Origin of the sequence: Polyangium fumosum (genome assembly GCF_005144585.1) — a bacterium.
Taxonomy (GTDB): Bacteria; Myxococcota_A; Polyangia; order Polyangiales; family Polyangiaceae; genus Polyangium; species Polyangium fumosum.
In genome coordinates, this window is the sequence record NZ_SSMQ01000025.1 from 1 (window position 1) to 57,671 (window position 57,671).

At 68.6% G+C, this 57,671-nt stretch carries 33 protein-coding genes (1 of these 33 running past the window's edge); 15 read left to right on the forward strand and 18 right to left on the reverse strand.

From position 1 onward, the window contains the following. Window positions 1-332 precede the first annotated feature (332 nt). The 4 genes from E8A74_RS23465 to E8A74_RS23480 are packed head-to-tail and all read right to left on the reverse strand — an operon-like array spanning window position 333 to window position 3,712. On the reverse strand, window positions 333-986 hold the full coding sequence (locus tag E8A74_RS23465; RefSeq protein WP_136931291.1) for a radical SAM protein: 654 nt from the start codon (window positions 984-986) through the stop codon (window positions 333-335). A gap of 17 nt (window positions 987-1,003) precedes the next feature. Beyond that, window positions 1,004-1,861: a biotin--[acetyl-CoA-carboxylase] ligase gene (locus E8A74_RS23470; RefSeq protein WP_136931292.1), complete on the reverse strand. Its 858-nt coding sequence runs from the start codon at window positions 1,859-1,861 to the stop codon at window positions 1,004-1,006. Beyond that, window positions 1,858-2,706, reverse strand: coding sequence for a carboxylating nicotinate-nucleotide diphosphorylase (nadC, locus tag E8A74_RS23475; RefSeq protein WP_136931293.1), 849 nt, complete (start codon window positions 2,704-2,706; stop codon window positions 1,858-1,860). Before nadC ends, E8A74_RS23470 begins: the two co-directional genes overlap by 4 nt. 10 nt (window positions 2,707-2,716) lie before the next feature. Beyond that, window positions 2,717-3,712 (reverse strand): 3-oxoacyl-ACP synthase III family protein, encoded by a 996-nt coding sequence (locus E8A74_RS23480; RefSeq protein WP_136931294.1) that lies wholly within the window; start codon window positions 3,710-3,712, stop codon window positions 2,717-2,719. Between the two features lie 201 nt (window positions 3,713-3,913). Between E8A74_RS23480 and E8A74_RS23485 the strand changes: the two genes are divergently transcribed. The 3 genes from E8A74_RS23485 (at window position 3,914) to E8A74_RS23495 (ending at window position 7,963) form a co-directional block, all read left to right on the forward strand. Further along, window positions 3,914-4,735, forward strand: a complete 822-nt coding sequence (locus tag E8A74_RS23485) for a hypothetical protein (RefSeq protein ID WP_136931295.1) — start codon at window positions 3,914-3,916, stop codon at window positions 4,733-4,735. A gap of 274 nt (window positions 4,736-5,009) precedes the next feature. Continuing rightward, a complete protein-coding gene (locus tag E8A74_RS23490) occupies window positions 5,010-6,989 on the forward strand; it encodes a serine/threonine-protein kinase (RefSeq protein ID WP_170229317.1) in 1,980 nt (659 codons plus the stop codon). 53 nt (window positions 6,990-7,042) lie between these two features. Next, window positions 7,043-7,963: a hypothetical protein gene (locus E8A74_RS23495; RefSeq protein WP_136931297.1), complete on the forward strand. Its 921-nt coding sequence runs from the start codon at window positions 7,043-7,045 to the stop codon at window positions 7,961-7,963. 4 nt (window positions 7,964-7,967) lie between these two features. Here the strand turns inward: E8A74_RS23495 and E8A74_RS23500 are convergent, their stop codons facing one another. Next, window positions 7,968-8,672 (reverse strand): aldo-keto reductase family protein, encoded by a 705-nt coding sequence (locus E8A74_RS23500; protein WP_136931298.1) that lies wholly within the window; start codon window positions 8,670-8,672, stop codon window positions 7,968-7,970. Between the two features lie 138 nt (window positions 8,673-8,810). Between E8A74_RS23500 and E8A74_RS55840 the strand changes: the two genes are divergently transcribed. Further along, window positions 8,811-9,356: an FKBP-type peptidyl-prolyl cis-trans isomerase gene (locus tag E8A74_RS55840; RefSeq protein WP_136931299.1), complete on the forward strand. Its 546-nt coding sequence runs from the start codon at window positions 8,811-8,813 to the stop codon at window positions 9,354-9,356. 4 nt (window positions 9,357-9,360) lie between these two features. Here E8A74_RS55840 and E8A74_RS23510 read toward each other — a convergent pair whose 3' ends face one another. Continuing rightward, window positions 9,361-10,221 carry a serine/threonine protein kinase gene (locus E8A74_RS23510; RefSeq protein ID WP_136931300.1) on the reverse strand — a complete coding sequence of 287 codons (861 nt, stop codon included), beginning with the start codon at window positions 10,219-10,221 and terminating at the stop codon, window positions 9,361-9,363. A 74-nt stretch (window positions 10,222-10,295) separates the two neighbouring features. Next, window positions 10,296-10,721, reverse strand: a complete 426-nt coding sequence (locus E8A74_RS23515) for a tellurite resistance TerB family protein (protein WP_136931301.1) — start codon at window positions 10,719-10,721, stop codon at window positions 10,296-10,298. Here E8A74_RS23515 and E8A74_RS23520 point away from each other — a divergent pair. From E8A74_RS23520 to E8A74_RS23530, 3 genes are all read left to right on the forward strand, one after another. Continuing rightward, the gene (locus E8A74_RS23520) at window positions 10,720-11,565 is read left to right on the forward strand and encodes a tetratricopeptide repeat protein (protein WP_232379706.1); all 846 of its coding nucleotides are present in this window, start codon (window positions 10,720-10,722) and stop codon (window positions 11,563-11,565) included. The genes E8A74_RS23515 and E8A74_RS23520 overlap by 2 nt on opposite strands. A 28-nt stretch (window positions 11,566-11,593) precedes the next feature. Then, complete coding sequence (locus tag E8A74_RS23525; protein WP_136931302.1) at window positions 11,594-12,316, forward strand: nucleotidyltransferase family protein; 723 nt, start codon at window positions 11,594-11,596, stop codon at window positions 12,314-12,316. A gap of 149 nt (window positions 12,317-12,465) precedes the next feature. Continuing rightward, window positions 12,466-12,660, forward strand: a complete 195-nt coding sequence (locus E8A74_RS23530; RefSeq protein ID WP_136931303.1) for a hypothetical protein — start codon at window positions 12,466-12,468, stop codon at window positions 12,658-12,660. 79 nt (window positions 12,661-12,739) lie between these two features. Here E8A74_RS23530 and ileS read toward each other — a convergent pair whose 3' ends face one another. Continuing rightward, entirely contained in the window at window positions 12,740-16,495 is a 3,756-nt protein-coding gene (ileS, locus tag E8A74_RS23535; protein WP_136931304.1) for an isoleucine--tRNA ligase, read from the reverse strand. Window positions 16,496-16,568: 73 nt separating this feature from the next. After that, entirely contained in the window at window positions 16,569-16,856 is a 288-nt protein-coding gene (locus E8A74_RS23540; RefSeq protein ID WP_136931305.1) for a tetratricopeptide repeat protein, read from the reverse strand. A gap of 426 nt (window positions 16,857-17,282) precedes the next feature. On the opposite strand from E8A74_RS23540, the gene E8A74_RS23545 reads away from it, so the two are divergent. From E8A74_RS23545 to lpxB, 6 genes are all read left to right on the forward strand, one after another. Next, the gene (locus E8A74_RS23545) at window positions 17,283-19,367 is read left to right on the forward strand and encodes an OmpA family protein (RefSeq protein WP_211365432.1); all 2,085 of its coding nucleotides are present in this window, start codon (window positions 17,283-17,285) and stop codon (window positions 19,365-19,367) included. 231 nt (window positions 19,368-19,598) lie between these two features. Then, a complete protein-coding gene (locus E8A74_RS23550) occupies window positions 19,599-23,468 on the forward strand; it encodes a MopE-related protein (protein ID WP_136931306.1) in 3,870 nt (1,289 codons plus the stop codon). 214 nt (window positions 23,469-23,682) lie between these two features. Continuing rightward, the gene (locus E8A74_RS23555) at window positions 23,683-24,264 is read left to right on the forward strand and encodes a hypothetical protein (RefSeq protein WP_232379707.1); all 582 of its coding nucleotides are present in this window, start codon (window positions 23,683-23,685) and stop codon (window positions 24,262-24,264) included. Beyond that, window positions 24,242-25,174, forward strand: a complete 933-nt coding sequence (locus E8A74_RS23560; protein WP_232379708.1) for a matrixin family metalloprotease — start codon at window positions 24,242-24,244, stop codon at window positions 25,172-25,174. The genes E8A74_RS23555 and E8A74_RS23560 overlap by 23 nt, the downstream gene beginning before the upstream one ends. Next, on the forward strand, window positions 25,171-26,415 hold the full coding sequence (locus E8A74_RS23565) for an HRDC domain-containing protein (RefSeq protein WP_136931308.1): 1,245 nt from the start codon (window positions 25,171-25,173) through the stop codon (window positions 26,413-26,415). Before E8A74_RS23560 ends, E8A74_RS23565 begins: the two co-directional genes overlap by 4 nt. Further along, the gene (lpxB, locus tag E8A74_RS23570; RefSeq protein WP_136931309.1) at window positions 26,412-27,554 is read left to right on the forward strand and encodes a lipid-A-disaccharide synthase; all 1,143 of its coding nucleotides are present in this window, start codon (window positions 26,412-26,414) and stop codon (window positions 27,552-27,554) included. The genes E8A74_RS23565 and lpxB overlap by 4 nt, the downstream gene beginning before the upstream one ends. 18 nt (window positions 27,555-27,572) lie before the next feature. Here the strand turns inward: lpxB and E8A74_RS23575 are convergent, their stop codons facing one another. After that, window positions 27,573-28,502, reverse strand: coding sequence for a hypothetical protein (locus E8A74_RS23575; protein ID WP_136931310.1), 930 nt, complete (start codon window positions 28,500-28,502; stop codon window positions 27,573-27,575). Between the two features lies 1 nt (window position 28,503). Further along, window positions 28,504-30,030 (reverse strand): hypothetical protein, encoded by a 1,527-nt coding sequence (locus tag E8A74_RS23580; protein ID WP_136931311.1) that lies wholly within the window; start codon window positions 30,028-30,030, stop codon window positions 28,504-28,506. A gap of 229 nt (window positions 30,031-30,259) precedes the next feature. On the opposite strand from E8A74_RS23580, the gene E8A74_RS23585 reads away from it, so the two are divergent. Then, window positions 30,260-34,198: a serine/threonine-protein kinase gene (locus E8A74_RS23585; protein WP_136931312.1), complete on the forward strand. Its 3,939-nt coding sequence runs from the start codon at window positions 30,260-30,262 to the stop codon at window positions 34,196-34,198. 277 nt (window positions 34,199-34,475) lie between these two features. On the opposite strand, the gene E8A74_RS23590 is transcribed toward E8A74_RS23585, so the two are convergent. From E8A74_RS23590 to E8A74_RS23620, 7 genes are all read right to left on the reverse strand, one after another. Then, entirely contained in the window at window positions 34,476-45,734 is an 11,259-nt protein-coding gene (locus tag E8A74_RS23590; RefSeq protein WP_136931313.1) for a tetratricopeptide repeat protein, read from the reverse strand. 68 nt (window positions 45,735-45,802) lie between these two features. Beyond that, window positions 45,803-46,714, reverse strand: a complete 912-nt coding sequence (locus E8A74_RS23595; RefSeq protein WP_232379709.1) for a tetratricopeptide repeat protein — start codon at window positions 46,712-46,714, stop codon at window positions 45,803-45,805. Between the two features lie 350 nt (window positions 46,715-47,064). After that, window positions 47,065-49,122, reverse strand: coding sequence for an AgmX/PglI C-terminal domain-containing protein (locus E8A74_RS23600; protein ID WP_136931314.1), 2,058 nt, complete (start codon window positions 49,120-49,122; stop codon window positions 47,065-47,067). A 212-nt stretch (window positions 49,123-49,334) separates the two neighbouring features. Continuing rightward, entirely contained in the window at window positions 49,335-49,607 is a 273-nt protein-coding gene (locus E8A74_RS23605; protein WP_136931315.1) for a hypothetical protein, read from the reverse strand. A 199-nt stretch (window positions 49,608-49,806) separates the two neighbouring features. Further along, window positions 49,807-51,285: a tetratricopeptide repeat protein gene (locus E8A74_RS23610; RefSeq protein ID WP_136931316.1), complete on the reverse strand. Its 1,479-nt coding sequence runs from the start codon at window positions 51,283-51,285 to the stop codon at window positions 49,807-49,809. A gap of 11 nt (window positions 51,286-51,296) precedes the next feature. Next, on the reverse strand, window positions 51,297-55,145 hold the full coding sequence (locus E8A74_RS23615) for a tetratricopeptide repeat protein (RefSeq protein WP_232379710.1): 3,849 nt from the start codon (window positions 55,143-55,145) through the stop codon (window positions 51,297-51,299). A 99-nt stretch (window positions 55,146-55,244) separates the two neighbouring features. Further along, window positions 55,245-56,918: a hypothetical protein gene (locus tag E8A74_RS23620; RefSeq protein WP_232379711.1), complete on the reverse strand. Its 1,674-nt coding sequence runs from the start codon at window positions 56,916-56,918 to the stop codon at window positions 55,245-55,247. Between the two features lie 570 nt (window positions 56,919-57,488). Here E8A74_RS23620 and E8A74_RS23625 point away from each other — a divergent pair. After that, window positions 57,489-57,671, forward strand: partial view of a hypothetical protein gene (locus E8A74_RS23625; RefSeq protein ID WP_136931318.1) — the start only. It continues 477 nt past the right edge of the window; only the first 183 of its 660 coding nucleotides appear in the window; its start codon is at window positions 57,489-57,491; its stop codon lies beyond the right edge, outside the window.

Genomic DNA, 57,671 nt, shown 5'->3' on the forward strand with positions numbered 1-57,671 from the left:
GCGTTGCCCCAGGCCCCACCCGGGGCGGTCCGCCCCGGGACCCGGACCAGGCACGGCCTGGACCGGGGGTGGAAGAACTGCGCTCCGCGCAGTTCTTCCACCGGGCCGGTGGCAAGACCATCGAGGTGGGTTTCAAGCTGGCGACGGACACGCTGCCCGTTGAACCTGCAGCGCTGCCGTGTTGGTTGGCAGGCCCGTCGCCGGTCTTGACCTGGCGTGTTCGATGAACTGCGCGATGCGCAGTTCATCGACCCGGGTCCAGCGCCTCGCTGGTCCGGGTCCAGGGGTGGACAACCCCTGGTCGGGGCCCGGGGTGAAACCCCGGTACGGCGCTACACGCCTTGCGTATCCGCGCCCCAGATCACCTTGTGGAGCTGGACCTGTACGCGCACGAGCAGGGCGTCTTCGAGGACCCAGGCTACGAGGTCTTTTGGCGAGAGCTTGCCCCACACGGCGGAGGCGAGCAGCGTGCAGCCGAGCTGTGCGAGCTCGCGCTCGTGGATCACGCTGCGCATCCACTCGTAGTCGACGCGATCGGAGAGCACGAACTTGATCTCGTCGCGTGGGGTGATGTGCGTGAGGTTCGACCAGCGGTTGCGGTGGGTCTCGCCGCTGCCGGGGGCTTTGAGGTCCATGATCTTGTGGACGCGGGGATCGACGCGGGAGATGTCGGCTTCGCCGCTCGTCTCTACGAGGACCGTACGTCCTGCGTCGCAGAGCTCTTGCAGGAGCGGGATGGCGCCGGGTTGCAGGAGGGGCTCGCCGCCTGTGAGCTCGACGAGCGGCGTGCCGAAGGCGAGCGCCTTCTCTCGCACCTCGCTGCGTGGCATTCGTTTTCCGCCGTAGAAGGCTTGGGTCGTGTCGCACCAGGCGCAACGCAGGTTGCAGCCGGTCAGACGCACGAACGTGCACGGCAGCCCGGCGAACGTCGATTCGCCTTGGATGCTCGAATAAATCTCGTGGATGACGAGGGAGTCTTCCTTCACGGCCGGGGGGGACGTTCTTACCCCGCGGCTTCGCCGGCGCCAGGCCCGCGGCGAATCCGCGCGCCTGGCGAGCCGAGGGGGCCGTGTGTCGTGACGCTCCCGGAGCCGATCCGGTGCTTGGTACCGTCGCTCCCGATCACGCGGAGGTAGCCCTCGGGATCGATGCCTGCGGCTGTGCCTGAGACTCCCGAGACGTCGAGGGGGACCCCGCGGAGCACGTCGCGGTCCTCGAGCTCGGCGAGGAAGGGGCCGAGCCCGTGGGCTTCGAACATGCGCGCGACGTGGCCGATCTCTGCGAGCAGACGTGCGGCGATCGATGACCGGTCGAGGCCACGTCCGCCGAGCGCGTGCAGTGACGTCGCGCGGGGGGCGAGCTCCTCCGGGAACGAGGCGGCGTGCACGTTGAGCCCGATGCCTGCGATGACGGCGTCGATCGTGCCGCCGCGCAGGGTGGTCTCGACGAGCAACCCCGCGAGCTTCTTGCCGTCCACGAGCACGTCGTTCGGCCACTTGACGCCGGCGCGCGTGCTGCTCGTTGCGCTCGACCCGAGCACCTCGTCGACGACGCGCGCGACGCAGACGCCGAGGACGAGCGCGAGTGGGGGCAACGCCTGCGGGGCGAGCTTGGGGCGAAGGACGACGGAGAGGTAGAGGTTTTCCCCGGCCGGCGAGTGCCAGCGGTGGCCGCTGCGGCCGCGGCCCTGGGTCTGCGCGTCGGCGAGGAAGGCGGAGCCGTGGGGCGCGCCTCCGGAAGCGGCGCGGCGCGCGTCGTCGTTCGTCGAGGCGGTGACGGAGGCGACGACGACGGGCCGGCCGATGCTCGCGCCGAGCCGTTCGAGCTCGGCTTCGATGCGGAGAGGATCGAGGTCGCTCAAAGCTGGAAGTCGAGCCCGATGTCGGCCGCGGGCGCCGAGTGCGTGAGAGCGCCGACGCTGATCACGTCGACGCCGGCGAGCGCGAGCTCTGGGATGCGCTCGAGCGTGATGCCACCGGAGGCTTCGAGGATCGGCCGCGGCGACAGGTCTTTGGCGCGGGCGACGGCGCGAGCGACATCCTCGGTCGAGAAGTTGTCGAGCAGGATGATGTCCGCGCCCGCTGCGATCGCCTCTTCGAGCTGCACGAGCGAGTCGACCTCGACCTCGATGCGCGACGTGTGCGGGGCGTGCGCCCGCGCGCGCTCGACGGCGCGCGAGATGCCGCCGGCCGCGATGATGTGGTTGTCCTTGATCATCACGGCGCTGCCGAGGTCGTTGCGGTGGTTGATCCCGCCCCCCATGCGGACGGCGTAGCGCTCGAGCACGCGCAGGCCCGGCGTGGTCTTGCGCGTGTCGGTGATGCGCGTCCGCGCGCCCTTCGGGACCGCGTCGACGTAGCGGCGCGTGACCGTCGCGATGCCCGTCATGCGCTGCACGAGGTTCAGCGCCGTCCGCTCCGACGCGAGCACGGCGCGGGCCGGCCCGCGCACGCGCCAGAGCGTCGTGCCGGCGGGCGCTTCTTTCCCGTCGGGCACGAGCGTCTCCACCATGCAACGCGGATCGACGCGCGTGAACACGCGGCGAAAGACCTCCGCGCCGCAGGCGATGACGGCTTTGCGCGCGACGGCGGCGGCGTGGCTTTGCGTCTCTGCGTCGACGCAGGCCTCGCCGGAGAGATCACCACCGGCGAGGTCTTCTTCGAGCGCGCGATCGACGATGGCGTCGAGCAGGGGGGGAGCGATCATCGGGCTCTTCTTACCACCGGAGCACGGCCGCGCCCCAGGTGTAGCCGCTGCCGAAGGCGGCCGTCAGCACGGTCGTGCCTTCCTTGATGCGGCCCTCGGCGACGGACTCGCTGAGGCCGATCGGGATCGTCGCGGCCGTCGTGTTGCCGTACCGCTCGATGTTGTGGACGACCTTCTCCTGCGGCAAACCGAGCTTGTCGGCCACGTACTGGTTGATGCGCATGTTCGCCTGGTGCGGGACGAACAGGTCGATGGTGCTGATGTCGATGCCGGCCGCGGCGAGCGCCTCGCGGCTCACCTCGGGCATCTTCTCGGTGGCCCAGCGGAAGACCTGCTTGCCGATCATCTTCGGGTACTGCTCGCCCTTGTCGAGCATCTCGTACGTGATGCGCGGGATGTGCTTCGACGCGGGCGCGGGGATCCAGAGATCCTTCGCGCCCGTCCCATCGGCGTGCAGGTGGATCGAGACGAGGCCACGATCGTCCGACGGGCTCGGGCCCACGAGGGCCGCGCCCGCGCCGTCGCCGAAGAGCACGGCCACGTCGCGGCCGCGCTCGGTGAACTCCACGCCCGTCGAGTGCACCTCGGCGCCCACGACGAGGATGTTCTTGTACGCCCCGACGCGCACCCACGCGTCCGCGACGCTGAGCCCGTAGAGGAAGCCCGAGCACTGGTTGCGCACGTCGAGCGCGGGCACGCCGGGCAGGCCGAGCTTCTCGCCGAGGAAGCAACCCGAGCCGGGGAAGAAGTGATCCGGGCTGAGGGTCGCGAAGATGATCATGTCGACGTCGGAGACCTTCCGACCGGCGCGCTCAAGGGCCATGTGCACGGCCGGCACGGCGAGGTCGCTCGCGCCGATGCCGTCGTGCTCGATGAAGCGGCGCTCCTTGATCCCCGTGCGCTGCTGGATCCACTCGTCGCTCGTCGGCATCATGCGAGCGAGGTCGTCGTTGGTCACCACCTTGGTCGGCACGTAATGGCCGACGCCCAGAATCGCTGAACGCATGCCTGCGCTCGTAATGCGACTCGGCCGGGTATCAAAGGCATAACGACCGACACGGTGCGTCAGCGGACGAAATACGTCCGACCGAGCGGGCACGGCATTGGACTGCGAATGATTTTTTGCGGCGCCGCGTTCGCTTCGTCGCTCCATTTCGCGGCTGTTCTCGGTCATGCTCGGGCGGCTCCGGGAGGAAAGCGACGAACGATGGAAGGACGCGAGGCGAAGGTACGAGAACGAGAGCAGCTCCGGCGCGAGCGCGCGGAGCTCGGGGCGGCGGGTCTGGGGCGCGAGCTCCGCGTGCCGCTGCGAAACCCATCCCGCACGCTTTGGGGGTTCGCCGTGCTCCTCGTGCTCGGCTTCGCGCTCGGGCTCGTCGTCGGGATCACGCGCGGCGGCAAGATGGGCGTCGCGCTCGCCGGGTTCGGCGGGGTGCTGCTCGCGTGCGGGATTTATGCGGCCGTGCTGGCGAGGCGCTTCGGCGCTCGGCAGGACCTCGCGATCGTGCTCGGGCTGCGTACGCTGACGGTCCCGGCGCTGCCGCTCGTGCGTGGTGGGACGGTGGAGATCGCGTACGAGGATCTCGAAGGCGTGGCGCTCCTGCCCGCGGGGAGCCGCCTCCGGCACGTGCTGCGGACGTCGGACGGCCTCGTGCCGCTGCCGCTCGACAGGCTCCCGCGCGCCCAGAAGAACACGAAGCTGCCGCTGCGGATCCACGTGCGGGCGGCGCTCGCGCGCAAGCGTCCGCGGCTCGCGGTCGCGCGGCTCGCGGCGGTGGAAGCGCAGCTCCTCCACGAAGGCCCGAGCCTCGGGGCCCTCGTGGCGATGAAGGACGGCGTGCCGGAGGTGATCTCGGTGCTGCGCGACGAAGCGCACCTCGGCGCGTGGCTCCTCTCGGGGGAGCTGCCCGCGGGCTCCGAGATGATCTGCGCCCAGGACGTGCTCGACCCGCTCGGCGACGCGCTCCGGGACGCGATCGGCGCCCGGGTGGACGTCGGGGACCGCCCCGCCCCGGCGTCACTTCGATAATCGCTTCCGTATACCCACCCACGCCCTTGTACGAGAGCTTTCAACACGCGGCGCCGAGGGCTTCGGGCCGATGTCCGCCGCGCGCGCAGCGACCGGGCCCCTGCCCTCACCGGCCGTCCCGGATTTCCGCGCGCGTCCCCGTTTCCGCCCTGCCGGTCCCTCGCACGGGGAGCGCAGGATCACGCCGCGTCATTCGACAGGACGAAATTCTTTGTCGTTCGTCCATAGGGCTGTGACACTCTCCCGCGTCCAAAGTAGCGCCGCACAGGTCCCCATGCGCCCTCAGGTCGGCCAGGTCATCAACAACAAGTACCGGCTCGTCCGCGTCATCGGCGATGGCGGGATGGGTAGTGTCTACGAGGCTCGTCACGAGGTGCTCGGCACCACCGTGGCGCTCAAGTTCCTCCACCCCGAGCTCTCGCGACGCCAAGGCCTCGTGCAGCGCTTCCTTCAGGAAGCGCGCGTGTCGGCGCAGATCCAGAGCCCCCACGTGGTGCGGGTCAGCGACGTCGATCAGAACGCGAACGGGCAGGCCTTCATCGTGATGGAGTACCTGGAGGGCAAGACCCTCCAGACCCTCTACGAGGAGCTCTACCACGCAGGCCAGAGGCTCTCGTACGCCGACGCGCTCGAGTACGCGAGCCAGATGCTCGACGGCGTCGAGGCCGCCCATCGCGCGGGCGTCGTGCACCGGGATCTCAAGCCCGACAACGTCATGATCACCCGCGGGTCCAAGGGCGAGCCGCTCCTCAAGCTCCTCGACTTCGGCATCGCCAAGCTCAAGGTCACGGGCGAGCTCGATCGTGGCCTCACGCGGCCCGGCGTGATCATGGGGACGCCCGAGTACATGGCCCCCGAGCAGGCCTACTCCGCCGACGCGGTCGACGCGCGCGCCGACATCTTCTCGCTCGGCGTGATGGTCTTCGAGATGCTCGCCGGTCGAAGGCCCGTCGGCGGCGACGAGCCGCACCAGATCGCCTCGGCCTACCTGACCGGGCAAATCGCGCAGCTCACGGACCTCGCGCCCCACGTGCCGCCCGAGCTCGCGAGCGTCGTGCACCGCGCGATGGGGCCGAAGCCCCCCGATCGCTACAACTCCGTCGCCGAGTTCCGCAGCGCGCTCGAGCCCTTCGCCATGGGCACGCGCAGCGGCGCGGCCGGCGCAGCCGTCGCCACGCCCATGCCCGGCTCCGTCACGCCGAAGCCCGCGGTCTCGCCCGCGGCCGCCGTGACGCCCGGCGAGACGGGCGCCTCGCCCATCCCGAAGACGCTGCCCCCCACCGACGACAAACCGCCGCCCGGGGTGAGTGAGCCCTCGCTCCCGCCGTACCAGGTCGGCGCGACGCCGCTCGGCGGGTTCGACGCGCCGCACCGGGGGCCCCACACGTCGATCGGCGAGCCCCTGGCCGCGAGCCTCACGCCGAGCCCCCGGTACGACGCCACGGCCCCCGCCGCGCCCCTCGCCTCGCATACAGCCCCGCCCGGAGGGTACGACATGTCGCCGCGGCCCGGCGGCACCGCGGTCGGGCAAGCCCTCCCGTCCGGCGGCTACGGGCCCGTGCAGACGAACTACGGCGGGGCGCCGGGATACCCGCCCGCGAACGGATACGCCGCGCCGCCCGGCTACGGGCCCACCACCCCGATGAACCCGATCGGGGCGCGGGCCACGCATCAAGCCCAGCAGAAGCGCAGCGGCGGATCGTCGGTCGTGCTGATGCTCCTGCTCGCGGCCGCCGTGACCGGCGTGGTCGTCGGCGGCGTGTACCTCGGGCAAAAGCTCACGAGCACAGAGGAGAAGGGGAACGACCCGGTCGCGCTGCAGCCGCCGCCCACCACCACGGTCGTCGCCTCGGATCCTGGCTCGCAGCCGGTCCAGACGACGGGCCCGGTGAACACGACGCCGACGCAGCCGTCCCCGCAGACCACCGTGCCGAAGACGACGACCACGGTCGGCGGGACGAAGCCCCCGACGACCGGCACGGGCACCACGACGTCCCCGCAACCCTCGGCCTCGGGGAGCACGGCGCCGACGGGCATCCCGAACCCGTGGGGCTCGGGCATCCCGCTCCCCTGGGGAAGCACGCAGATCCCGCTCCCCTTCCCCATGCCGGGCCAGCAGCCGACGGCGCAGCCGACGAACACCACGCCGGCCCCCACGGCCACGCCGACGAACACCACGCCCACGCCGCGGCCCTCGACGAGCGGGAGCGGTCGGCCCCGCATCCGGATCCCGATCCCCGGGCAAAACCCTTGATTTCGTCCCCGAGCGCAGCGCACAGCTCGTAGGCCCAGGAGAACGTCGGCGAGATGAGCGAACAGCAAGGTGGTCCGCCGGGCGGGCCCTACGGTCCCGGAAAAACGATCGTCGGTGAGCCCCTGTTCGGCCCCGAAGGCCCAGGCGTCGCGCCAGCCCCCGTCTACTCGGCCCCCGCGCCCCTCGCAGGCGCGCCCGTGCCCGCCACGATGGTCGACGCCGCCCCTGTGCAGGGCCCCGCCCACCCGGCCGCCGCGCCTCCGGCAGGCGCCCCCTTCGGTGGGGGATCGGGCACCCAGCCGGGCGCTCCGCCCTACGGCGCGCCGCCCGCAGCAAACCCGTACGGCGCTCCCGCCCCCGGACCGGCTCCCTACGGCGCGCCAGCCCCGTACGGCGCTCCCGCTCCCGGTCCGGCGCCCTACGGCGCGCCCGGCCCAGGCATGGGCGGGCCCCCCGCGTACGGCATGCCCCCGCCGCCGGTCCGCGCGGTCTCGTCGGGCAGCAGCGGCCCGCCGCTCGTCGCCATCGGGCTCGGCGCGGCGTTCGTGATCGGCAGCCTCACGCTCGGCGCCTATTTCATGCTGGGCCGCAGCCCCAGCAGCAGCGACGAGGACGTCCCGCTCGCGCCCGTCCCTACGCCGAGCGCCGTGTCCGTCGCGTCCGATCCTCCCGCCACGGGAGACACGCCGCCGCCCGAAGCCACGGGCGAAGCGCCCGTCCCGACGAACGAGCCGGTGCACACCCCGTCCACGACGACGACGCCGAAGCCCACGACCACCGCGACGTCGACGAGCACGACGAAGCCGCCGACGCAGATCCCGACGACGACCACGACCGGGACGACGCCCAAGCCGCCGACGACGACCACGTCGACGAGCCCGCCCACGCGCCCGACGGTCAACCTGCCCGGCACGACCTCGCCTCCGACGCGGCCCACGGGCACGACGAAGAAGAGCATCCCCAAACCGTTTTGAGGTCCTACGGTGCCGGCAGCGGGCCGAGCAGCGCGCTCGCCGCCGCCTCCGCGATCTCCTCGAACGTGCGCGGCGCGCAGAGCGCCACGTCCACCACCGGGTGGCTCAGCGCGAACCGCACGTGCGCGCCGCCCGCCTCCCGTTGCGCGGGCGGCGACGCCACGACGCCCGGCCGCTTGCCCGCGAGCGTCGCGAAGAGCTCGGACTCGATCACGCGGCGCGACGCCTCGTAGCGGATCGTGAGCACGTCCGGCGCGAGCTCGTCGCAGAGGGACGCCGCGAGCGCGCCGTCGTCGCAGGCGATCCCGAGCGCCCGCGCCTTGCCCTCGGCCCGGAGCTTCCGCATCGCAGGCCACGTCTCTCCGGCCGCCCAGAGCCGCGCCCGCACCCCGAGCAGGTGGAACACGTCCACGTGCCCGACGCCCATCCCGCGCGTCACGAGCGCCCACTCCCGCGGCACGAGCGCGCCGATCGGCACGTACGCGCCGCACGCGATCACCATCCGATCGCGGTGCCCTGCGCGCACGAGCCGGAGCACGCCGGCCGAGAGCGCGGGCCAGAGCGGCGAGGCGAAGAAGTAGTTGACCCCGAGCTCGTGAAAGGCGCGCTCGACCGTGTCCGCGTCGATGCCGCCCGAGCCCACGAGCCCGAGCGGCGAGACCCGGAGCCCCGTCGAGCCGAACGGCGTCTGCGGAAGGGCGGTCGTCATGCCTGCCATCGCCGAGCGGCCGGGCACAGTCCGCGCGCCGGCTGCGTTCGCCGGAACGTACCACGACCGGAAGCGCGCTCGGCGGGCTCTCGGCGCGGGGCGCTTGCTCGTGCGGCATTCGTCGAATAGGAGGGGCCCATGATGGCCATCCGTCGTTTGGGTTCGCTCGCGGTCGTCGCCCTCGGCATCACCGCCGCTGCTTGTGAGAACAAGGTCCCCGAGCCGTCCGCGGAGCCTCGCGCTGCAGCGCCGCGCGAGCCGGAGAAGCCGGAGCCCGCGGACCTCATCAAGGAAGACATCACCATCGGCACGGGCCCCGAGGCCCGCGAAGGCGACAAGGTCAAGGTCCACTACACGGGCCGGTTGCTCAAGACGAACTTCATGTTCGACAGCTCCGTCGGCAAGGATCCGTTCGAGTTCCAGCTCGGCAAAGGCGAGGTCATCAAGGGCTGGGACGAGGGCGTCGCCGGCATGAAGGTCGGCGGCAAACGCAAGCTCACGATCCCCTCGAAGCTCGGCTACGGCGACGACGGGAGCCCGCCGAAGATCCCGGGCAAGGCGACACTCGTCTTCGACGTCGAGCTACTCGACGTCATCTCCCCGAGCGGCAAACCCGCCGACGCCAAGGGCGAATCCGGCAAGGAAACGAAGGACGCGCCCAAGAAGGACGCGCCCAAGAAGTGAACCGCTAACGCCACGCGACCTGGCGCAGGTCCTCCCAGACTTCGCGCGCGGACTGGTAGCGGTAGGCGTCGCGGCGCCGGAGCAGCTTGGCGATCACGTTGCCGACGGGCGTGCCGAGCCCCTCGGCCTTCTTGCGCGGCGCGCCCTCGGAGATCTGCCGCGTGATCTCCGGGTACGCGACGTCCACTTCGATCGCGGGCTGGCCCGTGTGCATCTGGTACATGAGCAGCCCGAACTGGTAGAGGTCGCTCTGCGTCGTCGTGTATCCGGCGGTGACGAGCTCGGGCGTCAGGATCTTGGGGTTCGCCACCTGCGGGCGGAACCAGCGCGTGTTGCCCTGGAGCTGATGGGCGACGCCGAAGTCGGTCAGCTTGACGATCGGGGATCGATCGAGCTGCGAGATGAGCACGTTGCCCGCGTGGAGGTCGGAGTGCACGACGCCGCTGTCGTGCAGGTACTGCAGCGTCATGAGGAGCTGGCGGCAGAGCTCGACGAGCAAGAGATCCGAGAACGGCCGTCCGAGGAGCGCGCGCAGGCTCGTGTCGCACCGCTCGAGCGCGAGGTAGAAGAGGTAGTTATTTTCGAACGCGTCGTGGATGTAGACGATGTTCGGATGGCGGAACTGCTCGAGCCGCCGGAGCTCCTGCGCCCACTCGTCCTTCACCGCCTGGTAGGACTTGTTCGCGGGGCGCAACATTTTGAGCGCATACCGTTGGTCGAACGGCCCGATGCACTCGTAGACCGATCCGTACTGGCCGTCGCCGATGAGCGCGCCGACGACGTAGGTGCCGCGCGTGGACGTGAGCGTCGTCCCCGGGACCGGAAACGGGATCTGATGCGAGCCGGTTTGATTCGACCAGTTCACGCGACTTCAATTTAACAAGAATCAGGCCGCGCGGGTCTTCTCTGCACCATGGACGCCCAGGGCGGCGCGGGGCGTCATCCGCCCTCCGCTTCGCGCACCATCTCCTCGATCCCCTCACGGTCGAGCCCGAGCGCCGTGCCGATCTCGTGGATCATGGCGCGCTCGGCGTTCGAGATCGCGCCGTCGGCCGTGATCACGCCGATCGCGAGGCTCAAGGCCGCGCGGCAGGCCCCGGGGCTGCCGAGCGTCTGGCGCGCGCCCTCGAGCAGCGCCGCCGTGCCCGAGGCCTTCCGCGCCGCGTCGAGCCGCGTGATGAGCTGCTCCAGTTGATCCGGCAGCACCTTGCGGTCCGTCAGCGACTGCACGCTCCGCGCGAAATGGCGCTTCTCCTCCGCGCCGAACACGCCGTCCGCGTACGCGGCGAGGTACATGAGCTCGACGAGGGCCTCGAGCTTCGGTTCGTCGAGCGTGTGCGAGGATCGCAGGGAGATGGGCGCCATGCACCTTTCCTACACCGTCCTCGCCGAGGCCAAAAGACCGCTGAAACGGCCCTCGATCGCCCTGGACGTCCGGAACGAGGAAAAACACCGGCGAGGGCGAGCCGTGTGTCATCCTTCCTGGATGCGCCCATTCCACCACGGCGCCGCCTTCTGGACGCTCGGGACGCTCGCGCTCGCCGCCTGCGGCCCCGCGCCCGCGCCGAAGGCCCCGTCGAGCGAGGATCTCGCGGCCGAGGACATGGGGGAGATGCAGCCCGCGGCCGCGCCCGTCGCGCCCGCGCCCGAGCCGCCGAAGCTGCGCCTGCCGTGCGCCGAGGCCGATCTCGTGGGCTGCACGAACGGCTGCAACGACGCGGTCGTCGAGGACTGCGTCACGCTCGGCGCGATGTACCTGCGCGGCGACGTCGTGCGCACGGACAGGGCGCGGGCCGTCGACCTCTTCCGCGGCGCCTGCACGAGCGGCAGCGCGCGCGGCTGCATGAAGCTCGGCGATCTCTACCACGACGGGACGCTGAAGGACGACCCGACCGAGGAGGTCACGCTCTACCGCAAGGCCTGCGACGCGGGCGCGAACCGCGGCTGCCTCGCCGCGGGCAAGGCCTACCTGGAGGGGCGTGTCGTCGGCGTCGACCCGGTCTTCGCGTCGACGCTCTTCACCCGCGTCTGCGAGCGCGGCAACGCCGAGGCCTGCCTGGAGCTCGGCCGGCTCTACAAACGCGGCCACGGCGTGCGCAAGGATCCGGCCCGCGCGACGACGCTCTTCACGAAGGCCTGCCAGCTCGGTCTCGACGAGGGGTGCCTCACGGCCGATCCCTCGGGCGAGGTCGCGCCTCCGCGTCAGTAAACGCCCTCGCGTGGTACGTTCGCCGGCGATGAAGGCCATCGTTCTCGCCGGGGGCAAGGGCAGCCGCCTCAAGCCGTACACGGCGCTCATCCCGAAGCCGCTCATGCCGATCGGCGAGCAGACCATCGTGGAGATCCTCCTCCGCCAGCTCGCGTATTACGGCACGCGGGACGTGACGTTGTGCACGGGCCATCAGGCCGGCCTGATCGAGGCCGTGCTCGGCGACGGCAGCCGCTACGGCGTGGAGCTCTCGTACCGGCGCGAGGAGCAGCCGCTCGGCACGATCGGGCCGCTCCGCGCGATCGCGCACGAGCTACCGGAGCGCTTCCTCGTGATGAACGGCGACATCCTCTGCGACCTCGATTTTGCCGAGCTTTCGCGCCGGAGCGCCGAGGCGAACGCGTCGCTCACGGTCTGCGTGTTCGAGCGCGCCACGAAGATCGATCTCGGCGTGCTCGAGCTCGCCCCCGAGGGCGCCGTGACCGGGTTCCGGGAAAAACCGACCTACTCGTTCTGGGTGAGCATGGGCATCTACGCGATGAGCCGCGAGACGCTGCTCCGGTTCGTGCCGGAGGGCGTGCCGTTTGGCTTCGATCAGCTCATGCACGCGCTGCTCGCCGCGCGCGTGCCCATCCAGACGCACCCGTTCCGCGGGCACTGGCTCGACATCGGGCGCAGCGACGACTTCGCCGAGGCGCAGGACGAGTTCGAGCGAAATCGCACGCGTTATCTGCCCGAAACGAAGGCGTGACGGGCCAGCGCGGCCATAGGCTCTCGGACAAACCAATCGTCCGCGGCCCCCTCGACGAGGACCTGCTTGGCCCCACGTGGTGGGAGGGAGCGGCGATGCGGCCGGCGGGGTTTTTCCCCGGTGCTCGTCCGCTGGGAGGAGTGTCCGTCATGGCACAGAACAAAAACCAGGGGAACCAGGGCACCGAGGAGAAAGGCTCGATGACCGTGGAGGAAGCCGGCCGGATGGGCGGCCAGCGCGTGCGCGAGCTCGTCGAGGAAGGCAAGCAGGCCGAGGGCGAGCAGGGCGGAGGGGCATCCGGCGGCAGCCAGGAGCAGGGCGGCCGAGGAAGCCAGAACCGCTGAGCGAGTTTGTCGGGAACCTCCCCACGCCCCACGAGGCGAGCCGCGGTGGCCCGCTTCGTGGGGCTTTTTTCGGGGATCTTTAGGCGCGCGCGAGCGTCAGGACGAGGGCTTCGCCGTCGACGTTGAGCTCGCGACGCTCGCCGCGGACCGTGGAGCCGCCGATCTCGAACGAGCGGACGAGCGCCTCGCGGGCGATCTCGTCCTGGGCCGCGCGCGTGACGCGCAGGACGCGCTCGCTGCCCTCGACCGCGAGCGCGATGCGGTCGGTGAAGCCGAGGGAGAGGTCCTTGCGCAGGCCCTGCACGCGCGAGAGGATCTCGCGGGAGAGGCCGTCGTCGCGCAGCGCGTCCGTGAGCGCCGTGTGGAGGACGACGACGCCCGCCTTGCCGCCGGCCGCGGCGAAGTCCTTGCCGGCCTCGACGACGACCTCGATCTCCTCGGGCCCGAGCGAGACCTTCTCGCCGTCGAGGTCGATCTCGATCGCGCCGCGCGTGACGAGCTCGGTGCGGAGCTCGGCGGCGTTGGCCTTCGCGAGGACCTGCTTGGCGAGCTGCACCTTCTTGCCGAGCTTCGGCCCGAGGGCGCGGAAGTTCGGTTTGAGCACGTACCGCACGGCCTCGCCCTCCTGCCCCGGCTCGAGGAAGCGCACTTCCTTGACGTTGAGCTCCTCGGCGATGAGCGCCTCGTGCTGCGCGAGCGCGCGGCGCATGCCCTGGTTCGAGACGATGACGTCGGCGCGCGCGAGGGGCTGGCGGACCTTCAGCTTGTTCAGCGTGCGGACCTGGAGGCCGAGGCTCACGAGTTCGCGGACCGCGCGCATCTCGGCGGCGAGGCCCTCGTCGATCGCGGCGAGGTCGGGCGCGGGGTAACTCGCGAGGTGCACGCTCTCGGGTTGCGAGCTCGCCCAGGGGCCACGGACGAGGGTCTGGTAGAGCTCCTCGGCGAGGAAGGGCGTGAACGGGGCCGTGAGGTGCGCGATGGCCACGAGAGCCTCGTAGAGCGTGAAGTACGCGTCGCGCTTGTCGGCGAGGGCCTCGGCCGAGACGTTCTCCGCGGGCGACCAGAAGCGCGCGCGGCTCCGCCGGACGTACCAGTTCGAGAGCGCGTCCACGAAGTCGACGAGCCGCTGCGCAGCCTCGTACAGGCGGTAGTTGTCGAGGTGCTGCGTGACCTCGCGCGTCGTGAGGGCGAGCTCGGAGAGCAGCCACCGATCGAGCAAGCTGCGCTCGCGCGCTGGCCGGTAGCCCTCGCTCTTCGCGAGATCCGCGGGCGCGACACCGCGGGCGTCGGGGTTTCCGCGGGCCGGATCGAAGCCGTCGATGTTCGCGTAGATCGCGAAGAACGACCACACGTTCCGGATCTTGATCGCGTACTCCTTCTGGACCGCGCGCACGTTCGTCAGCGAGTGGCGCGTGTTCGTCCACGGAGGCGAGGACGCGTAGAAGAACCAGCGGAACGCGTCGGCGCCGGGCGCAGGCGTCGAAGGATCCTCGACGAAGACGCGGTTTTCCTGAGGAAGACGCGGCACGTCCTTGGGCAGGACGCGGAGGGCGTCGCGGGCGGGGGCGAGCCCGAGGGCTGCGATGTCCGACGTGTGCATCACGATGACGCGGCGCGGGAACTTGCCCATGCCCGACGTCGGCCGGAGCGTGATCTCGAGCGCCTCGTTCGGCCGATCCGCGCGGTAGAGCTTGACCTTGGCGCTGTCCCCCTGGAGGTCGAGGCCCTCGTAGTCCTCACGCGCGATGCGGGCGACGCCCTGCTTCACATCACGCTGATCCTTCAGCGGGTCTTCCTGGTCGGAGCAGACCGCGAACTCCATGCTGACGCGGTCGAGGATGACCTCGGGCGGCGTGTAGTTGCCCTTCTGCTTGCTCTCCTTCTTGCCTTCGCGATCGCCCACGTGCCCGAGCACCACGCAGGTCTGGTACGGGTGCGGGAAGCTGCGGATCCGCGAGAGGCCGAGGGACTTCTGCGTCTCCTCGTCGAAGACGAGCGTCGAGATCATGAGCAGCGAGTAGAACCAGCCGCGGGTCTGATCGATCGCCTCGCTGATGAAGTCGGCCGGGAAGGCGCGATCGAACTTCTCCTTCGAGCCTTCCGCGTGCGGAAATCCCCACTGCGCGAAGGGCATCGCGCCCGAGTCGAACCAGCAGTCGATGACCTCGGAGACGCGCCGGTACGTGCCGGGCTCGCCGGGCTTCTGGTACGTGATCTTGTCGATCCAGGGCTTGTGCACGAGCAGGTGCTCGGCCGTCTTCGGGTGCGCGCCCGCGAGGTCACGCTCGACCTCGGCGACGTTGTTGCCGGGCCGCGCGCGCAGCGTGTTCACCGAGTCGATCGCTTCCATGGCGCCCGTCTGGTCGTTCACCCAGATCGGCAGCGGCGTGCCCCAGTAGCGCTCGCGCGAGAGCGCCCAGTCGACGTTGTTCGCCAAGAAGTCGCCGAACCGGCCCGTCTTGATGTGCTCGGGCAGCCAGTTGACCGTCTGGTTGTTCTCGATCGCCTTGTGGATCAGCGCCGTCGTGCGGATGTACCAGGCCGGGCGGGCGTACTGGATGAGCGGGTCGTCGTCCGCGCGCCAGCAGAACGGGTACTCGTGGCGATACTGCTCCGCGTGCACGAGCTTGCCCGCCTGCGCGAGGTCCTTCTGGAGGTCCTTGTCGGCGTCCTTGACCCAGCGGCCCGCGTACTTGCCCATCTCGTCGACGAACGTGCCGTCGGGCTTCACGGCGCAGAACGGATCCTTCGGCGTCTTTCCCGCCGCGAGGAGCTGCCGGTGGGCGCCGTAGTCGTCCTCGCCGAACGCTGGCGCGACGTGGACGATGCCTGTGCCCGCGTCGAGCGTGACGAAATCCGCCGCGACGACCGCGTGCACGGCCTCGTACGCCGAGGCTTCGGCCGCGTAGAGGCCAAACGGCGGCACGTATTTCTTGCCGACGAGCGCCGAGCCCTTGGTGGTCGAAAGAACCGGCAGGTCCTTGCCGAGCTTCTTCGCGAGCGCCTCACGCAGGCCCGCGGCCACGACGAGCTTCCGATCGCCCGCGTCGACGACCACGTAGTCGAAGTCCGCACGCACCGCGGCGTACATGTTCGAGGGCAAGGTCCACGGGGTCGTCGTCCAGACGCAGAGCGCCGTGGACGGGTCGTCGACGAACGGGAACGCCACGAAGACGCTCGGGTCGTCGACGGTTTTGTAGCCCTGGCCGACCTCGGCGCTGGAGAGCGCCGTCCCGCCCTGCGCCCACCACCAGACGACCTTGTGGCCCTGGTAGAGCAGGCCCTTCTCGTAGAGCTTCGCGAGCGCCCACCAGACGCTCTCGACGTAGCTCCGGTGGTACGTGACGTACGCGTCGGGCAGGTCGACCCAGAAGCCGATCTTGTCCGTCAGCTTCTCCCACGCGTCCGTGTAGCGGAAGACGCTCTCGATGCAGCGCGCCACGAAGGGCTCGACGCCGTACTTCTCGATGTCCGCCTTGCCGTGGATCCGGAGCTCTTTCTCGACCTCGACCTCAACCGGCAGGCCATGCGTGTCCCAGCCCGCTTTGCGCGGCACGTCGTAGCCGCGCATCGTCTTGTACCGAGGGAACACGTCCTTCACGGCGCGCGTGAGCACGTGGCCGTTGTGCGGCATGCCGTTCGCCGTGGGAGGGCCTTCGTAGAAGACGAACGTGCCCTTCGAAGGGCCCGTGGCGCGCGTCTCGGCCGAGAGCGTCTTCTGGAAGATGCCCTCCCTCTTCCAAAACGCGAGGATCTCGGCCTCGTCCCTCGGGAAATCGAGCTCGGGCCTTACGGTCTTGAAGAGGTTTTTCCGGGAAGATTCGCGGCCTGACATGGTCGGCTGCGCTTAGCACGTTTCGCCCGCGAAGGGCGTCGAGCACGCCCGCTTCCCACGTTTCCAGGCCCGTTCAGGGGGAGGGAGCAGGGACGGGCGAGCCAAGCTCAGCGAGCTCCTGACGCGCGCGCTCCGCGAGGCGGGTCGACGGGTAACGGGTGGCGAGGAAGCGCAGCGTGGTGATGCGCGCCTCCTTGTCGCCCCGCTCCCGGAACTGCTCGGCGAGCTGATAAAGCGCGGCCTCGGGAGGCTCCTCGAAGGCCTTCTCGGGGTCGGGATCTCGCGCGCATTGAAAGGGGGCCGTGGCGAGGGCGCCGAGGACCAGAGCCGCGGCCGGCGCGCGGAGGAGCGAGAGAAGCACAGACGTATCGTCGCCGGGCCGATTCCGCTGTCAACGATCCCGTGTGGAGCGCGTGTGGCGTGGACGATCGGGGTGGTCGGGCCAAACACCAGGAGAACCAATGAAAACACGTCTGGTTTCGGATCGTTGCGTAACGGTGCATGCCGCAGCGGGGTGTGGCGCGGCCGGATCGAGGACCCGAGACCTCAGTTGAGGCGCGCAGATGCGGACGACGGGCCTCACTGGAACGGTCGACGAACGTGATTTCGGCCGATCGTTTGTGGTCCGTCGCCGGCACAGTCCGTGTATAGGTAGCTCCCGTGTCCGCTGCCGCCGAAGACACACGAGCGACGCGGTGGACATCCTCGGGTCACTCCAGGGCGACGTCTTCCGTCGAGCATTCCTTTGGCGGACTCCGACACGAAAATTCGAGAGGTCAATCACGCGATGCGAACTTCCAAGGGATATAGGTGGCTGCTCTGCGCGGCGGCGCTGGGGTCGATCGCGGGCATCGCCGCGCCGGCAAGTGCGGACGATCTCGCCATCAACCGGTTCTACCCCTCCGCGGCCGGTGATCGGCTCTTCGGCGTCCAGTCGCCCTTCGTGAACGGGGAGCTCACGCCGCACGCCGCGCTCATCGTCGACTACGCGCACAACCCCCTCGTGCTGCGCCGCCGGAGCGACGACGAGTCGCTCGGCTCGGTCGTGAGCAACCAGCTCTATTTGCACCTGAACGGGTCGTTCGCGCTCTTCGAACGGCTGCTCGTCAACGTCGACGTCCCCGTCGCCCTCTACCAGAACGGCGAGAACCCCACGAACTCGCTCGGCATCACCTCGCCGAGCGGCGCCGATTTCGGCGACCTGCGCCTCGGCCTCCGCCTGCGCGTGCTCGGCGACTACGACAGCCTCTTCCAGCTCGCCATCGGCGGCTACGTCTGGGTGCCCACGGGCACGGGCGCGTTCGTGACGGACAACAACGTCCGCGGCCTCCCGCAGGTGATCGTCGGCGGCAAGCACGACCGGTTCGTGTACTCGGTCGCGATCGGCCCGGAGATTCGCCCCGACCAGAACTACTTCAACAACGTGCTGCTCGGCACGACGTTCGTGGCCGGCGGCGGTATCGGCTTCCTCTTCGGCGAGGAGCGAAACTTCCAGATCGGCCCCGAGTTCAACGTCGTCGCCTCGATGCGCGAGACGACGCGGCAGAGCCTCAACGCCGAGGCGCTCGTCGGCGCGAAGTACCGCTTCGCGGACAACTTCGAGGCAGGCGTCGCCGCCGGCCCCGGCCTCGCCTCCGGCATCGGTACGCCGGACTTCCGCGTCGTCGGCTCGCTCGCGTACACGCCGAAGTGGTCGGCGAAGGACACGGACCAGGACGGCATCGTCGACAAGGAGGACGCCTGCGTCGACGTGAAGGGCGTGAAGCACTCCGATCCGAAGAAGAACGGCTGCCCGTCGGATCGCGACGACGACACGATCCTCGACGTGCAGGACGCCTGCCCGGACGTGAAGGGCGTGGCGAACGCGGATCCGAAGAAGAACGGCTGCCCGCCGGACAGCGACGACGACGGCATCTACGACGACAAGGACGCCTGCCCGGACGTGAAGGGCGTGGCCGATCCGGATCCCGCGAAGAACGGCTGCCCGCCCGACAAGGACAAGGACGGCATCCTCGACGCGCAGGACGCCTGCATCGACGTGCCCGGCGTGGCCGATCCGGATCCGAAGAAGAACGGCTGCCCGCCCGACAAGGACAACGACGGCGTCTACGACGCGCAGGACGCGTGCCCGGACATCCCCGGCATCAAGACGAGCGATCCGGCGACGAACGGCTGCCCCGGCGACACCGACGGCGACACGATCCGCGACGACAAGGACGCCTGCCCGAACGAGAAGGGCAAGCCCGATCCGGATCCGAAGCAGAACGGCTGCCCGAAGGCGGTCCGCGTCACCGAGACCGAGGTCATCATCCTGCAGCAGGTGCAGTTCGACACGGCCAAGGCGACGATCCGCAAGGTCAGCGATACGCTGCTCGACGAGGTCGCGGCCGTGCTCAACGAGCACCCGGAGCTCCTCAAGGTCGAGGTCCAGGGCCACACCGACAGCCGCGGCTCGAAGCAGCTCAACACGAAGCTCTCGCAGGCGCGCGCCGACGCGGTGAAGGCTGCGCTCGCCAAGCGCGGCGTGAGCGCCGATCGCATGTCGACGATGGGCTACGGCCCGGATCGGCCCGTGGGCGACAACGCGTCGGAGGAGGGCCGCCAGGCCAACCGCCGCGTGCAGTTCGTCATCCTCGAGAAGAAGATGAAGGACGGCTCGATCAAGAAGTTCGAGCCCGTCGCGCCGCCCGCGCCGCCGCCCGCCGCGCCGAAGGGTGCTGCTCCGAAGGGCGCCGCGCCTGCGGCCCCGAAGGGCGCGGCTCCCGCGCCTGCCGCGCCGAAGGGCGCGGCTCCCGCGCCTGCGGCCCCGAAGGGCGCGGCTCCCGCGCCTGCGGCCCCGAAGAAGGCTGCGCCGGCTCCCACCAAGAAGTGACGAACGCGGGGCGTCCGCGAAAGCGGGCGCTCCGTGACGCGACCGGTCCGGAGGTTCGAAAGGGCCTCCGCGACCTCGTCTTCACCGCCTCGGCGCGCTCCTGCGAGGTGCGGGTCGAGATCCGCTTGGCGCTCGGGCTTCGGAGGCCGCGCCACTCACGAAACGGCGGTCGTTCGGGCCGCCGAGCATTCCGTTGGGACACCAAATGGACTGCGACAAGGGACCTAGGACATGAGACGACATTGGCTTTGGGCGGGGCTCGCGAGCGTGACAGCGCTCGGGATCTGCGCCCGTGACGCGGCTGCCGAGCAGAAACTACGTGTGCAGGTCGATCAGAGGGGCGACTTCCTCCTCGTCGGCAACACCCTCGGCTACGACTGCCAAAACATCTCGGGCAATCCGCCGCCCGCGCCCGTGGTGGGCACCGCCCCGGCGCTCGCGCAGTGCGGCAACAACGCGAGCGACAGCGGCATCGACATCTTGTGGCGCTCGGACTCGCCGATGGCTGGGCAGGCCGAGACGAACACGGGCATCACGGTGGCGAACGCGCGAAGCACCGCGGTCCTCACGATCCCGGCAGGTGCGACGGTCACGCACGCCTACCTCTACTGGGGCGCGACGCGTAGCACCACGGGCGCCGACACCACGGCCACGCTCGATCGGCCGGGCGTCTTCAGCCAGGACCTGACGTCGATTCAAAGCTACACGACATCGACGAACAACGCCTATCAGAGCGTCGCCAACATCACATCGATCGTGCAACAGCAAGGCTCGGGCGCGTACCGCGTGTCGGGCGTCGACGTCGAGAACCCGGTCGGCCAAGGCGCGAACGACGAGACGACGTTCGCAGGCTGGTACATGGTCGTGCTCTACGAGCGCGCATCGGATCCGCCGCGCAACCTGGCGATTTTCGACGGGCTCGACATCGTGGGCAGCGGGAACCCGCAGAACGTGACGCTCTCGGGCTTCCTCGTGCCGCCGGCGTTCGCGAACGCGAGGCTCGGCGTCGTCGCGTTCGAGGGTGACACGACGGTCACCGGCGACTCGTTCTCCTTCGGCGGCACGCAGCTCACGAACGCGCTGAACCCCGCGGCCAACTTCTTTAACCGCACGCGGACGAACCTCGGAGCCGCCGTGACGGTGGCGGGCGACCTGCCCCAGCTCAACGGCACCGCCGGCAGCTACGCGGGCATGGACATGGACATCGTGGACATCACGCCCCTTCTCACGGCAGGCCAGATGTCCGCGCCGATCTCGGCGACGAGCGACGGCGACCAGTACTGGCTCGCTGGCTTCGTGACCTCGATCCCCACGTACAAGCCCGACTTCACGACGTCGCTGAAGACGGCCGTCGACGTGAACGGCGGCGCGCTCGTGGTGGGTGACACCGTCGAGTACACGATCGTCGCGACGAACACCGGCAACGACACGGCGATCAACACCGTGCTGAAGGACCCGCTCCCGATGGGCGTGACGTACGTGCCGGGCTCGATCGAGGTCGTGTCGGGCCCGAACGCGGGCGCGAAGACGGATGCATCCGCCGACGATCAGGGCGAGTACGACGCCGGCACGAACACGGTGCTCATCCGGATCGGCACGGGCGCAAACGCCACGAACGGCGGGACGATGCTCGTCAACGACACGACGACCGTGAAGTTCCGCGTGACCGTGAACCCGGACGCGACGGGCACGATCCTGAACCAGGCGATCATCACGGCCGCGGGCGAGACGGGCGCGTCGGCCGAGGACACGCCCACCGACGGCAACGGCCCGTCGCCGAACGAGCCGCCGACGCCGATCTACATCGATCAGTGCACGTCGGACGCGAACTGCATGGCGCCCACGCCGGCCTGCAACGTGGCCGCGACGCCGAACACCTGCGTCCAATGCGTGACGGACACGCACTGCGGCGGCGCCACGCCGTCGTGCGACGTCGCCACGAACATGTGCACCTGCGTGCCCACGGGCGCGGAGATCTGCGACGGCCTCGACAACGACTGCGACGGCACCATCGACGAGGGCTTCAACGTCGGCATGGCGTGCTCCGCGGGCGTCGGCGCGTGCCAGACCTCGGGCGCCTTCGCGTGCTTGCCGAACGGCACCTCGGCCTGCAACGCCATCTCGGGCGAGCCCGGCACCGAGACCTGCAACAACATCGACGACGACTGCAACGGCGTCACGGATGACGGCTTCAACGTCGGCATGGCGTGCTCGGCCGGCATCGGCGCCTGCTTGGCGTCGGGTGTCCTCGCGTGTGACGTGTCGGGCCTGTCCACGTGCAACGCGGTCCCCGGCATGCCCACGCCCGAGGTCTGCGGCGACGGCATCGACAACAACTGCGACGGCGTGACCGACGTCGGCTGCCAGGACTCCGACGGCGACGGCATCCCCGACGACGTCGAGACCCAGAACGGCACGGATCCGAACGACGCGGACTCCGACGACGACGGCGTGTCCGACGGCGAGGAGCCGGACGGGAACGTCGACACCGACGGCGACGGCCTCATCAACGCGCTCGATCCGGACAGCGACGACGACGGCCTCTTCGACGGCACCGAGCTCGGCAAGGACTGCACGAACCCGGCGACGGATCCAGACGCGCAGAGCTGCCGCCCCGACGCCGATCCGAGCACGACGACGGACCCGCTCGATCCGGACACGGACAACGGCGGCGTCTCCGACGGCGACGAGGACACGAACCTGAACGGCAAGATCGACGCGGGCGAGCGGGATCCGAACGATCCGCAAGACGATTCGAACGCGCCGACCGACAGCGACGGCGACGGCCTGAGCGACGATCTCGAGGAGCAGATCGGGACGAACCCGAACGACGCGGACTCGGACGACGATGGTGTGCTCGACGGGCAGGAGCCGAACCCGAGCGCGGACACCGACGGCGACGGGCTCATCAACGCGCTCGATCCGGACAGCGACAACGACGGCCTGTTCGACGGCACGGAGATGGGCAAGGACTGCTCGAACCCGGCCACGGACCCGAGCAAGGGCAAGTGCATCGCCGACGCGGATCCGAGCACGACGACCTCGCCGCTCGACGCGGACACGGACAAGGGCGGCGTCTCCGACGGCTCCGAGGACGTGAACCGCAACGGCAAGGTGGATCCGGGCGAGATCGATCCGAACAACGGCAGCGACGACAGCACGAAGCTCGACAGCGACGGCGACGGGCTGACGGACGACTACGAGACCGAGATCGGTACGAACCCGAACGATGGGGACTCCGACGACGACGGCGTGCCCGACGGCGAGGAGCCGAACCCGACGGACGACACCGACGGCGACGGCATCCTCAACGCGCTCGATCCGGACAGCGACGGCGACGGGCTGAAGGACGGCACGGAGATGGGCAAGGACTGCTCGAATCCGGCCACGGACACGAGCAAGGGCAACTGCGCCCCCGACGGGGACAACGGCGCCACGACGACCTCGCCGGTGAATGCCGATACGGACGGCGGCGGCGTCTCCGACGGCGACGAGGACACGGACAAGGACGGCGTGGTCGATCCGAACGAGCGGGATCCGAACGATCCGCAGGACGACAACGTCGTTCCGCCCACGGACTCGGACAACGACGGGCTGACGGACGACGAGGAGGCCGAGTTCGGGACCGACCCGAACGACGCGGACTCGGACGACGATGGCGTGCCCGACGGTCAGGAGCCGAAGCCGGGCGAGGACACGGACAAAGATGGGCTCATCAACGCGCTCGATCCGGACAGCGACAACGACGGGCTCTTCGACGGCACCGAGCTTGGTCTCGGCTGCTCGAACCCGGCCACGGACGCGGCGGCGGAGACGTGCATCCCCGACGCGGACATGGGCAAGACGAAGACCGATCCGCTCGACGCGGACTCGGACAAGGGCGGCCTCAAGGACGGCGAAGAGGACAAGAACAAGAACGGCGTGGTCGACGCGGGCGAAAGCGATCCGCTCGATCCGGCAGACGACGCCGTGGACGGCACCATCCTGACGGGCCACGGCCTCTGCGCCGCGCGGCCCGGCAACGATGCGACGCCTGGCGTGGGCTTCCTCCTCGCGCTCGCGGCGGGGACGGCGCTCATCCGCCGCCGAAGGCGCGGCTGATCGGTAGCTAGGGAGCTCTCCGAGCGCGGAAGGCCGCGCCTGAGAGGGATGCAGCGCCGCGGTCTTGTTCGAGGACCGTGGCGCTTCGTTTTTTGGAGGGGGCGAACCTCGCGTGTCCGGACGGCACGAGGATCACGAGCGCGCGCGTCGCCCCCACGTGGAGCGTCATCGCAGCGATGGTGGTATCGTTGCCTGCATGCGTGTTCGAGCCTCCATGCTTGCGCTGTCGATCGCCTTGCCGGCGGCGCTGTTCGTATCGCCACACTCGCCCCACACGGGCCCGCAAGAAGCTGCGGCGGCGGTCTCGGTGGTCGTCTCGCTGGATGAGCTCGTGACGGGCTCGTCGTTCGTGGTCGTCGCGAAGGCGGCCGAGCGACAGAGCATGTGGGAGGACACGCCGAACGGGCGGCGGATCGTCACGTACACGCGTCTCGACGTGGAGCGCTCCGTGGTCGGCGAGCCGGGGACACAGGTGTGGGTGCGGACGCTCGGCGGGGTCGTGGGGGACGTCGGGCAGTGGGTTTCGGGCGAGGCCGTGATCCCGCCCGGGGAGCGCTCGCTTTTGTTTCTGCACAAAACGCCGACGGCCGTCGTGGTGACGGCGATGGCGCAGGGGCACTACCGCGTGCTCACGGAGGAGGGCGTGCCGAAGCTCGCGCCGAGCCCGGACGCAGGGACGATGCTGCCGCGGACCGGGCCCAGCATCGGGGCGCGTGAGGTTCTCGTGGGGGCGACGCTTTCGCGCGCGCTCGTGGCCATCGAGGAGGTGAAGCGTGCACCACGTGAACGCAAGTAACCGGGGAAGGTTCGCGCCGATCGCAGCCGGGCTCTCGCTCGTCGCGGCGACGCTGCTGCTCGCGCCGACGGCCTCGGCCTACTGCCGCACGACGAGCTGCAAGGGCATCGGGACCGGCGCGCGCTGCACGCCGGTGCGCCCCACCGACTGCGGCGTCGAGCTCTTCTGGAAGAGCCCCTGCGTCGGCTTCTCCATGCAGAAGGACGCGTCGGTGCAGATCGATCTCGACGACGCGACGCAGATCTTCGTCGATTCCTTCAAGAAGTGGACCGACGCGGACTGCGGCGACGGCAAACATCCGCGCATCAAGGTCGTGAACCTCGGCCCCGTGGAGTGCAAGGCGCACGAGTACAACAAGAAGGCGGGCAACGCGAACGTCATCCTCTTCCACGACGACGTGTGGCCGCACGCCGGCGCGGGGAGCACGCTCGCGCTGACCACCGTCACGTACAACGTCGATACCGGCGAGATCTACGACGCCGACATGGAGCTCAACGGGGCGAACGTCGAGTTCACGACCGGCATCGACAACGTCCTCTACGACCTGCCCTCGATCGCAACACACGAGACGGGCCATTTCCTGGGCCTTTCGCACTCCGCGGATGGGACCGCGACGATGTTCGCCGACTACATGCCGGGCTCGACGGAGCTGGGATCGCTGGAGAACGACGACATCGAGGGCATCTGCGCGGCCTACCCGCCCGGCGATCCGATCCCCGCGTCCTGCGATCCCACGCCGCGCCGTGGCTTCGAGTCGCAATGCAATCCGCCTGAGATCACGCCCGAGGACGGGAGCTGTTGCACGACGGCCCCTGGCGCGCCTCGATCCGCGGGCGGAAGCGCGCTCGCAGCCCTCGCCCTCGCCCTCGGCCTCGCGGCGAAGCGGCGCGCCGAGCGCACGCGTCCATGACGAGCCTGGAAGCGCCGCCGTACGACGTCGTCTGGGTCGACGAGGCACGCGCGCTCGGAGGCGCGATCGAGCGCGCCATGAAGGCCAAGGCGATCGCGGTGGACGTGGAGGCGAACGGCCTCTTCGTCTACCGCCCTCGCCTTTGCGCCGCGCAGATCGCCTGGGAGGAAGGGGATTCGACGGTCGTCCTGATCGTCGACACGCTCGCGACGAGCGCGGCCGCGCTCGAACCCCTCCTCGGCCCCGAGGGGCCGATCAAGGTGCTGCACGATCTCACGTTCGACGCGCGCATGCTGGCCGAGGTCGGCGCGCCGCTCGCGCGCGTGCGCGATACCTCGGTGACGGCGCGGCTCCTCGGCCAGAAGGCGACGGGGCTCGCGTCCGTGCTCGCGGCGGAGCTCGGCGTCGTCCTCGACAAGCGCTTTCAGCAACACGACTGGTCGCGAAGGCCTGTTTCACCGGCGGAGCGGCGTTACCTCGGGGACGACGTCGCGTACCTCCTGCGGCTCGATCGCGCGCTCGCCGCGAAGGCGGCGGCGATCGACATCGAGGCCGAGATCGAGGAGGAGTGCACGTACAAGCTCCGCGCCGCGCTCGCGCCTCCGCGGGAGACGCGTCCCTCGTACGTGCGGATCAAGGGCGCACAGAAGCTCGATCGGCCAGGCCGTGCCGTGCTGCGGGGCCTCGTCGCCGCGCGCGAGGCGATCGCCGAGGCCGCTGACGTGCCGCCGTTCAAGATCGTCACGAACGAGATCTTGATCGAGCTCGCGCAGAAGCGTCCGACCTCGATCCCGGAGCTCGGCCACGTGCCCGGCGCGCTCTCGGGCCGCGCGGGGAGGCACGCCGCGAGGTGGCTCGAGGCGATCACGCACGGCGCGGCCGAAGGGGACGTGCCGCCCGAGGAGCAAGCGCTCTTCGAGGTCGCGCCGATCGATCGGAGGGAGATCACGCGGCGTCGGGAGATCGAGGCGAAGATCAGCGCGTTCCGGCGCGCCGAGGCGAAGCGCCGCGACATCGACGAGCAGGCCGTGCTCCCAGGGCATTGCGCGCAGGATGTCGCGAGCATCCTGTTCACGGCGGCGGGGGAAGATCCCACGGCGACGCTGGCGCGGATCGCGGCCATCCCGGGGCTCGGAGCGAAGCGGGTCGAGCGGTACGGCAAGCGCCTTGCGTCGCTGCTCACGGCACCGGGGGAGGTCTCCACGCAAGCACCGGGGAGCGCGCCGCGCGAGGAGTCGTGAGCAGGGCCGGCGCGCCGCTGCTCGTCGTCGCGGGCGAGGCCTCGGGAGATCGCATCGCGGCCGAGGTGCTGCGCGCGCTCGGGCCGGCCGTGCGCGCGTTCGGCATCGGGGGACGCGGTTGCAGGGCGCAGGCCATGGAGACGCTCGCGGATACGTCGGACGTCGCCGCGATGGGCACGCTCGACGTGCTCCGCAAAGCGCCGGCGCTCGGGCGATCGCTCGCCGTGCTGGTGGACCGGATTCGAAGGGATCCGCCGCGCGCCGCGTTGCTCGTGAACTTCACGGAGCTCAACGCGCGGCTCGGGCGGGCGCTCCGGCGCCGCGGGACCCGTGTCCTTTGGGCCGTCGCGCCGCAGGTATGGGCCTGGCGCGCGGGGAGGATCCGCGCGCTCCACGATGCCGTCGATCGGCTCGCCGTCGTCCTGCCGTTCGAGGAGTCGCTCTGGCGTGACGCGGGGTACGACGCTCGGTTCGTGGGGCATCCGTCGGCCGACGTGCCACGCCTACCCCGCGAGGTCGCGCGCGCGCGGATCGGGCTCGGCGCCGGGCGCGCCGTCGCCGTGCTCCCGGGCAGCCGCGCCGGCGAGATCACGCGCCTCGCGCCGCTCTTCTGCGAGGCCGCCTCGATGCTCAGGGCGCGCGGCGACGTCGACGAGGCGCGCGTGCTCGTGGCCCCGTGGCTCGACGCGCGCGCCCGCGGCGAACTCGAACGGGCGGCTCGACGCGCCGGCGTCGGGATCACCGAAGCCGACGCGGAGCATGGCGCGGCTCCGCTGCTCGGGGCCTTCGACCTCGCGCTTTGCGCCTCGGGGACGGCTTGCCTGGAGGCGGCGCTCGCCGGGCTGCCCACGGTCATCGGCTACCGCGTCGATCCCCTCACCTACGCCCTCGCGCGCCGCCTCGTGCGCACGCCGCACATCGGCCTGCCGAACGTCCTGCTCGGCCGCCGCGCCTCCCCCGAGCTGCTCCAGGACGCATGCACGGCCCGCGAGCTCGCCGCGTCCGCTGCTTCCCTCGCGAACGAAGAATCCCGTGGGCGCGCCCAGGCCGACGCTCGCGCGCTCGAAGCGCGGCTCAGGCCCCCTTCCCCGGGCCCCTTCGGCGCACGCGTCGCGGCCCTGCTGGAGCCGTGGCTCTAATCCTTTGACGCCAAACGATCACGTGCGCGGTGAGGACGAGGCCCCCGATCCAGCGCGCTTCTCCGGCTTGGCGTGCATCGCCTCGAAGGCGCTCACGACCTCCCGGGAAAACTCTTCCACCACCGCTCGATGCGCCGCGAGCCCGCCGTCGAGCGCCGCGCGCGCCTTCTCCAGCACGGCGCTCACGTGCTCGGCCCGCTGCCGCGCGAGCACGCGGAAGGCGAGCATCCGACCTGCGGGGACCGCGACGAGCGCGATCGACGCGGGCGACCAGGCGAACACCGGCGCGGCGCGCGTGATGGAACCGAGGTCCGTGAGCGGCGAGCGCGACAGCCACACGCCGAGCACGGCCTGATAGCCCTCGGCGACCGCCGACGGCAAACCGTCGCACATCTCGTGCAGCGGCACCCGCTGCGTCTCCACGTGCACGCGCCGCAGGCCTTGCCACATCAGGAGCCGCTTCGGCGGAGGCACGCCGCGGAAGCTCGCCGAGCCCGTCCACCACCGCACCGACGTATCCGCGCGGTTGAGCTCCATCACGCGCGCGAACGTCGCGTGGCGGGCGAGCGCCGCGCCCACGTCGCGCGGCGGCGGAACATGGCCACACAACTCGAACACGCTCCGCAGCAGGCGCATGTAGCGCCCCTTCGTGAAGAGCCCGCCGAGCTCGTGGTTCGTCACCTGCAAGACGTCGTTCAGCGCCGCGGCGAGGGCCCACTCGTGCTCGTCGAGATCCGGCAACGTGTCGACCGGCGCGAGGAGCCGCGCGCGCCGCACCCGCGCGACGTCGATGCGCGCGCGCAGGTCCGCGTCGACGATGCGCCTCCCCTCCCCGAGCTTCGTCCCGGCCTGCCCGAACGGGCGCGCGAGGCGTAATTTTCCGCCGAGAACGAGGGGCGCGACGATCCCCGCGACGAGCTCTTCGAACCGTTCGTCGTCGCTCGCCAAGCTAGCCTCCGCCGCTCGCGCCCCCGGGGAGCGCGGGGAGTGCGCCGTCGTCGCCCGCATTGACGTCGCGCAGCGGCCGGAGGCCCACGCCGCCGAGCGTCACTTCGGGCAGCTCCGTGGCCAGCGCCGACGAGAGCGCGTCCGCGAAGCGATCGGCCGCGAGCGGGAGCCACGCCTGCGCTTCGAGCACGGCCGTTTCGAGCGAGACGAACCCCTCCTCGGGCACGCCGAGCACGGCGCCGTCGCGGCCGATGAAGAGCACCTGCCCCGGCGGCGCCCCGAGCGAGCGATAGAGCACGTCGGGCGCGACCGCGGGCACCACGTCGTAGCCCGCGGGCACGTAGAGCTGCTTGTGCACCTCGCGGAAGAACTGCCCCACGGGGATGCCCTCGATGCCCGTCGGATGGCGGACGATCGCGCCGCGCTCGGTGAACGCGACGCGCGCCGCGCGCAGGCTCTCCGGCCCGAGCGCATAGGCGATGCGGCGCAGCACCGGCAGGTCCTCGGCCTCGACCCAGGTCGCGGTCACGTGCCGCCATGGATCGAGCGTGGGCACGAGGCGCAGCGCGACCGAGACGGACGTCGTCGGCTGGGCGCTCGCGTGCGCGGCGGCCACGTCCTTGCGCATCTCCATGCGGGCGAAGGCGCGCACGTCGCCGAGCGCGGGCAGCTTCGGGATCTCCAGCGGATCGAGCCCGTGACCGCGGAAAAGAACGAGGCCCGTCTCCGCGAAGACGGGGCACGCGCGGAGGTTCACGGGGTGCCGAAACCCGACCTCCACGGCCGTGCCCGGCGCGGCCGGGACGAACATCGAGAGGCCCGGCGTCCGCGTGAGCAGCGGGATCATGCGCTCGGGCAGCTCGGGCACACGGAACAGGTACCGGACGACCGGCCCATCATCGAAGCTCGAAGCCGGCGGCCACTCGGCGACGCCGACCTCGGCCGTGACGCCCGAGCGCACGAAATAGTGGATCAGCGCAGGTCCGAGCCCCGCCTCCGCGGCAAGCCAGCGCGGCCCGGGCTCGCGCCCCGTCGCGGGATCCGCGTGCGGCTCGAGGCGCAGCACGAGCGAACGAACGTCGACCTTCCGCTCCGCCTCGTAGCTCTGCGAAAACGTGTTGTGGTAGAGCCAAAGCGTCGCGTCGCCCGCGCTGATCTGCGCGACGTCGTAGCCAAAGGGCGCCGCCGCGTCGCGGTACTGGACGAAGTGACGGCTCGTCCCGGTGAACGTATATCCGCCCGCGAGGCGCGCGATCTCGGCGATCCGGTCCATGCGATCGCTCGTCTCCGCCGCGAACGTGAGCGTCACCTCGCGCGCCCCGAGCTTCGAACGCACGACCTCGATCGCGAGCGACCGGAGGATGTCGGCGAGCGAGCCCTGCCTCGTGTAAAGCGCAAGAAACGCGACGAGCCGATCGATCGAGGGCAGGAGGACCACGCCCTTCGCGCCGAGCGCCACGCCGCGCGCGTCCAGGCCGAGGCCCGGCGTGCGGAGCCTCGTCTGGTGGACCGCGACCCGCTCGAGCATGCGCTAGCTCCTCTTCGCGTCTCCTGCGCTCGCCGGTTCACCCGAATCCGGCGGGCACGTGGCCGAGAGGCTAGGGGCTCGGCCCGAGACCGTCAAGCGAGCGCGCTCTCGGGTGCACCTGCCGCCTTTTGGCTCGTGCGCCGATTGTGTACCCTTGGGCGGGCCCGCGCACCACGGGCCTACGTACACCCTCGGCCGGCAACCGGCGATAGGGAGTCCCGAGCAAGGCATGGCACGCACCCAGCAGCTCATCGCCGGGCGATTTCAGGTCGAGCGCGAGGTCGGACGTGGCGCCGTCGGCATCGTGTTCCGCGCGTTCGACACGGTCTCCCAGCGGCGCGTCGCCCTGAAGATCATCGCCGCAGGCGAGTCCGATCCCGGCGAGCGCACCCGCCTCCTGCAAGAGGGCAAGATCCTGAGCGAACTCGATCATCCCGGGATCGTCCAGGTCGTGGCCTACGGCGCCCTCGACTCGAGTTACACCGCCGCGCTCGGCCGCAAATTCGACGAGGGCACGCCCTTCATCGCCATGGAGTGGCTCGAAGGCGAGGACCTGCTCACGCGCCAGCTCCGCGCCGCGCTCACGATGCGCCAGGCCCTCGACATCGCGCGTCAGGTCGCCTTCGCGCTCGCCGCCGCACACGACGCGGGCGTCGTCCACCGCGACATCAAGCCCTCGAACATCTTCGTCCTTTCGAGCCGCTTCCCCGATCCCGACTCGCCCCCCGTCTCCACGCGCACGACGCGCAGGACCCGCGACGACGGCGAGCCCGTCCCCGAGCAGCTCACCTCGAAGCTCGTCGATTTCGGCGTCGCGACCTCGCGCGACATGCGCCTGACCGGCAACGACATCTTCGTCGGCACCCCCGCGTACATGGCCCCCGAGCAGGCCCGCGGCGACGCCATCGCCGACGCGCGCAGCGACATCTACTCGCTCGGCGCGACGCTCTTCGAGCTGCTCACGGGAAGGCCCCCGCACATCGGTTCGAACTCGATCGCCACGATCGCGCTGCTCGCCACGACGCCCGCGCCCCGCTTGAGCGAGCTGCTCCTCGACGTCCCCGAGGCCCTCGAAGAGCTCGTCGCGCGCATGCTCATGTCCGAGCGCGAGCATCGCCCGACGTCGTCGCGCGAGGTCGCGCTCGAGCTCGACGCGCTCTGCCGTGATCCATCCGTCCCCGAGGTCGCGCGCGCGCTAGCCACCTCGACCGAGCCGCCGCCCATGAACACGCGGCTCGTCACGACGCTCGTCGCGCTGCAGGTCGGGTCGCGCAAGGAGCAACGCCTGCAGCTCCTCGAACGTCTGCGCGAGCGCGGCGCCGACGCCTTGCCCCTCGGCACCGACTCGATCGTCGCGCACCTCGGCATGCGCCAGTCGCACGGCGACGAGGCCACGAACGCCCTCGACCTCGGCCGCTGGCTCGCCGAGCTCGGCGCGTGCGTGGGCGTCTCCACGGGCCGCACGCGGCTCGATCGCGTCAAGTCCGCGGGCGACGTCGTCGATCGCGCGAGCGCCCTCGCCCGGAAGGCGGGCGAAGCGAACCTGCTCTGCGACGGCACCACGAAGGACCTCGACAAGGGCTTCTTCCAGTTCGACCCGGTCCCGGGCGGCCATTTCAAGGTCGGCGCGCGCGCCAAGCCCGAGGGCCGCAAGACCGAGCAGTTCATCGGCCGCGAAGCCGAGCTCATCAACGCGCTCGCGCAGTACGAGCGCTGCGTCGACGATGGCACGCCGATCATCGTCACGATTTCGGGCCCGCCTGGCATCGGCAAGAGCCGCCTCGGTCGCGAGTTCGTCAACCGCATCACGACACGCGACGAACCCCCGCTGCTCGTCCGCGTGCGATGTGAGTCCTTCGGCCGCGCCCAGGCCCTCGGCGTCGCCACCGACGCGCTCCGCGCCATGCTCGGTCTTCCGAAAGGCGCGAGCCTCGAACAGGTCGAGCAGGCCCTGCGCGTGCGCAAGCTCCGGAGCGGCGACAGCACCTTGCTCTCGCGCCTGCTCGCGAACCAGCCCTTCGACGACGGCCTCGATCCGCGCGGCGCCCGCGACTCGCTCTACCTCTCGATGACCGAGCTCGCCCTCGGCGCCGCCTCCAGCGGCACCTGCGTCCTGCTCTTCGAGGACGCGCAGTGGTCCGACCCCGAGAGCATCTCCTGGATCGAGCACCTGCTCGGCCGCGCCACGAACCTGCCCCTGTTCGTGATGATGGTCATGCGACCGGGCTTCTGGCGTGATCAAGGCCAGCGCTTCGTCGGCCGGGATCACGTGCGGATCGATCTGCGCCCGATGTCGAAGAAGGCCACGCGCGAGATCGCCCGCGCCATCATCGGCGAGGGCGCGGACGAGGCCGTGCTGAACCGCGTCGCGGAGCAAGCCGCGGGCTCGCCGCTCTTCGCCGAGGAGCTCGCGCGCGTCATCGCCGCGGGCAAGGACGTCACCACGGCCGCCACGATCGAGGCCGCGATCCAGGTCAGCCTCGACGCGCTCGACGACGCGACGCGCGAAGCTGTCGTGCGCATGAGCGTCCTCGGCCTGAGCGTGTGGGACTCGGGCATCAGCGCCGTCGGCGTGGCCGACGCGGACGGCGCCTTGAAAAAACTCATCGCCGCTGAGCTGCTCGTCGAGCACGGCGCGAGCCGCTTCGCCGGCACGCGCGAGTTCCTCTTCAAGCACGCCCTCGTCCGCGACGTCGCCTACGCCTCGGCGAACGAGGAGCTCCGCAAGCAGATCCACGCCGCCGCAGCCGCGTGGCTCGCCAACATGGGCGAGGACGCCGCGACCGTCGCGCAGCACTTCGATCTCGGCGCGCAGCAAGAGAAAGCCGCCGTCTACTGGGAGACCGCCGCGCGGCGCGCCCTCGCCACGAACTCGCTCGGCGAGGCCGTGAAGATGGCCGAACGATCGCTCATGTTCGCGACAGACAAACCCACCGCCTTCGGCCGCGCGGTGCTGCTCGACGAGGCCCACAGCCGCCTCGACGCGAAGTCCTCCGAGCGCAAGGAGGCCATCGACGCGATGGCCGAAAACGTGTTCGACGAGGAGAGCGAGATCCGCTCCCTCGGCGCGCGCGTCCGGTACGACTACGTGCTCGGCGCCGGCTTCGACGTCGAAGCGCGTCTCATCCAGTGCCGCGATCGCGCGGCGACGCTCGGCCTCGTCGAGGAAGAGGCGCGCTGCTCGGCATCGCTCGCAAACCTCTACGCCTATGCAGGCCAGCTCGACCTCGCCGAGCGCGAGACGCGCGTCCTGCTCGACCTCACCGAGCGCCGATCGATCGACTGGGCTGCCGTCGACGCCTGGCAAGCCCTCGCCGTCGTGCGGCAGACGCAAGGTCAGCTCGGCGCAGCGCTCGACGCCCGGCGCAACGCGGCCCGCGCCGCGAAGAGCGCAGGCCTGCAAGAGCGCGAGGCCATGCTCATCACGAACGTTGGCTTCGCCCTGACCACCATCGGCGCGCGCCACGAAGCCCTGCACCAGCTCGAAGCGGGCCTCGCGAAGGCCTCTGCGATCGGCAGCCCCGGCACGGTGCGCAACGCGCAGATGAACCTGCTCTGCTGGGCTGCGACGTTCGGCCCCGACAGCCGCCTCGACGGGGCCCTCACCGAGCCCCGCACGAGCGCCGACGAAGCCACCGTCGCCTGGTTCCACAAGGATCGCGTGACGCTCGGCACGCTCTTCTACCGCGGCTGCGAGCTCCTGCGCACGGACGGCGCGGGCAACATCCCGCGCGCGCGCTCGCTGCTCAAGACGGCGACCGAGGCCTACCGCGCCTCGCAGAACCGCGACGTCCTGCCCGTCGCGCTCGGCTTCTGGGCCGAGGCCGAGCGTCGCTTCGGCAACTCCGACCAGGCGATCGAGCTCGCCTGCGAGGCCGCGCGCCTCGTCGAATCCGGCGCGCCGAGCCTGCTCAACGAGGCCTCGATCTACCTGACGCTGCACGACGCGTACGTCGACATCGGCGACCTGAAGAGCGCCCGCGACGCGATCCAGCGCGCCGTCCCGCACCTCGAGCGCCGCCTGAAGGGCCTCGAAGGCACGCCCTACGCGCGCGCCTTCCTGGTGAACCTCCCGCACAACGCAGGCCTGCTCGCCGCCGCCGAAGCCTACGGCTGCGTAACGAAGCCCATCGAGCAGGTCCTCGCCCTCCCCCTGTCCGAAAGCTAGGGGGACTTCACGGCGTGGCGCCGGGGTTTCACCCCGGACCCGTCTGGTCAACGATGGGGCTACGCTCGGCAAGCCGAGCTACGCCCCGAACCCCGGAGTTGTCCACCCCTCGACCCGGACCAGGGCCAGCCCTGGACCCTTGGTGCACCAACCGCGATGCGGTCGATGCCAACGGGAGGGGCCTGCCAGCACCTCTCCGTGCAGCCATTGGTGCACAAAACGAAACCGCCCTCCCCTTTCGAGGAGGGCGGCTCGCTTTTGTCTGCGCCGAGAGCGGTTACTCGCCGCCGATCGCGATGCCGAGCTGCTGCCGCAGCGCGAAGTACTGATCCGACACCGAGAACAGGAGCAGCTCCTTCAGCTTCTCCTGCGGCGGCAGATCACCCGGCTGCTGCGGCTCGGCCGCGATGATCTTCTTCGCGATCTCGAGGTCGCCGCAGAGCAGGTACCCAGCGCGGTTCGCCGTGATGTCCACGCACTGCGACCACCGCTTGAGGTTCGCCTTCGCCCCGTCCGCCACGAACTTCTTCACGACCATCCGCAGACCTTCGATCTGCATCGGCTGCATGAACTGGCGGATCGTCTGCGCCGTCGCCAGCACCTGCTTGTCGATGTCCGCCGGCGAAGGCGCGTCCGGCTGGACGAGCTTGATCGCCGCGAAGAGGAGCACCGTCAGCTCGGTGACCGTCGGGAACAGCGTCTTGATGTAGTGCTCGCCGCGATACATCGCGAGGTGCTTGCCGATGATGAACGTCAGCTCCTGCGGCGAGAACCCGGTCAAGACCGTTTGACCTGCAACCGACGAGGGCGGCTCGGCCGGAACGGCGACGAGAGCACCCGGCACGTCGCTGCGCACGTACAACGCCGGGCACGGGATCCCGAGCACCTGCGAGGCCCAGCCGAACGTACGGGCAAACGTGACGGTCGACGTGGCCGGATCCTGGCGGAACCGCGGATCGAGGACCGGCTTCTCCTTCTTCGCCTCCAGCGTCGCGATCTTCGCCTTGAGCGCCGCGGAGGCGATCATCTCGAAGATCTTGCCGATGTAGAGGTTCTCTTCCTCGTGGAAGAGGTTCCGGAGCCACTGCTCGTTGTCGAGCCGGTTCTTGACCTGCAGCATCCCCTGCGGACGGTAGTCCTCGAAGAAGCGCTGCTCGTCCTCGTCGGCCTTGCGGATGAACGCGAGCGCCGCCGCCGTGCACCACGCCGGATCGTACGCCTTCTGCTCCACGTAGAGCCGGTAGAGCTCGTGGTAGGAGTCGGCGTTCGTCGCGTCGATCTTCACGAGCGACTGGTACTCGGAGATCGCTTCCTCCGTGTTCCCGAGGCCCGTGTAGAGCTGCGCCAGGATCTGGTGCTCCTGCTGGTCCTCCGGCTTGAGGCGCGCGGCGATCTTGAACGTCTCGACCGCCGCGTTCACGTCCTCGAGGCGATCGCGGTAGATGAGGCCGAGCGCGTGCCAGAGGGTGAACTCGAGGTCGATGTTCCCCTTGCCCGCCACGCGGTGCAGCATCTTCCGGTACGCGCGCTCGAGCTGCTTCCAGTCCCTCTGCGACGTGAGGATCTTGTTGATGCGCTCGAACGCGTCGAGGAACGCCGGATCGAGATCCAGCGCGTCGTTGAACAGGTCCACCGCGCGCGGGAGATCCTCGAGCTTGTCGCGGTAGATCTGCGCCATCGTGAAGAAGTAGCGCGACTTGCGACCGGGCTGCGTCTCGAGGTCCGCGATGCGCTGGAGCGTGTCCACCATCTGCTCCCACTGACTGACCTTCTGGTACAGCGTGAGCATCCGGTGCAGCAGAACGTGGTTCTGCGGCTCCAGATCGAGCGCCTCTTCGAGCGCCTCGACGGACTTCGTCGGGTTCTGATCCTTCTCCCACGTATCGGCGATCTCGCCGAGGAGCTTGAAGCGCTCGGCGCCGTCGATGATGTTGTCGAGGATCTGGCGCTTGTAGTGCGCGACCTGCTTCCAGTCCTTCAACCCGTCGTAGACGCCGACGAGCGCGTCGAGCGTCGGCCGGTGAGCCGGCTCCACGCCGAGGGCCTTCTCGAAGTTGTTGATCGCCTGCTTCGCCTGGCCCTGGTTCTGCTTGATGAGGCCAAGCTTGTAGTAGACGTTCGCGCGCGCCTCGGTCTCGGCCTCGTCCGTCGTCCCGAGGACCTTCTGGTAGTTCGTCAGCGCGCCGGCCCAGTCACCCAAGCGGAAGCAGACGTCGGCGAGGCCCTCGATGGTCTCGCGGTTCGTCATGTCGATCGCGTAGGCAGCCTGGTACGCCTTGAGCGCCTGCTCGTTCTTCCCGATCGCGACGAGCACCTTGCCGAACGTGTTCTGCAGCCGGTGCTGCTCGGACTTCTCGCGCTTGCCCGATTTCCGGACGAGCATCTCGCCGAGCGGCTCCGCCTTCGTCCACTTCTCGTTGCTCACGTACTCCGCGAGCAAGGGCATCGCCGCGTCCTCGTTGTCGCCGTCGCTCTGGAGCGCGAGCTCGTACGCCTGCACCGCGAGATCGTGCTCGCCGAGCCGATCGTCGCGCAGCCTGCCGAGCTCCACGAGGAGCTTCGCGCGCTGGCGCGGCGCCTCGGTATTCATCTGCTCCTGATCGAGGTACCGCGCGGCGGTGTCCCAATCCTCTGAATCGATCGCGATGACGCGCAACGCGGCCAGGGTCTGCAAGTGCGCCGGATCCAGATCGAGAGCCATCTCGAACCGATCCCGCGCCGCGATCCGATCCCCGATCTTCTCGTCGAGCTGCTTACCGATCCGGTAATACATCTCGACGCGCTGCTTGCCGTCCGGAGTCAGGTCGGCGACGCGCGTCATGTAGTCGATGGCGCGCGACGTATCTTCCTGCTTCTCGTAGAGCTTCGCGAGCGCCTCGAGCGCCGGGATGTGCTTGTCGTCGAGGTCCGTGATGTTCAGCCACGCGTCGATCGCGCGGTCGAAGTCCTGGACCTCCTCGGCGTACACCTTCGCCGTCGCCGACCAGAGATCGATCTTCTTCTGCCGATCGATCGTCGCGTTGATGTGGCGATCGTAGGTGTTGATGAGGTCGTGCCATTGCCGCAGCCGGCGGTAGCAACGCTCGAGCGAGTCGAGCGCCGCCTCATGGTGCGGATCGATGTCCACGACCTGCTCGAGCCTCGCGGCCGCGAGATCCGGCTTGAGGAACTGCTCCTCCTGGATCTTCGCGATCTTGAGCAGCACGTCGATGCGCTCGCGCTCCGTCGTGACCACGTCGAGCTGCATCTCGAGGACGCCCACGAGATCCGGCCACTGGTGCGTCTGGTTGTAGACGCGCTCCAGGCCGCGCATCGCGAGCAGGTTGGCCGCGTCCACCTCGAGCACCTCGCGGTAGACCTGACCCGCCTTCTCGATCTGGCCGAGGTCCTTTTCGTAGAGGCCCGCGCAACGCAGCTTCGTGGCCGCGATCTGCGAGGCTTCCGTCTGCGCCTTGCCCTTGCGGGTCAGGATGTCGACGAGCTCGGGGAGCAGGCCGCGATCCGTGTAGATGCGGTCGAGCGCCTCGAGCGCCGCCAGGTGGTACGCGTCCACGTCGAGCGCGCGCTTGTAGAACGAGAGGCCCTGCTCCACGTCGCCCGCGTTCTTCTCGAGCACCTCGCCGAGCTCCGTCAGGATCTCCTTGCGATCGGTGTCCTTGACAGCGATCTCGAGGGCCCGCGTGAGCATCTGGCCCTGCTGCTGCCATTGGCCGCCCTTCTTGTGGAAGTTCGCCATCTGGCGCAGCACGTCGACGTTGTTCGGGTCGATCTGCAGCACCTTGCCGTAGTACGGCTGCGAGTACTCGGGGTGCCCGAGGTCCTCCGCGTACCACTTCGCGAGGTGCAGGCAGAGCCGGATCGTGCGGAGCGGATCCCGGTCCGGGTTCAGCGCCTGCAGCCAGCCGTTGACCGTCTGCACAAGCTCCGGCCAGCGGTTCGTCGCCTGCGCCATGCGCTCGAGGTAACGAACCGTCTCCATATTGTCGAAGTCGAGCTCGAACGCCGTGAGCAGCGCGTCGAACGCCTGCATCCGGTCTTCGAGCTCGGTCTCGAACACGCGCGCGACCTTGCGGAGGATGTCCGTCTTCTCGTCGGTGTCCTCGCGCGAGTCGAGGCGCGCGAGGTACAGCTCGATGAGCGGCTCGGCGCGGTGCGCGGCCGAGTGCAGTTCTTCGAGCGCGAGGTACGCGCGATCGTGCGTCGGCTCGATCTCGAGAACCTTCTCGTACGCCGGCGTGCCCTTGTCCTTGTCCTGGACCTGGTGCTCCCAGATGTCGGCGACCTCGAGGTACTCGCGGATCTTCTCCGCGCCGTCCTCGTACGCCGCCGCGCGGCCCATCTTGACGTCGATCACCTCGACCCAGCGCTCTTCGGCGCGGAGCAGGTTCTCGAGCGCCGCCATGGCCTCGAAGTCGCGCGGATCGACCGCGAGCAGCTTCCGCCACGCATCGATCGCATCGTACGCCTGGACGAGCACGTTCTGGTACGTCGTCCCGAGCTCGCGGTAGAGGGCCACCACGTTCTCGGCCGGCAGCACCGAACCTGCGCGATCCACCGTCTGGTGGAGAATGCTCACGAGCTCGTTCGGATCGTTGCGCTTCCGCCAGATGTCCGCGATCGCGTAGAGCGCCTCGACGTTCGCGTACTCGATGTCGAGCGCGCGATTGTAGTCGTCGAGCGCGAGGTCGTCGCGCGTCAGCTTGTCGTTGTAGAGCTTCGCGCGACGGAGGAGCACGGCCACGCGTGCCTCGTCGGTCGGCTCAACGTCGAACTGCCGCTCGAGGGCCTCGCAGAGCTCCGCCCACCGCTGCTCGCGCTCGTACAAGTTCGCGAGCGCGAAGAGCGCCTCCGTGTCCTCGCCCTTGATGTCGAGGACCTGCTTCCACATGTCGATCGCGGCCGGGATGTTGTTGAGCATCTCCGGCTCGGAGAGCAGGCGCGCCATCTTCGCGCGCACGTCGCCCTCGTTCGCCGTGATCTGGAGCTCGCGCTCGTAGACGCCCATCAGCTCGGTCCACGAACCCTTGCTGCCGTACAGGCGCTCGAGTGCGTAGATCGCGGCCTCGTTGTTCGGGTCGAGTTCGTCGAAAAGCCGACGGAAGGCGCGGATCGCGTCGTCCACCTGCCCGAGCTGCTCCTCGTACACCTGGCCGAGGCGGCCGTAGAGCTCGATGTGCTCGTACGGCTCCATCGGCACCTTGACCCGCTGCTCGAGGATCCCCGCGAGGTCGGCGTACTGCTCGAGCCCCGTGTAGATCCGATCGAGCTCGGCGAGCGCCTTCGGATCGAGCGGATCGACGCCGAGCACGTAGCGGTACGTCTGTTCCGCCTTCTCGATGTCGCGCAGCTCCTCCTCGAACACGCGCGCGAGCCGCGTGCCGATGTTCGTCTGCACCGCCTTGTCGCCGTGCAGGCCGAGCACGTCGGCATACGCGTCGCCGAGGGTGTTCCAGCCGCCGTCCGTCGAACCGCCGAGCCGCTCGACCTCTTCGAGCGTCTTCTCGTCCGCCGGGTACTCCTTGAGCGCGCGGACGTACACGCCGAGCGCGCCGTCGAGCGCCACGAGCCGCTCCTCGTGGATCTCCGCCATGCGATAGTACATGGCGAGCCGATCCGCGGGCTCCGTGAGGTGCGTGAGCTGCGCTTCGAGGACGCCCGCGAGCTTCTCCCAGTCACCGGACGACTGGTAGAGCGGCTCCAGGATCTCGCCGATCTCGAGCTGCTTCACGCCCGCCGCGAAGAGCCCTTCGAGAGCCTCCAGCGTTGCCGTGTGATCGGGCGCCGCGTTCAGGATCTCGCGGTAGACGCCGATCGCCGCCGCCAGATCGTTCAAGCGGAGCTGGTGGACCTGGCCGAGGCGGTACTTGAACTCGAGCGCGTCCTCCGGGTTCGGCGACGACTCGGCCTCACGCGCGAGCACGGGCACGAGATCGGTCCAGCGCTCAGTCATCGTGAAGAGCCGGTCGAGCGAGGAGATCGCCGTCCAGTTCTCCGCGTCGACCTCGAGCACGCGCCGGTAACGCGCCACCGCGCTGTCGACGTCCTCGAGCTGCGTCTCGAAAATCCCCGCGAGACGAAGACCGAGCTCGACGAACTGATCCGGCTGCTCACCGAGCTTGCCGAGTTCCTGATCGTAGAGCGCCGCGACGTCCTTCCACCGCGTCACGTACATCGCGAGCCGCTCGATGTTGCCGAGCGAATCCTGGTTCGCGATGTCGAACGTCACCGCCCGCGCGTACGTGTCGAAGGCCGCCTGGTGGTTGCCGAGCATCTCCTCGTGCAGGCGTGCGATGCGGTGGAGCAGCTCCACCTTGGCGTACGGATCGTCCGCCTTCGCGACCTGGACCTCGAGGACGCTGATCAGCTTGTCCCACTGCTGCGCGGTGTCGTAGATGGGCTCGAGCACGAGGGCTGCTTCGAGCGCTGCCGTCGCGCCGCTGCTCTTGATGCCTTCGAGGGCCACCAGCGTGGGCTCGTGATCGGGCATCACCTGCAGGAGATCGCGATAAAGCTCGATCGCGCGCTGCACGTCGCCGAGGTGCTTCTCGTAGAGCTCGGCGATTCGGTAATTGTAGCTGATCTGCTCCGCCGGATCGGCCGAGATGCGCGAGAGGTGCTCGAGCACGCCGAGCAGCTCGTGCCAGTTCTGGGCCTGCTGGTAGAGCACGTCGAGCCGACCGAGCGCCTGCTGATCGTCCGGATCGAGCTCGAGCACGCGCTGGTACGTGTCGATCGACGCCGGCACGTCCTTGAGCTCGCTCTCGTAGACCGCGCCCATCTGGTAGTAGATGCTCTTCTTCTCCTCGGGATCACCGACGAGATCGACCTTCTTCGTGTACACCGCGAGAAGGTCGGCCCACCGCGACAAACCGAGGTAGAGCTTGATGAGCTGATCGATCGCGCCGAGATCTTCCGGATCGAGCTCCAGGATCTTGCCGTACACCGCGATCGCCGCGTCGTGCCGCTGGAGGATCTCCTCCTCGATCGACGCTGCTTGGAAGAGCGCGCCCTTCTTCTCGCCGAGCTCGTCGAGAATGTCGGCCTTCTGCTGCAGGATCTGCGAGAGCTCCTCGAAGCGATCCGCAGCCCTGAAGAGGTTCTCCAGCGCCTCGGCCGCGCCGAGGTTGCGCGCGTCGATCGTGAGCACCTTGCGGTAATGCTTGATCGCGCTCTCGATGTCGCCGATGTCCGACTCATAGACGCGCGCGCTCATCGTGTAGAGCTGGCTCGAAAGCTCCGGCTCCTGCTGCTGCGCCGCGAGCTCCTCCAGCACGCGCGCGAGGTCGGCGAACCGCCCCGTTGCGCGCGCCAGTCGATCCAGGCCCTGCTGCGTCGTATCGAGCGCCGGGTCGTGCCCGAGCGCGCGCGCGTACGTGTCGAAGGCCGAGTTCAGATCACCGCCGGCGTCCTCGTAGAGCGTCGCGATCTGATGGAGCAGCTCCACCTTGCGGCTCACATCGTCGCTCCGTCGGACCTGCACCTCGTGCACGCCGATGAGCTTCATGTAATCGCCCGAGGCCCTGTAGAGCGGCTCGAGGATCTCGGCGATCGCCACCTCGTGCTCGGGCAGCTTGCCGAGCCGTTCGAGCGCGCCGAGCGCCTCCGCATTCGCGGGCTCACGCTCGAGGACCTGGCGGTAGCCCTCAATCGCGGTCTCGAGCAGGTTCATCTTCGACTCGCGCAGCGCCGCGAGGCGGAGCATGAGCCGAATCTGCTGCTCGTCCTCGGTGGCGTACCGGAGCTGTTGCTCCAGGTTGTCCGCGAGGTCCTCCCACATGCTCTGCCGCGAGAAGAGCCCGTCGAGGGCGGCGAGCGCTACGTTGCTCGTCGGATCCTCGCGCAGCACCTCCTGGTAGGCCGCGATCGCGTCGCCGGGCTGCGAGAGCTTCTCCTCGTAGACCTCGGCCATCTGCGCGAAGAGCGCCTCGCGATCCGTGAACTCCGGCGCGAGCGCGATGCGACGACGGAAAACCTCGATGAGGTCCTGCCACCGCTCGGTGCGGCGATAGAGCGCGTCCATCGCAGCGAGCGCCTCGCCGTCCGCCGGATCGATCTCGAGCACGCGCTTGTAGCCGTTCGCCGCGTCCTCGATCTTGCCGAGCTTCTCCGAGATACCCGCGAGCCGCATCCAGTACTCGCGCGCCAGTCGCTCGTCGCTCAGGCCCCCCGCGATCTCACTGAAAACCGCGAAGAGTTTGTCCCACGAGCCGGCCTGCGCCGCGAGCTGCTCGAGCTCGCCGCGCGTCTCGCCGTTCGACGGATCGTCCTTCAAGGCGCGGCTTTGCGCCTCGAACGCCCGCGCGAGATCCGTCAGGTGCTCGGCCGCCGTACGGGCGACCTTGCGCAGGAGGTTCACGCGCGTCCCGACGTCCGCCTCCGCGGCCGCCAGGATCTCGAGGGACTGGATGAGCTTCTCCCAGTCGCCGCGCGTCTCGTAGATCTCCTGCAGAATCCCGGCCGCCTCGGCGCGGAGCTCCTCATTCTCGAGCAGCTTCTCGAGCGCAATGCGAGCGCCGTCGTTCGCCGGATCGAGGACCAGGATCTCCCTGTAATTCTCGAGCGCGCCGTGCGCATCACCGAGCTTCTCGAGCGTCGAGCCGAGCCGGTACTTGAGGTCGACCGTGATCGCGTCGCCGAGGTTCAGCTCGATGCGCCGACGAAGCACGTCGACGTAGCTCTCCCACTGCTCCTGCTCGCGGTAGAGCGTATCGAGCGCTTCGAGCGCCGGCGCGTCGGCCGGATCGTCCTGGAGAACCTCGTTGTACGTCGTGATCGCGCTCGCCGGATCCTTGATCTCGTTCACGTAGAGCTGCGCGATCGCGTAGCGAATGCTCTTCGTCTCCTCGGTGTCCTGCGCCAGCTCGAGCTTGCGCTTGTAGATCTCGAGGAGCTCCGTGAACCGACCCGTGTCGCGGTAGAGGCGCTCGAGCGCCGAGATCGCCGCCGCGTTCTCGCTGTCCGTGTCGTACACGGCGCGGAACTGCGCGAGCGCGTCGTCCACGCGCTTGACCTCGTCGACGAGCACACGACCGAGCCGGAGCCGCAGCGCGATCCCGAGATCCCGATCCAGATCCTCATCCGCGCGCGCGATCGTCTTGCCGTACGACGCGATGAGGCTGTCCCAGCTCCCCGTCGTGCGCGCGACGCGCTCCACATCCTCGACGCACTGCTCGTCGCCGGGTGCGAGCTCGAACGCGGACAGGAACCGCTCGAACGCCTTCTGCGGCTCCTTGAGCTTCGCCTCGTAGAGGCCCGCGACCTCACGGTAGAGCGCGAGCTTCGTGTCGGCGTCCTGATCGTTCGCGAGCTTGACCTCGATCGCGACCGCGAGCCCCTTCGCGTTGTTGGCCTGCGTGTAGAGCGGGATGAGCGCCTCGGCCGCCGGTAGGTACCCGGCGTCGATCGTCCACACCTTCTCGTAGGCCTTCATCGCCCGATCGGACTTGCCCTTCTGGTCGAGCCAGAGCTGGGCCGTCTTCATGAGCAGGCTGATCTTGTTCTTGTCCTCGGTCTCCTTCGCCTCCTGCGACTCGAGAACGCGGATGAACTCGTCCCACTTGCCCTGCTCTTCGTAGAACCGCTGCAGGTCCTCCCAGCGAGCGACCTTCAGGTAGAGCTTCTTCAGCGCCTCCTGGGCCTTGCGCTCGTTCGGGTTCAGCGTGAGGAGCTGCTCCCACGCTTCGATCGCAGCGTCGTCGTTGTTCAGGCGCTCGCCGTAGAGGGCGCCGAGCTTGCCGAGCAGCGCCTCCTTCGCCTTGAAGTCGGCAGTGATCTCGACCTGCTTCTGCAGCACGACGGCGAGTTTGTCCCAGTCCTTCGAGCGCTCGTGGAGGCCCGACAGCGCATTCAGCGCCTCGACGTTCTCCGGATCGTCGGCGAGCACCTCATCCCAAAGCTCGACGCAGACCTCGGGCTTCTTGACGCGCTCGGTGGCGAGCTTCGCGATCTCGAGGAACTTCTCGGCGCGCGACGGCCCCGGCGGCATCATCTGCGCCTTGCGCCGGTTCAGCCCGATGAGCTTCTCCCAGTCGCGACGCTTCTCGTAGCTCTGCTGCAGGTACTCGATCGCTTGCGCGTTCTCGCCGTCGATGACGAGGATCGCCTCGAAGCACTTCACGGCCTCGGCCGCGTTCGAGAACTTGCCCGTGTAGAGCTCCGCGGCCTGCAGGTAGTACGAGATCTTGTCCGCCGCGTCGGGCACCGCCTCCGCGAGCTCGACGAGCGTCTTGACGTACTCGTTGAAGCGCTTGGCCTGCTCCTGCTTCTGCGCCTTCGCCTTGAGCTCTTCGATCTTCGCCCAGTCGACGGCGTCCTCCTCCTCGACGACCTCCGTGGACACCTCGGTCTCCACCTCGGGCGCAGCGGCGGACGGCGCAGGCTCGGACACGGCAGGCACCGAAGCCGCAGGCACCGAGGTCGCCGCGCCGAGGCGCTCGCCGATCTGCGTCTCGAACGCGAGCAGCGTCGGGTGCTGCGGCGCGACCTGCGAGAGCCTCTCGAACCAGGGCCGCGCGCGCATCACGTTGCCGAGCTTCTGCCAGATGATCCCGCCGGCCTGCGCGAGCATGAACGGCGAGCCGTTGCCACCGTCCGAAGCGATCTTCTCGGCGAGCGCCGCGACGCGCTCCCAATCGCCTTCCTTGGCACCCCAACCATCACGCAGGTACGTGAACGCGCCCTCGGCCTCGGGATCGTGCGCGAGCGCCTCTTCGAGCAGCTTCGAGCCGAGCTCCGGGTTCTGATGGCGCGTCGCCCAGCGCGTGCCGAACCGAAGCGCTGCCTCGGCGCGACCACGGCCGCTCATCGCATCGAGCACGCGGCGCTGCGCGTCGACGAGCGTCTGCGAGCGCTCCTCCTCCACGAGGATCCCCTCGTAGAGCGCGGCCACCTGCCGATCGAGCGGGTTTGCCTCGTATGCCTTCGCGAGAAGGTCATCGACCTCCGCCGGCGCAAAGCGACGCGCGAGACGCGCGGCCCGCAGGAACAGGCGCGCCCGCGAAGCCCCGTCGAGCGACGCGTCGTTCGCGCGCTGCAGGAGCTCTGCGACGTGCGCCTCCCAGCTCTCCAGCTCGACCTGCGCGTCGGCGAGGCTGGCGCGCGCCTCCTCGCTCGTGCCCCCGGACGTACCGAGCGCGCGCGCATACGTCGACACGGCTTTCTCATTGTCGCCGATGTCGCAGTACACGTCCCCGAGCTCCAGGAGCAGCTCGGTCGCTTCGGGGCCGTCTCCGAGCCCCTTCAGCTCGAGCTCGAGGAGCCTCTGGACCATGTTGATCTTGCCAAGGTCCCAGTACACGAGCCGCGCGAGGCGAAGTGCCTCGGTGAGCGTCGAATTCAGCTTGAAGGCGTCCTGCAAATGCTTGAGCGCCTTGACACCCTGGAGGAACTTCTCCTCGAGGAGCCGCCCAAGACGCAGGTGGTAACCAGCCTTCGCCGTGGCATCCGCCTCACCGGCGAGCCCCTTTTCGAGCTCTTCAGCGAGCCCCTGCCATTCACGAACCGACTCGAGATGCTTGAGACGCTGCGCAAGATCCATGGATTCCTCGGCCCCTGACCTGACCTACAAAAGGCCTTGCAAACGACGTCGACGAACCGCGCCCCCGACTAGTTGCCACCGAGCCGCGTGACCAGCGTCTGCGCGGTCTCGCACTCGGTCTTGAAGCTCGCCGCCTTCGCGCCCTTGCATGCTCGGGCGGTGAAGCCCTTGAGCATCTGAACGGCTTCCTGCGTCCTCGGCGGGGTGAGCTGCGCGTAAGTGCTGCCCAAGCTGAAGAGAATCTGCACCGACTCCGGGCCCTCGTTGCCCGCGACCGCCTTCGCCGCCTCGAGCTCCGTCACCATTTCGGGGAGCGACCCGCGATCCTGGTGAACCTGCGAGAGCAGCACGTGCACGCCGAAGAGAGTCTTGTCGCCGGGCTTCGCGAAGTTCTTCGCTTCCTTGAGCACCTGCTCGGCCTCCTTCGTGTACCCGAGGCGGATGTAGAGATCCGCGAGCGCCGTATAGTAACGGATCTCGGTCGGATTGTGCTCGACCGCCTTGGTGTAGTTCTCGAGCGCCTTCTGCTCGTCGTCGGTCCAGAGGAACACGTTGCCGAGCTGGTGGTAGCAGTCAGCGAAGTTCGGATCGTTCTCGATGCACTTCTGGTACGGCTCCTTCGACTCTTCGTACGAGATCGTCTTCTTCTTCGCCTGCATCTCGAGCGCGTACGCGCGCTCGAACCAGTAGTTCGCGAACTTCGGCGCGAGCTGCGTGGCGCGGCTCAAGGTCGACGCGGTCTTGTCCCACTCCTCCTTTTTCTTGTAGGCCATCGAGAGCTTGTAAAAGATCCGATGGTTCGTGGGATCGAGCTTGGTCGCCTGCTCGTACTTCGTGGCAGCGCCATCCGGGTTCAGCGTGACCTCTTTGTCCGCCTGGTTTGCGAGGATTACGGCTTCCTGCCGGTTCCGGCTGCAGCCCAGCCCGAGCATGCTCGAGACCACGAGACAGGACGCCATCACCATTGCGCCAAGCTTCATTGCTTCGCTCACCTTTCTCTCGGAGCCGGCTCCGCCGCTCCTCGCGTCACCCGCGCGCGTAGAGGGCCACGGCAGCCCCAACCGCACCAAGCACGCACATAAGTCCTCGAACTTGCAGCCAAATTGCCGCCCAGGCACAGGACGAGACGTTCTCTTGCGCGCCGAGAATAGGCGGATGGCGCGCCGAAAGTCCAGTTGGATTGTGCCCATCTCCCAAAGCAACGGGCCAAGCGTCCGGCCGCACTCGGGAGGCCCCGACGCTCCCCCGCGCGCCGATGGTCGTCGACAAAAACACGATGCCCCACGGGCTTCTGACCCGCGGGGCATCGCTCCACGATCCCAATCGAACGTCAGCCGCCGGGGCTGAACATGATCGGGTACACGACCGTCACGATGCCGCCTTCCGGCTGCGGGAAGGACAGACCGTAGAACGCGCGGACCACGCACGACACCACGCCGCCATCCGGCATGTCCGAGCCGCCGTTGCCCACGTTCGAGACTGCGCCGTCACGACCGATGACGAAGCGCACCCCGACGCGGCCCTGGAGGTTCGGGTTGTTGCGCAGGCCGTTCTCGTAGCAGAGGCGGAAACGACCGAAGTTCTGACGCACGATACGCTGGATGACCTCGGGCGGGAGACGACCGCTCACGCTCGTGGCGCCCATGCGCACCTGCGGCGGCTTCGTGCGGTGCGACCCCGACAATCGGCCGTGACCGGAGCCGAAGCCCTGGCCCGTGCCGGTGCCCGCGCCGTGGCCGATCGTGCCGATCGAGCCGAGACCGATGCCTTCGCCGCGGCCACCGCCGCCCTCGCCGATACCGGACAAACCGAGGCCGCCCGCGCCGAACGAGTCGCCGATGTTGTCGCCCCACATGTTGCCGCGGGCCGACAGCGCATCGTTGCCGAGCGAGTCGTCGCGACCCCAGGGCGCCGTCGGCGCGTTCGGATCACCACCGGCACCCGAGTTGAGCAGACCGATCATGCCGAACTCTGCCGCGTCACGCAGCGCGGCCTGCCGCGCGATATGCGGATCGGCGTTGTCCGCCGGGCCCTGCACGCCGTACCGGTTGCCCGACGACTTGGTGTTCGGGTTACCCATGGAACCCTCTTCACCCTTCGCGCGCGTGCCCGTGCCGCCTTCCTTGTTGTCGGCGGCGTTGTCGGCGACCTGCTCGGTCTCCTTCTCCTCCATCTCCTTTTCGGCGGCCGCGTTGAGGAACTGCTGGATCATGAACTTTTGATCGTCCGAGACCCCGTCCTCGTCCGTGGCACCGAGCGGCGGCATGAAGAACGCCATCGCCGCGAGGAGCCCGAGGTGAACGGCCATCGACAGGCCGTGGTAGAGGTAGTTCTGCGTGTCGAACTGCACGTGCCCCGCGACGACGCGGCCCGCATTCACCGTCGACACCTGGAAGATCAGGCCGTCCACGTCGATGCGCGCCTTCGAGCCCGGCGGCAGCGCGATCTGGAACGCGCCCGAGAGCTCCGAGCAGGGTTGCGTCTTGCCGCTGTCGATCGCCTGCTGCACCGTCATCTTCGGCTGGCCCGCGAGCTCGATCGTGCCCTTCGCGCGAGGCAGGAGCACCACCGAGACCGACCCGCCGCGATCCGCGAGCACCACGGGCGCGCGCGTCGTGCCAATCTTCTCTTGGGGCACAAAGTAATCGCACTTAAAGTTCTTGCTCTCCTCCTCGCCCACGTAGAAGGAGCGCGGCGGCGTCAGGTGCGAGACGTGCAGGACCATCTGATCCCACAAGACCATCACCTCGACCGACGCGGAGGGCGTCTCGACCTCCTCGTTCGGGACGTCCGGGCCGCTCTTGACGAGCTGATACGTGTACGAGCCCTCGGGCGCGTCGTGCGGCACTTCATCGTGCGCGGGCGGCTTCGGCTGCGCGAAGGGGTTGTTCATGCCGAACGGGTCGCCGCCGCCGCCGAACGGGCTCGGCGCCGCCGCGGGAGCGGCCGCGAACGGGTTGCCGCCCGCCGCCGCGAACGGGTTCGCCGCGGGAGCCGCGCCAAACGGGTTCGCCGCCGGAGCCGCGGCAAACGGGTTGCCGGGCGCCTTCGCCGCGCCACCCGCGACCGCGACCGGTTCGGCCTTCTCGAGCACGATCTTCGTGCCGCCGATCTGCAGTTGATCGTTGGCCTTGATCTTGACTTTGTTCACCCGGGCGCCGTTCACGAGCGTCCCCGGCTCGTTGCCGAGGTCGATCAGCGTGATGTCCTCGGGCGACGCCACCTCGATGACGGCGTGCATGCGCGAGGCCAGCTCGTCGTCGACGCGCAGATGGCTCTTCGGGTCCTTTCCAACCTTGACGATGTCCTGCGTCACCGTCTCTCGACGCACGAGCGCTTCATTCTGGTAGAGCGCAAACGTGAGCGCGACCTTCTGCTTGCCTTCCATCGTGAGCCAGCCTTCCCTGCCTTTTGCGTCTCGTCGTCGCCCGAGGCGACCAGAAACCCCGCGTTCGGGGCATCGAATATTACTCAGGGACTCGTGTGCCTTCCCAAAAAGGCGATGGAGCCCTTGGATTCATCGCTGCGGCCCTGCGATCGCGTTCCCCGCGTCCGCTTGAAACCGCAGCCCGAACCCCCCGCACGAGTCCCCGAGTCTCCTCAGAGATTCTCGACCGACTTCAGCATCTCCGGCACGAACGACGTGCGCGGACGGATCAGGGTCGTGCGAACCGGGCCGGGACGAACGCGGATCGTCGCGTCGGTCGGCCCGAAACCACCGGCGTTGAGGGGATCGTCCGTGAACTCGTATCCGTACCCCTCGTCCTTCTTCCCACCGGCGCCGGCTTTGCCCTGGGCAAACGCAAACGACGACACGAGAAGAACGCCGACACCAGCGACCAGCGCAGCACCCAAACGCGTTGACCTCTTCATCTTCAAGCCTCCTCGCCAGTCTTCGCCGTATTTTCAGTCACATCGTATCGTCCCCGAAGGGACGCGGTCAACGGGATCCGAGCCAGGTTTCGTTCGAGACTCTCTCGACCTGGCCTGAAAAGACATCCCGAACGACCCAAGGTTCCCGGAGGATCAAAAAAAGCCCGCGGTGTCATCCTGGACACCGCGGGCCTTTCCCTTACTGAGGCGGCGGCGCACCACCCTCGGGCGGCTTCGCCTCGCCGCCCTCTTCGGTGCCCTTGGCTTCCGCCTCGGCGGCGCGGTTCTTCGCCTCCGCCTCGGCTGCCTTGCGCTCTGCCTCGGTCTGCTTGTTGAAGTCGATGATCTGCTGGATCTCTTCCATGCGCTCCTTCGAGCGCTTCACCGCATCCGCATACTCGGGCGCGGTCCCAGCCTTGGCGATGAACTCGCCGAAGAGCTGCTTCGCCGCGAGGAGCATCGGCTCGGCGTCCTTGCCACCGGACTTCGCCTTGTACTCCTGCGTGAGGATCGCGTCGTTGTAGTACGTCTCCGCCCGTTCCGGCGCGAGCTTCTTCGCCTCTGCCAGCTCGGCGGCGGCCGCTGCTACCATCTTGTCGAAGTTCGTATCGTCGATCTGACCACGAAGCGCGAGGGCGAGCCCGAGGTGCGCGTCGTAATCGCTCGGCCGCATCTTCAGCGCGGCGCGATACGCCTCCTCCGCTTGCGCGAACCCGCGGAAGCTCAGGTTCACGGCGGCGAAGTTCATCTGCGCCTCGTAGAAGGTCGGGTCGAGCTTGCGCGCCGTATTGAACGCGCTCACGGCGCCGTTCAGGTTGCTGAGCTCGACCTGGATCATGCCGGCCGTGTTGTGGATCGGCGCGTAGTTCGGGTTCTTGCGGATGGCCTGCGAGCAGACCAGAGCCGCGAGATCCAGCGCCTGCGTGTCGATCTTCTTCTCCTTGCTGACGTTCGTCGCGACGCCCTTCTTGGAGGAACGACCCGCCTTCACCTTCGCCGACTCCATGTAGATCAGCGCGAGCAGATTGAACGCCGGCAGATACCCGTCATCGACGGCCAGCGCGCTCTGCGCGTAGCGCTTCGCGTTCTGCAGGTCCGTGCGACCGTCCTTGTCCGCCTGCGTGTTGTTGCGCTTCATGTGCAACATGCCGAGCTGGACCAGGCCTTCGACGTTCTGGAACCGCGCGTCGACGACCGCCGCCTGGTAAAGCTCGTTGATCGCCTGATCGATCGCCTTCTCCTGCGACTCGGCGAAGGAGTAGATCGCGAGCTGCACCCGAGCGCGGTGGAACTTGGGATCCGCGTCGAGTGCCTTCTTGAAATACTCCTTCGCTTTCGCGTCCTGCTTGCAGCGCTGGTGCGAAACGCCCGCGTTGTAGATCGCCTCGACCAGGGTCTTGCCGCTCTGCTCGTCGGCGGCGTCGAGGAAGATCGCCGCCGCCTCCTGGCAAGTGGCCTCGGTCCAATCACGGGCCTTGTCGTGCTTGTTGAAGGCCTCGAGACCGTCCTTGTACTTGTTCGCCGCAGCAACGGAGACCGCGTTGCCCTTGCTGTCGACGATCGCCGCGCCGGTCTTGGGATCCACCGCGGGCTTGCCGCCCGTTCCCCCTCCCCCACCGCCGCAACCAACCGCGGCCGTGAGGGCAGCCGTCGCCACAAGAATCGAAAACCTCTTCATGGCTCGCTCCCTTAGTTCTTCTTGGTGGTGGCGCCCTCGATGGCGGCCTTCTCGGGTGACGTGCCGGGCTTCGCGTCGGCGGGCTTGTCGCCCGTCGCCGGCGCCGCCGCAGGCTTGCTCTCCGCCGCCGGCGGTGCATCGCTCGCAGGCGCGAACGCCGTACCGTCGAGGTTCACCGGCTGCGCGCGATCGCTGAGGCCCGAGTTCACCCGCGACGGCGAACCACGGAACTCGTCGATGAGGTGGTACTCGGCGCCGTAGTTCTTCGACAACCACACCTCGCAGGTACGCGAGTACTCATCGAAGAACTGATACTTGACCGAGTAGTCGAGGCACTTCTTGAAGGCCGCCTTCGCAGCCAGCTTCTGCGGCTCGCTCGCTTCGTCGAGCTTCGCGTAGTACTCGCCGCGGAGCTCGGCGTAGCTGAGGTCCGTACCCGGGACCATTCCGTTGCCCTTCCACTCCTTCGGGATCGGCGCGGCACGGAACTCGGCGACGAACTTGCTCCACATCTGACCGACGCGCGAACCGGCGGCGATGACCCAGCGAGGCGGAGGCAGCGGCTCGAGGTTGACGATCTTCACGTACTCGTTCGAGGCTTCCTCGATGGCCGGCCGCTTCTTCTTGATCCAGTCCATGACCTTGGTCTGGATGTGCTTCATCACGTCGTCGCGCTGACCAGATCCCTTGTATTCGGGGAACTTGATCTTATCGACTTCCTTCCGCTTCAGCTCCGCGAAGAAGAAGAGCGCCTCGCCAACGGCCGTGAGCGACTTGCCGAGACGACGGATCTTCTCTTCGTCGCCCCCGCCGATCGAATCGAGCTTCTTCAGCGCAGCCTGCGGATCCTTCCAGTAACCGCGGACCTTGTTGTACTCGGGCGTCGCGCTCGACGGATTGTTGATCTTCGTGAAGACCCGCCCGAGCAACGCGTGCGCCTGGATCTGGACGTCGAACGTCGCGTTGCGATCGATCTGACCCATCGCCGAGCTGAGCCGCCGTCGCGCGCCGTCCCAGTCTTCCTTGTCGATGTAGTGAGATCCGATGGCGAACGCGATCTTCGCGGCCTCGGTCGGCTTCTGCGACCCGTAGTTCTTGTTGAAGAGGTCCGCGTCCTTGATCGCCTGATCCTCTTGGCCGAGACCGAGACGGAGCACGACGGCGTCCTGAAGCGCCTCGGCCGCCTTGTCCATCTTCGGGTTCTCGCGCGAGAACCGCTCGTACCAGTTCGCCGCCTCGTCGTAGACCGCGATCGCCTGATAGTTACCACCGATCTCGTAGATCGACTTCTTCGCGAGCTCGGTCTTGTCGAGGTTGTACTTCGGGTTCAGCAGGATCTGACGCGCCGTGATCGACTTCGCGATGAGGCGCGCAGCCTGGAACGCGCGCGCCGCGTTGTAGAGGATCTCCTCGCTCTTCTCGCAGGAGGCTTCCTTCTTCTCGCACGCCGCTTCGCCGTACTTCTTCCACAGGTCCATGTAGGCCTGCGCGCCGCGCTCGTACATCTTGATCGTGTCGACGCCCTGGCCACCGGCGTCCGCCGACTCGATGAGCTTCTGCGCGCGCAGACGCTCGATGTCGCGCTGGATGCGCGTGAGGAGCCCGCACTGCTCGGCGTTTTCCTTTTCCTTGCCGCCCTTGCAGTACAGGTCGATGAACTTGGGCACGTCCTCGGCCATGTTGTCGTAGCAGGACGGCCGCGCCGGCTCGGAGTTCGTGCCAAGGATGTTGAGCGACTCGAGGTAGAGCTGCGTCGCGTAGATGCCCACGTCCTTGTCGGAGTGGTTCACCGCGACGTCGCGGAACGCGTGCGCCGCCTCCTCCCAGTGCTGCGCCTCGAAGTACGTGCGGGCGCGCGCGTACTTGACCTCGACGTAGTTCTCCTGGGCTTCCTTGTCGTTCTCCGGCGGCTTGATGTAGCAGATGTACCGGTTGAACGCGGTCAGCATGCCCTTCTGGTTGTCGGTCAAATCCTTCGGGGCCCACTTGGCCTTGTCGGCCTTCTTGTCGCCCTTCTTGCCACCGTCCGCAGCGCTCGGGAGTTGGCCGGTGCCCTTCTTCTCCGAGCCGTCCTTGTGCATCTCGGTGTAGATGTTCTGGTAGCAGAGCACCGCGGCAAACGCGGCCTCCGGCGCGAGCGGGCCGCTCGGATCCTCCGCGACGACGGAGTCGAAGGCCGGGCCGCACTTCGCCCAGTCCTTGTTGAAGTACGCGAGGTCGGCCATCGCGTACTTGATCTTGAAGACGTTCGGCCAGTCTTCCTTCACGATGCGCGGGAACTCGAAGCGCGCGAACTGCTCCTGCTTGAAGTTCTGCACGACACGCTCGTAGAGCAGCGTCGCGAGCGTCATCGTCTTCTTGTCGCCCGTGCCGCGCACGCCGCCCGATCCGACGGCCTCGAGGTGCCACGCCATCGCGGTCTCGGTGAGAAGACCCGCGGTCGCGTTCGAGCACTTCAGCTTCATGTCATCGGGGTGCCCCTCGCTGATGAACTTGTTGTGCACCTCGAGCATCTGGTCGAGCTCGGCCTTGATCGAGTCCTTGTTGCCGGACTTCATGGCCAGCGTGGCCTCGGTGACGTGGCCCTGGTACTTGCAGAACTTCGGGCCACGATCGCGGACCATGAGGTCCTTGTAGAGCTCGATGCCCTCCTTGTAGTGGCCGGTGTCCAGGTAGTTCTGGCCGAGATCGTCGAGCATCTTGAGCGTCTTCTCGTTGTTGACGCCCGTGTCGCCCGAGAGCGGCTTGAAGAAGTCGTGCGCGGCCTTCGGAGCCGCCGCGAGCGCGTACACCGGGATGATGTCGCGCCGCGCGGAGTTCGCGAGTTCCTTCGCGTTCGGCAGCTGCTGGTACTGCATGCCGTACTCGATGGTCTTCTTGAACTCGGTGAGCGCCTTCGGGAACTCGCCCTGGTTCCAGGCCACGTAGCCGAGCTTGTAGTGCGCGTAGCCCCAGACTTTGTTGTCCGGCGGCGGGTACTTCACGACCTCCTGGTACGACTGCTCCGCGAGCTGCCACTTGGAGGGATCGCCCTGCGCCTCGTTGAAGAAGAGCTCGCCGAACGCGAGGTACGCGTTCGGGATGAACTTCGACTGCGGCCAGTTCTGGATCAGCTCGAAGTACACCTTGCGCGCTTGATCGAGCTGGTTGGCCTGCTCGTACTCGTACGCGAGGTAGTAAAGCACCTCGTCCGTGCAGCCCGTGCTCTTCGTCGGATCCTGCGCGTTCGAGCTCTGGCACCACTTCGGGTAGCCGTTCTTCAGCAGCGAGTAGTACTTGATCGCCTGCTGCCGCGCGGCGACGAGGATCTTGTCGGCCTTCGCCGCCTCGTCACGGAACCCCTTCTCCGCCTTGGGGTTCTTGCGCTTCGCCTCGTCGGCGTTGATGCTCTGCTCGGTCTTGTCGCGGAACGCAGCCGACTCGAGCTCGACGTACCCCTCGGCCAGGCGCCGCATCAGCTTCGGACGATCGGGCGCGTTCTTCGGGGTGTTCGAGAAGAGGCTCTCGAGGCCCTGAATCTCGGTGATGAGCAGCTGGCGCGAGCGCGCTGCCAGCCGGTTGCGACGCTCGTCGCGTTGCGCGGCGTTCATCGACGCCGTCGGGTTCGTCGGCTTGAGCTGGTCGTCCCGCTTCTTCAGCTGAACGCCCTGCGGCGCCGACTTGAAGCTCATCGCCGGCTTCTTGCCAGCGCTCTGCTTCAGCGACCCGCCGGGGCACTGCGCCAGCGAGTCCTTGGCTTGTTGCGTGATGCATTCATCGGCGGCCGACGCCGGGCCCGTCGCGACGGCGGCGGTGAAAAGTGCTGCTGCGCCCGTCACGAAACGGAGCCGTCGCAGCGCACTCACGTTGGACTGCTTCATCGTCGTCATCTCCTCAACTGATAACTCGCAACCCGGAGGCGGCTTTGCCGCAATCCCCCCGGGGCGGCGCGACACGTCGCCGCCCCCTCGGGCCTCCCGCTACTTGCCGCACTTCGACGTGACGACCTGCCGGTAGAACCCGAGCTCGTCGCGCCAGTACTCGCCGTTGAACGGCCACAGAACGTGCTCGTCGTCCGGCTTGACGACGCCGAACACGAGCGCTTCTTCCTTCGTGAGCTGGCCGCTCACGACCTCTTGATCGAGCTTGTTTCGCTCGGCAGCCGTGATGTCGATGAGGATCTTCGAGGCGTCGCGGAGGTGCTCGTTGAGCTCGTCGAGGTAACGCTGGTAGCGCTCCCGCGCGAGGGTGCCGGCGTTGCGCACCGCGAGATCACGCGCGAGCGAGAGCGCGTCCGTCACGTCGCCACCGACGGGCGAGTTGCGGAACGCAGCCGGCGCCTTCTTGTACCGAGCGTCCTCCTCGTCGAGGACGCGCACGTACTCGAGGTTGCGGAGTAGCTGGCGATCCGACAGCGCGTTCTCGACGATCGGCTTGACCGTCGGCGAAAGCGCTGCCTTGCCCGCGCGCACGTCCTTCAAGAAGTCGAAGAACTTCGTCTCCGCGTCCTCACCCTTGAAGCGGTTGAGGATCGCCTCGAGCTCCTTCTTGATCGGCTCGTAGCGCTTCCGCATGCGCGCCACGATCGTCGTCGCGTCCTGGTACTGGCAGATCGTGAACGAAATGACTGCCTTCAGGATGTCCGCCTCCGGATAGAAGGCGTTCGGGAAGTACGGCGACTCGATCGTGTGCATGTTGCCGAGCGCGTGCGGGTAATCGCCGGCCATGAAGTACGCCCACGACTGCTCGAAGAGCGCGTCGAGCCAGTACTCGCTGCCCACGTCGACGCGGTTCCAGTACTTGACGGCCGCGCTGAGCTTGTTGCCGTCGATCTTCGGAACGCTGTTGTCGTCGAGGCGGACCGACGCCGAGTAGTACGTGCGGGCCATCGAGAGGAACGCGAGATCGCGCATGCGGCTCTCGTCCTCGACGCCCTCCACGCCCTCGTCGAGCGCCTGCACGATGCGCTGGAACGACTTCACCGCGGGCACCGACTTGCGGAGCTGTACGTTCGAGATGCCCGTGAAGAACTGGGCCTGAACGTAGTACTTGCTCTTCGCGTCGACCTTCTCGAAGAGGCTGATGGCCTCCTCGTAGTTGCGGTTGCGATACTTGTACCGGCCGAGCAGGTAGTTGAGCTGCCAGTAGAGATCACGCTGCTGCGGGTTGTTGAACCGCGCGACCTGCTCGCTCTTGTACTTGCCGACGCGCTCGATGATGTCCGCAGGCTCGGGGAGCTGCGTGGCGAGCTTCGACAACCAGAGCAGCGTCTCGTTGAACTTGAGGTGATTCGTCTTGTCCGCGATCTCGGAGAAGATCGCGTAGCTCGCTTGGTAGAACTGAAGGCGATAGAGGGCGATCGCAAGATGATACTGCGCGATCTGCTTGTTGCCCTCGTCGTCACCCGTCTCGCCGTCGACGACACGCTTCAGGAGGAGCGCGGACTCGCTCCATCGCTCCGCGTCGAACAGCCGCTTCGCTTGCGCCGCTTCCTCGGTCATCTGGCCCGCGGTCACGGGGCCGTCGGCCTCGTCCTCGAGCTCGATCTCCTTCGGAGCGGCCTTCTTGTCATTCTTCTTGGCGTCGCCAGCCTTGGCTGCCGGAGCCGCCGGAGCCTTGCCTTGCTGGGCGAAAGCCGTCGGCGCCGCGAGCATGGCAGAAGCAAGAAGACAGAGAGTAGCCAGCCCTTTCCGCATTCGTCGTTCCTCGTCGTTCGGAGGTTGAGGTCGATGAAGGCGACCCGAACCGGCCCAGGTACCGTTCGTCAGCGGCTAGATCCGCAGTGGACGGGGCCCTTCGCAGTCGCAGCTCCCCGTTTACGGGACCGGGAGCGATGACCAAAAACTTCAATGAGAATCAGCGGATACTTGCGTCTGGCCGCGGATGGTAAAATTATGACGGTTGGCTTGTCAAGCGGCGGTTTCCGGGCGCAGCGCAGGCCACGTGCCGCTTCCGACACCTCTCCGGGGAGTGCCTTGGGGCACGCCAAGGATGCGACGGTGTCGCGGGGCGATCCCGCGTCATCCCCGGACCGACACCCCACCATGGACGAAAACCGGCGGCAGTCCGTCGAGTTGTGCATCGAGAGGTTGACGGTCCATCGCCCCTTCGATTAGCGTCCTCGCTGCTGGCGTCGTTCGCTGTCCTCGGCGTGGACGGGCGGCGCGTGGCGCTCGCGCGCCCCTCATGGAGCAGGGGCGCCCCGGCCCAAGGAGCACGATCTGATGACCCGTTCGATCCTGTCCGGCATGCTTGGTCTGATCAGCGTACTCGCCCTGGGCGGCCTCCCGGTCGCCTGTCAAAGCGGCGGCGTCGGGGATCCCTGCGTCCCCGAAGACGAGTACAAAACCGACTTCGCCGGCTTCAAAGTGACCGAGGAGAACATCGAGTCGCGCTCCTTCCAGTGC

Excerpts from the sequence above, each read along its gene's own strand:
- E8A74_RS23545 (WP_211365432.1), top strand. The coding sequence starts at position 17,283 with ATGCGAACTTCCAAGGGATATAGGTGGCTGCTCTGCGCGGCGGCGCTG.
- E8A74_RS23605 (WP_136931315.1), bottom strand. The coding sequence starts at position 49,607 with ATGAAGAGGTCAACGCGTTTGGGTGCTGCGCTGGTCGCTGGTGTCGGC.
- E8A74_RS23615 (WP_232379710.1), bottom strand. The coding sequence starts at position 55,145 with ATGAAGCAGTCCAACGTGAGTGCGCTGCGACGGCTCCGTTTCGTGACG.
- E8A74_RS23495 (WP_136931297.1), top strand. The coding sequence starts at position 7,043 with ATGAGCGAACAGCAAGGTGGTCCGCCGGGCGGGCCCTACGGTCCCGGA.
- ileS (WP_136931304.1), bottom strand. The coding sequence starts at position 16,495 with ATGTCAGGCCGCGAATCTTCCCGGAAAAACCTCTTCAAGACCGTAAGG.
- E8A74_RS23555 (WP_232379707.1), top strand. The coding sequence starts at position 23,683 with ATGCTTGCGCTGTCGATCGCCTTGCCGGCGGCGCTGTTCGTATCGCCA.
- E8A74_RS55840 (WP_136931299.1), top strand. The coding sequence starts at position 8,811 with ATGATGGCCATCCGTCGTTTGGGTTCGCTCGCGGTCGTCGCCCTCGGC.
- E8A74_RS23600 (WP_136931314.1), bottom strand. The coding sequence starts at position 49,122 with ATGGAAGGCAAGCAGAAGGTCGCGCTCACGTTTGCGCTCTACCAGAAT.
- E8A74_RS23480 (WP_136931294.1), bottom strand. The coding sequence starts at position 3,712 with ATGCGTTCAGCGATTCTGGGCGTCGGCCATTACGTGCCGACCAAGGTG.
- E8A74_RS23595 (WP_232379709.1), bottom strand. The coding sequence starts at position 46,714 with ATGAAGCTTGGCGCAATGGTGATGGCGTCCTGTCTCGTGGTCTCGAGC.
- E8A74_RS23585 (WP_136931312.1), top strand. The coding sequence starts at position 30,260 with ATGGCACGCACCCAGCAGCTCATCGCCGGGCGATTTCAGGTCGAGCGC.
- E8A74_RS23520 (WP_232379706.1), top strand. The coding sequence starts at position 10,720 with ATGCACCTTTCCTACACCGTCCTCGCCGAGGCCAAAAGACCGCTGAAA.
- E8A74_RS23485 (WP_136931295.1), top strand. The coding sequence starts at position 3,914 with ATGGAAGGACGCGAGGCGAAGGTACGAGAACGAGAGCAGCTCCGGCGC.
- E8A74_RS23530 (WP_136931303.1), top strand. The coding sequence starts at position 12,466 with ATGGCACAGAACAAAAACCAGGGGAACCAGGGCACCGAGGAGAAAGGC.
- E8A74_RS23550 (WP_136931306.1), top strand. The coding sequence starts at position 19,599 with ATGAGACGACATTGGCTTTGGGCGGGGCTCGCGAGCGTGACAGCGCTC.
- E8A74_RS23500 (WP_136931298.1), bottom strand. The coding sequence starts at position 8,672 with ATGACGACCGCCCTTCCGCAGACGCCGTTCGGCTCGACGGGGCTCCGG.
- E8A74_RS23525 (WP_136931302.1), top strand. The coding sequence starts at position 11,594 with ATGAAGGCCATCGTTCTCGCCGGGGGCAAGGGCAGCCGCCTCAAGCCG.
- nadC (WP_136931293.1), bottom strand. The coding sequence starts at position 2,706 with ATGATCGCTCCCCCCCTGCTCGACGCCATCGTCGATCGCGCGCTCGAA.
- E8A74_RS23610 (WP_136931316.1), bottom strand. The coding sequence starts at position 51,285 with ATGAAGAGGTTTTCGATTCTTGTGGCGACGGCTGCCCTCACGGCCGCG.
- E8A74_RS23620 (WP_232379711.1), bottom strand. The coding sequence starts at position 56,918 with ATGCTCGCGGCGCCGACGGCTTTCGCCCAGCAAGGCAAGGCTCCGGCG.
- E8A74_RS23515 (WP_136931301.1), bottom strand. The coding sequence starts at position 10,721 with ATGGCGCCCATCTCCCTGCGATCCTCGCACACGCTCGACGAACCGAAG.
- E8A74_RS23580 (WP_136931311.1), bottom strand. The coding sequence starts at position 30,030 with ATGCTCGAGCGGGTCGCGGTCCACCAGACGAGGCTCCGCACGCCGGGC.
- E8A74_RS23590 (WP_136931313.1), bottom strand. The coding sequence starts at position 45,734 with ATGGATCTTGCGCAGCGTCTCAAGCATCTCGAGTCGGTTCGTGAATGG.
- E8A74_RS23490 (WP_170229317.1), top strand. The coding sequence starts at position 5,010 with ATGCGCCCTCAGGTCGGCCAGGTCATCAACAACAAGTACCGGCTCGTC.
- E8A74_RS23565 (WP_136931308.1), top strand. The coding sequence starts at position 25,171 with ATGACGAGCCTGGAAGCGCCGCCGTACGACGTCGTCTGGGTCGACGAG.